Raw genomic sequence first — 46073 nt, 5'->3', positions numbered from 1 at the left:
GACCCCGCACTGCCCCGGCCCGGGATCGCCGGAGTGCTGGCCCAGCCGGGCTGGCGGCAGGGCGACCGCACCCTCTTCAGCCTGGAGGCGTACACCTCCGCGACCGGCTCGGCGCTGCGCTGGCTCTGCGACGACCTGGGACTGTTCGAGACCCCGCGGCAGATCGGCGAGCTGGCGGCCACGGCCGCGCCGGCGCCGGACGGCCCGCGCTTCTTCCCGGCCCTGGCCGGGGTGCGGGTCCCGGTGTGGCGGCCCGCGGCCACCGGGGCGCTCACCGGGCTCAGCCTGGCCACCACCCGGGCGGACATCGCCCGGGCGGTGCTGGAGGGCATCGCCCACTCGGTGTGCGACCTGGTCGAGGGAGTGGCCGCCACCATGGGCGCGCCGCTGCGGCGGCTGCGCTGCGGCGGCGGGGTCGCGGGCAGCGACCACCTGCTGCAGACCCTGGCCGATCTCGTCGGCATGGAACTGGAGCGGGTGGCGGAGCCGGCGACGGCCAGTCTGCGCGGCAGCGCGTATCTGGCGGGAGTGGGCGCCGGACTCTGGTCCTCGCTGGAGGAGGTCGTGGAGGCCCGGCCGAGCGGCCGCGTCTTCACCCCGCGGACCACTCCCGCTGCGCGCGGGGAGCAGCGCGCCGCCTGGCGGGAGCTGACGGCGGCCCAACTGGGCTGACGCCCGCCACGGTCCCGGAGGGCGGCAGCACCACGCCGTACCGCAGGATGCCACCCGCCGGGCCCGTCCCGGGGAGGCGCGCACCAGCGGAGCCGGTCCGGCCACCCGCGCCGGAACCCGTCGCGGACACCCCACCACGCCCGCGCCCGTCCTCCGCGTGCACACGGCCCTGACCGCACCACGGCACGCACGACCACGACCACGACCACGACCGCGACCGCGACCGCACGACCGCGGCGGCCGACCTGCCGCCGTACCGCACTACCTGGAGTTGATTGTGATCACCATGCCTGCCCGCAAGCCGGGCCGCTCGGCACGGGCGACACGCCGCTCGGCGCTGCTGCTCGACCGGGAGCGGACCACCCGGCGGCTGGCGGACGAGCAGTTCGACGTGCTCGTCGTCGGCGGCGGCATCACCGGGGCCTACACCGCGCTGGACGCGGCCTCGCGCGGGCTGCGCACCGCGCTGGTGGAACGGGACGACTTCGCCTCCGGCACCTCCTCGAAGTCCTCGAAGATGGTGCACGGCGGCCTGCGCTACATCGAGCAGGGCAACATCGCCCTCGTCCGCCACTCGCTGCTGGAGCGCCACCGCTTCCGCCGCAACGCGCCGCACCTGGTGCACCGGCTGCCGTTCCTCTTCCCCGTCCTGGAACAGGAGGGGGTCTTCGACCCGCGGCTGGCCAAGGGCTTCGAAGGACTGCTGTGGACCTACGACCTGGCCGGCGGCTGGCGCATCGGCAGACTGCACCAGCGGCTGACCGCCGACGAGGTGCTGGCGCACGCGCCGACGCTGCGCGCCGACAGCCTCAAGGGCGGCCTGATGTACTTCGACAGCCGCGCCGACGACGCCCGCCTCACGCTGACCGTGGCCCGCACCGCCGCCTCGCTGGGGGCCGCCGTCCTCAACGGCGCCCGGGCGGACGCGCTGCTGACCAGCGGGGGCAGGACATGCGGCGCCAAGGCCACGGTGGACGGCGCGGAGGTGGACATCCGCGCCCACGCCGTCGTCAACGCCACCGGGGTGTGGAGCGACCGGCTCGACGCCATGGCCGAGGCGGGCCACACGGCACGGGTCCGCCCGGCCAAGGGCGTCCACATCGTGGTGCCGTGGCACAAGCTGCGCATCGACTGCACGGTCACCGTGCCGGTCCCCGGCCGGGCCCGCCGCGCCACCTGCACCCGCTGGGGCGACACAGTGGTGCTGGGCACGACCGACACCGACTACCGGGGCTCGCCGGACGACGTGCACTGCACCCGCGAGGAGATGGAGTTCCTGCTGGAGGGTGCCCGGACCGCGTTCGACGCCGAACTGACCCCCGACGACGTGATCGGCTCCATCGGCGGGCTGCGCCCCCTGGTCGGCGGCAAGCAGGGCGCCACCCTCGACATGAGCCGCGATCACCGCATCGCCGTCGGGCCCAGCGGCATGGTGACCGTCACCGGCGGCAAACTGACCACCAGCCGGCACATGGGCGAGCTGGTCGTGGACAGAGTGCTCGGCGTGCTCGGCGACCGCGGCGCCCTGAGCCGCACCGGCCGGGGCAGGGGCCCCAGGAGCCGCACGGTGCGGCTGCCGCTGCTGGGCGGCGCGGGCTACGACGCGGAAGCCGTGGCCGCCTCCGGCGGGCTGGCCGCGCATCTGGGCGAGCGCTACGGCACCGAGGCGCGCTTCGTGCACGACCTGATCGCCGAGGATCCGTCGCTGGCCGAGCCCGTCGTCGCCGGGCTGCCGCACACCCGCGCCGAGGTGGTCTACGCGGCCCGCGCCGAGCTGGCCCGCTCGGTGGACGACGTGCTCTCCCGCAGGCTGCGGGCCAGGCTCTTCGCCCGGGACGCCTCGGCCGCGGCGGCACCGGCAGTCGGTGCGCTGCTCGGCCGCGAACTGGGCCTCGGCGCACAGCAGGTGCAGCGCCAGGTCACCGACTACCTCGACGCCGTCCGCCACGAGAAAGCCGTCCTGTTCGGGGACTCCGAAACCACCGGAACGCCCGGTGACCACGAAGGAGCAGCCGCATGATCAGCCGTCAGACCGTCACCCACCCCTTCAACCGGGGCCGCTACACCGTGGGCGCCCCCAGCCCCGCGGGCTGGGCGCAGCACACCCCGGTCGGCGACGGCCCCGCCGCGCTCCAGCACACTCCGGTCGAGGTGCCAGCGGAGGTCGTGGCGGAGCTGCGCAGCGCCGCGGGCGCCGTGCACACCGACCGCGCCGAGGTGGTCACCCGCACCCGCGACTGGTGGGCCGGTTCGATGATCGGGGAGACGGAGGGCCGCCCGGCCGCGCCCGACGCGGTGGTCGTGGAGGCCGCCGACGCCGACCAGGTGGCCGCCGTGCTGCGGATCTGCCACCGGGCGGGCGTCCCGGTGACGGCCTCGGCGGGGCGCAGCAACGTCACCGGTGCGGCGCTCCCGGTCTTCGGCGGGGTGGTGCTCGACCTCTGCGGCCTGGACCGCATCCGCTCCGTCGACCGGGAATCCATGGTCGTGGACGTCGAGGCGGGGATGTTCGGCGACCTGTTCGAGAAGGAGCTGCAGGAGTCGTACGGGGTGACGACGGGGCACTGGCCGTCCGCGTTCGCCCTCTCCACGGTGGGCGGCTGGGTCGCCTGCCGGGGCGCGGGGCAGCTCTCCACCCGCTACGGAAAGATCGAGGACATGGTCACCGGGGTGGACGTGGTCCACGCGGACGGCTCCCGCGCCACCTACGGCGACTACCCGCGCGCCGCCACCGGCCCCGATCTGCGCCAGCTGTTCGTCGGCTCCGAGGGCACACTGGGCGTCATCGTCGCCGTACGGCTGCGGGTGCATCCGCTGCCGGAGTACGCCAGGGCGCTCGCGTTCGGCTTCGATACGTTCGCGCAGGGCCTGGAGGCGTGCCGCCGCGTCCTGCAGCGCGGCGCCACCCCGGCCGTGCTGCGCCTCTACGACCGGCTGGAGAGCGGCGTCCACTTCGGCCACCCGGACACCAATCTGCTGCTGATCGCCGACGAGGGCGATCCGACGCTGGTGGACGCGGCGCTGGCGGTCGGCCGGGCGGTGTGCGAGGAGTACGGGCCCGAACTGGACAGCGAGGCGGTCTTCGCCCGGTGGCTGGACGAGCGGATGCTGGTGGGCAAGTCCTCCGACGGTTTCACCGCCTCCCCCGGCTTCGTCGCCGACACCCTGGAGATGGCGGCGAGCTGGAGGGATCTGCCGGTCGTCTACGACGAGGTGGTTGCCGCGGTCGAGTCGGTGCCCGGCACGCTCGCCGCCTCGGCGCACCAGTCGCACGCCTACAGCGACGGCGCCTGCGTCTATTTCTCGCTGCGCGGCGACGTCGATCCGGCCGAGCGGCGCGCCTGGTACCGGTCGGTGTGGGACGCGGCCAACGCGGTGCTGCTGCGGCACGGCGCCGCGCTCAGCCACCACCACGGCTGCGGGCTGCTGCGGGGCCCCTACCTGCCCGAGGCACTCGGTGCCGGGTTCGCGACGTTCACAGCGGTGAAGGAGGCGCTGGATCCGACCGGCATACTCAACCCTGGCAAGCTGGGCCTCCCCAGCCGCTTCGGTACCTCCCCGCTGAGCTGAAGAGAGCCTAGGCAGACCATGACTGTGCACCCCCGGTCCGGCGCCCCGAGGCCCGACCGACGACTGTCCGCCGCGTTCGCGAAAGTACCCGTTGTCGCCTCGGTGGTCGGCGTCCAGCATCTGAAGGACTTCCTGACCGCTCCCGCCGCCGTGTGCATCCTCGCCTCGGTGTCGGTGGGCAGGCTTCCGCAGGTCGTTCCGGCGCTGGGCCGGGCGGGCAAGACGGTCTTCGTGAACGTCGACTCCTCCCCCGGCCTCGCCCAGGACCGGGGTGCGCTGGAGTTCCTCAAGCACATGGGCGCCGCCGGAGTGGTCAGCACCCGTCTCTCGCTGGTGGAGAAGGGCCGTCCGCTGGGGCTGCTGACGATGCAGAAGGTGTTCGTCACCGACCGCTCCAACCTCAACCGCAGCCTGGACGCCGTGGCCCGCGGCCTGCCCGACCTGGTGGAAGTCATGCCCGCGCCGATCGTGGCACGGATGGAGCCCGCGGCGCTGCGCGCGATGTCGCCGCATGTGGCCGCCGGATTCGTGCAGTCGCCGCAGGACGTCGCGGCGGCACTGGAGCTGGGCGCCGTCGCCGCTGCCACCTCCGACCCCCGGATGTGGCACCTGACCCGGGACGGGCTGCCGTCCCCCACAGAGAGCTGATGAACGATGAGTGAGAGCAGTTGTGTCGTGGTGGCCCGCTACCGCACCCGGCCGGGCAGGGAGGAGGAGGTCCTCGCGCTGCTGGCGGAGCTGGCCGCCGCCTCCCGCGGCGAGCCCGGGAACCTGCGGTACCGGGTGCATCAGGGCATCGAGGACCCGCGCACCGTGGTCCTGTACGAGGAGTACGCCACCGAGGCCGACTTCACCGCGCACTGCGCCACCGCGCACTTCCGGGACCTGGTGCCGGGGCGGATCGTGCCGCTGCTGGAGTCCAGGGACGTGGTGCGGCTGACCCCGGTCGGGGAGGTGGCGCCGTGAGGACGCGGGCGGTCGTCCTGCGCGAGGTGAGTACGGCACGCCCCTACGGTGCGACCCGCCCCGTCGAGGTGGAAGAGCTGGAGCTGGGCGCTCCGCGGGAGGGCGAGGTGCTGGTCCGCACGGCCGCCGCGGGGCTGTGCCACTCGGATCTGTCGGTCGTCAACGGCGACCGGGTGCGGCCGCTGCCGATGGCGCTGGGCCACGAGGCCGTCGGGGTCGTCGAGGAGACCGGCCCCGGCGTGGACCGGGTGGCGGCGGGCGAACACGTGGCGCTGGTGTTCGTGCCGAGCTGCGGGTGGTGCGCCCGGTGTGCCGAAGGCCGGCCGGGGCTGTGCTCGGCGGCAGCTGCGGCGAACGGCTCGGGCGGGCTGCTGCACGGACCGCCGCTGCTGCGGGACGCCGCCGGGCGTACCGTCCACCACCAGCTCGGCGTCTCCGCCTTCGCGCAGTACGCGGTGGTGGCGCAGGAGTCGCTGGTGCCGATCCCGGCGGACATACCGTTCTCGATCGCCGCGCTGTTCGGCTGCGCGGTGCTGACGGGGGCGGGTGCGGTGCTGAACACGGCCGGGCTGCGGACCGGGCAGTCCGCGGTGGTGCACGGGCTCGGCGGAGTCGGCCTCTCGGCCGTGCTGGGGGCCCGCGCGGCGGGAGCCGCGCCGCTGATCGCCGTCGATCCGGTGCCCGCCAAGCGGGAGCTGGCGCTGCGTCTGGGCGCCACCCACGCATGCGCGCCCGAGGAGGCGGCCGAGGCGGTGCCGGAGTGGACCGGTGGCGGCGCCGAGGTCGCCGTCGAGGCGGTGGGCAGCCCCGCGGTGACGGCGGCGTGCCTGGCCACGGTGCGCCGCGGCGGGAAGGTCGCCTCGGTGGGGCTGCCCGGACCCGGCCGGATGCTGGACACCGTCCCGGCGGCGGCCTTCGCGGGCGAGGGGAAGTCGTTGCTGGGCTCGTACATGGGCGACGCGGTGCCCAGTCGCGACATCCCGCGCTTCCTGGGGCTGTGGCGCGCCGGGCTGCTGCCGGTGGAGGAGCTGCACACCGGGACGGTGCAGCTGACCACGGAGCACGTCAACCGGTCGCTGGAGGCGCTCGCGGACGGCACCGCGATCCGGCAGGTGCTGGACACCTCCGGGCTGCTGGCCGCATGACGACCGGGCCGGCCGCGCCGCGGCCGGCCCACCGGTCCCCCGTCCGGGCCATCGGCCTCGTCCGTACCGCACGGGGGGGCCGGGTCACGTCCCGGCGGCGGCCGGGAGTTCGACCCGGCCGAAGCGCCTGCGGTATGCAGACGGGCTCAGTCCGGTCTCCCGGCGGAGCCGGGACCGCAGGTTCGCGGCGGTGCCGAGCCCGCTCTCGCGGGCGACGACCTCCAGCCGTTCCTCGCCGCGCTCGATCAGCCGGCAGGCCAGCGCGACCCGCTCGCCGACCAGCCAGGCGAGCGGAGTGGTGCCGAGCTGGGCGCGGAAGCGGCGGTGCAGGGTGGCGGCGCTGACCGCTTCCCGGGCCGCCAGGTCGGCCACGGTGAGAGGCTGATCCAACCGCTCCCGGGCCCACGCCAGCAGAGCCGCCAGTGACTCCTCAGGGACGGCGGGCAGCGGCCGCTCGACGAACTGCCGCTGCCCGCCGTCCCGGTGCGCGGCGAAGACCAGGCGGCGGCTCACCGCGTTGGCGACCTCGGCGCCGTGGTCGCGGCGCACCACGTGCAGTCCCAGGTCCAGCGCGGCCGCGCTGCCCGCGGCGGTGAGGATGTCGCCGTCGTCGACGAAGAGCACGTCCGGCTCCAGGTGCACGTCCGGGAAGCGGGCCCGGAACCGGTCGGCCCACTGCCAGTGCGCGGTGGCGCGCCGACCGCTGAGCACACCCGCCTCCGCGAGGGTGAACGCTCCGCTGCACAGTCCCAGAAGGCGGGTGCCGCGCGCGTGGGCGCGGCGGACGGCCGCCAGCACCGCGGGGCGCCGGGGGACCTCGATGTCGGGCCGGTTGGGCACGATCAGGGTGTCCGCCTGCTCGACCGCCGTCAGGTCCGCGACGCCGGTGAGGGTGAAGAATCCGTCGCGCAGCACGGTGCGCGGCTCGGGTGAGCACAGTGCGAAGTCGTACAGCTCCCGGCCGAGCTCGGGCCTGCGCAGTCCGAAGATCTCTGTCGCGCAGCCGAGTTCGAAAGGGTTGGAGTTCTCGTCGACGAGCACAACGACCCGGTGGAGATCCGTCGGCCGGTCGTGCGAGGAATCTTGCGTCATATGCGATTTCTAGCAGTCGCGGCGGACGCCGTCACGCCCCAGGATGAGGCCATGAGCAGCGAACCCATCGACCTGAACCGGGCCCTGGCCTCCTTCGACGCCCTGTGGAGCCCGCGCATCGTCACCCGCGTCAACGACTACGACGCACGGATCGCCAAGGTACGCGGGGAGCACCTGTGGCACGCACACGAGGACACGGACGAGTTCTTCCTCGTCCTGGACGGAGAGCTGGAGATCGCGCTGCGCGAGCCGGCCGGCGAGCGGACGGTCCGGCTGGGCGCGGGGGCGGTCTTCACCGTGCCGCGGGGCGTGGAGCACAAGCCCGCCTCGCCAGGGGGCGCCGCGCTGCTGCTGTTCGAGCCCACCGGCACTTCCACCGTCGGGGACCGGCATGAGGAAGTGCCCGCACACGTCGACGCCACCACGGGGCACGAACTGAGCCGGTAGCGCCGCTCGCGACGGGCCGCCCCGGGCGGATGCCGCGTCCGCGGCGCGACCCGGTCCCGCGCCGCCGCGCCCCGCTCAGGCCGCGCGGACTCCCGCGATATGGGCCCGGGCCGCCCGCACCGCGTCGCGGATGTCGCGGGTCCCCGTGGAGACGCAGAGCGTGTAGGAGACGTCGTCCAGCTCCTGCCGGTCCCCGGACCCGTCGCGGAGGGCCTCGTAGCGGCTGAGCAGCTCTCTCAGGGTGTCGGGGTGGGCGATCATGGCAACTCCTCGGAGGCGCACGGCGGCGCTCGGCGGTGCGGGACACGGCAGCCGCCCGCGGCCGGCGGGCCGCGAAAGCGGTGCACAGGGCCAGTACCCGGCACAGGCCGGACAAAACGCGTAAAAGCCGACATGATGCTGCCATTCCCGCCCGCTGCCCGTTTGCCGCCGGGACTGGTGGGCACTACGGCGCCCGGGGACGGAAGACGCCCGCCGACGTGCGAAAGGAAGCGGCAGGAGGCTTGAGGTGACGTGATGGATTCCGTACCCGGAGTGCCCTGCTGGGTCAGCCTGACCGTCCGTGACCGGCAGGCCACCGAGGACTTCTACGGCTCCGTACTGGGCTGGTCCTTCACCGACAGCTCCCTGGGCCCCGGATTCCGCACGGCCACCAGGGAGGGCGATCCGGTGGCGGGCTTCAACGAGGCAGCCGTCTCCTGGCAGCTCCCGGTCCGCTGGACGGTGTTCTTCTCCGTGGACGACGCCGACCTCGTCTGCGAACGGGTCCGCGAGCGGGGCGCCACCGTCGCCGTCGGACCGCTCCGGGTCGGCGAGGGCCGGGCGGCCATGGCCGCCGACCCCTACGGTGCGGCATTCGGCGTCTGGCAGGGAGAACTGCCGCGCGGCTGGGCGGTCGGCGCGGGGCACGCGCCGGCCTGGCTGGAACTGCGCACCGGCGACGCCTTCGCCGCGGCGCTCTTCTACGGTGCCGTGCTCGACTGGACGAAGAACCCCAGCCACGGCGTGAGTTACGAGGAGCAGAGCGACGAGGTGCACATCCTGGTGGACGGCGAGACCGTCGCCGGGCTCCGCGGAGGCGGCATCGAGGCCGCTTCCGACCCGCAGGTGCGCACCCGCTGGGACGTGTACTTCCGCGCGTCCGACATCGACGCGGCGCTGGGCGCCGCGGAGCGGACGGGCGGCACCGTGGTCTCCCCCGTCCAGCGCGCCCCGCACGGCCGGGTCGCCACCGTCCGCGACCCGGACGGCGGCCTCTTCCGCCTGCTGGGCTCCTGACGCCCGGAGCCGGGCCTCACCCCTTCTGGTTCTGCTGCAGCACGTCGTGGCAGACGAGGCAGATCATCCGGCGCGAATCGCGCGAGGACCAGACCTGGCCGACGCTCATCGAGCGGCGCACCGGCTCGGGGTCGCTGTGCAGATGGCGGTCGCACACACCTGCCCCGCAGTCGACGCAGACCGCCAGGGCCGAGGTCTCGGTGCCCTCCTTGAAGCAGTCGTAGCAGTGCATGACGCTCCCTCTCTCGGAGCCGTAAGGGCGGACTGTGCGCGGGTTCCCCTCCGCACGGCGCCGTACGCATCGGTACGGCCAATCGGCGCAGCGCATGCCCCCGGCGGTGCGCTCCCCGGCGACCGGGGCCGCGCCCCGGCCGCGGGGCCGGCGTCGCGGCTCGGGGTCAGTAGCCCCGGGTGAGGCGGACGGCCAGGCCGGGAAGCCGGCCCGCGCTCAGCGCGTCCCACGCCGCGCGGAAGTCGGCGAGGACATCGGCTGCGGTGGTGGGCCCGGCGGAGTGGGAGGTGAGGGTGGTGCGGGGCAGCTCCCAGGCCGGTGATCCGGGCCCGGCGGGCTCCTCCGGCAGGACGTCCAGCACCGCGTGCGCCACCCGGCCCTCCTCCAGCGCCCGGCCGAGCGCCTCGGTGCGCACGGTCGCGCCCCGGCCCACGTTGAGGAAGGTCGCGCCGTCCATCGCGCCGAAGAATCCGGAGCCCAGGAGTCCGGCCGTGGCGGGCGTGAGCGGCAGCGCGTCGACCACCCAGCGTGCCGCACCCAGGGCCGCGGCCAGCTCCGCGGACGGCGCTCCCGAACCGTCCGGGGCCCGGGAGCCGTCCGGCGCCCCGAGCGCGACGACCTCGTCGAACCCGGGCACCGGGCGCGCGGTGCGGGCCACCCCGACGGTGCGCACCCCGCAGCGGCGGAGCGCGGCCGCGATCCCCGCACCGATCCCGCCGGTCCCGAGGACGACGGCGAGGGTGCCGTCGGCCAGTTCCGTGGGCAGCCGGTTCCAGGTGCGGGAGGCGTGCTGGTCCAGGAAGGCGGGGATGTTCTGCAGCTCGGCCAGCACCCAGGCCAGCACGTACTGGCCGATCCGCTCCCCCATCCGCCCGACCGTGCGGGTCAGCAGGGTCCCGGGCGGCCAGGCGGCGGACGCCAGCAGCGCGTCGACCCCGGCGTTGCTGCTGTGCATCCACAGCAGCCGCTCGCCGGGGCCGAGTTCGGGGAGGGTGGGGCCCACATGGATCCGCGGTCCGGTGCCCGGGCCCAGCGGGCGCCGGACGAGTTCCCCGACGCCCGCGCGCACCGGCGCGGGCAGGCCGGGGTCGACGGTGACGGCGGCACCCGCCAGTTCCCGTCCGATGCGCCGGGGATCCACGCCCTCGATCGCCATGGGTCTCCCTCTCCTCGCGCCGGGCCCGGTCGTGTTCCGGCCGCGATGCTACTGCCGTCCGGTCACGAGGCCGGGGCGATGTGCCAGCTTCCGACCCGGCGGTACTGCGAGTCGTGGATCTCCGATCCGTCGCCCGGCTGCAGCGCGTAGTGGCGCAGGTTGCCGCCCCAGTACCGCAGTGCCCGGCCCAGTTCGGCCGCCGCCTCCCCCTCGCCCCGCATGCCGCTGATGTCCACCTCGAGCACGAACTTCATGTCGGACCTCCTCCGCTCGTTGCCACGGGGCACCCGCCCCCGGGAGCCGCGGCCCCCTGGCACCTTCCATCATTTCATTCGAGTACCTTTGGGGACTTTCGAGAAAGTACGCGCTCACACTGAGGCGACAGTCGAGCAAAACTCTCAAATCACGGTTCTCCCCCGGATCGGCTGGGCGGCGTCGCGAGCGCGGCGCCGCAGCCCGCAAGGCGGCCGGTTTCCGTGCAGGTCAGCGGAACCGCCGGCCGGGCAAGTCTGGATGGAGCGGCGAATTCCGGGGGAACATGGCGCCATGCAGAGTGATCTCTTCGCGACGAAGAACATGGCGCAGCCCAGCCCGACGGCGGGGATGGAGCTGCAGAACGACAAATGCGTGAAGTACACCGTGAACGGGGAGTGCTACGCGCGGCAGGGCGCGATGGTGGCCTTCCGGGGGAACCTGAAGTTCGAGAAGAAGGGCCAGGGGGTCGGCAACTTCCTCAAGCGCCAGGTCACCGGCGAAGGGCTGGCCGTGATGTCGGTCAGCGGACAGGGCGAGGCCTGGTTCGCGCACGAGGCGGAGAACTGCTTCATCATCGACATAGCGCCCGGCGACTCGCTCACCGTCAACGGCCGCAACGTGCTGGTCTTCGACGCCGGACTGCACTACGAGATCGGCGTGGTCAAAGGCGCGGGAATGGCCGGCGGCGGACTGTTCAACAGTGTCTTCTCGGGCCAGGGCAGGCTCGGCGTCATCTGCGAGGGCACGCCGATCGTCATCCCCGTCTCGCAGCAGGCACCGGTGTTCGTGGACACCGACGCGGTGGTGGGCTGGAGCGCCCAGTTGCAGACCTCGCTGCACCGCTCGCAGAGTTTCGGCTCCATGATCCGGGGCGGTTCGGGCGAGGCGGTGCAGCTGCGCCTGGACGGTGAGGGCTTCGTCATCGTGCGGCCCAGCGAGAAGCAGCCGGCCACCGCGGGCAACTGACGCGTCCGGCGGGCGGCGGGCGGGGCCGGTGCGCACCCCGCCCGTCCGGAGGGCGGCTCCCGGTCAGACGGCGGCCAGCCCTCCCTCGCGGCTCAGTTCCCGGCGGGCCCGGGTGAAGGGACGGGGGCGGTTGGCCGCGAGAACCGCGGTGGTGGCCCCGTCGCGTTCGTAGCGGGCGAGGAAGCTGCGGTCCTCCGGGGAGCCCTCCACCACCCGCACGGTGTCGGCCGCGCCCCGGGTGCCCGCGAGCTGGAGGCGGACGCCGTACTGGTCCGACCAGAAATACGGTACGGCCGAGTAGCTCTCCACCGTGGTCCCGGCCAGCAGGTTGCGCACCGCGACGGCCGGGGACTCCATGGCGCTGGTCCAGTGCTCGGCCCGGTGCCCGGCACGACGGGCCACGTCGCCCACGGCCACCACGCCCGGCACCGGAGTGGCACCGCCCGCGTCGCACACCACTCCGTCGTCCAGCACCAGCCCGGATCCCTCCAGCCAGCCGGTGGCGGGCTGGACGCCGATGCCGACGACGACCACGTCGGCCGGCAGGAACCTGCCGTCGGCCAGCTCCACCCAGCCGACCCGCGCCCGCCCGCCGTCGGCGGCGGCGGCCGACCGTCCCGGCTCCGGGTGCAGCGCCTGCACGCCGGTTCCGGTGAGCAGCGTGACCCCGTGGTCGGTGTGCAGGTCGGCGCAGAACGCGGCCATGTCCGCGCCGAGTTGGGTCAGCAGCGGCTGCGCGGCGGCCTCGACCACGGTGACACTGTGCCCGAGGGTGGCACAGGAGGAGGCGACCTCGGCCCCGATGAAGCCGGCGCCGATGACGACGACCCGCACCTGTCCCCGGCTCAGCTCCTCGCGGAGCGCGGCGGCGTCGTCCAGGGTGCGCAGGGTGTGCACCCCCGCCAGTGGCTCGCCCGGCAGGGTGCGGGGGGCCGCGCCGGTGGCCAGGACGACCCCGTCGGTGGACAGCCTGCGGCCGTCCGCGAGGGCGACGGTGCGGGAGGGCGGGTCCAGGCCCTCGGCGCGGGTGCCCAGCAGCCAGTCGGCCTCCAGTTCGGCGATCTCCTCGGCGTCGGCGAGCGAGAGGCGGTCGGCGGTCAGTGCCCCGGTCAGGAATTCCTTGGAGAGCGGCGGGCGGTCGTAGGGGCGGTGGTGCTCCTCGCCCACGATCACCAGTCGGCCGTCGTAGCCCTGCGTACGCAGGGCCAGCGCGGCGTGGAGTCCTGCCAGGGACGCGCCGATCACGGTGATGGTCCTCATGCGGCACTCCCTTGTCCGGCTGCGGCGGTGTGCGGTGCGGTTGCGGGTACGGGCTGGGCGGACTCGACATGTACCCACACGGTGCCGTCCAGCACGCTCACCGGATGGGTGCGCACGGCCTTACGGGCCGGGAGGCAGGTGGGACGGCCGGTGCGCAGGTCGAATGAAGCTGCGTGCAGCGGGCATTCGACCAGACAGCCCTCGAGCCAGCCTTCGGCCAGGGACGCGTCCTGGTGGGTGCAGGTGTCGTCGATGGCGTAGAGCTCGCCGTCGGCGTTGAAGACGGCGATGGGAGGTTCGAGGTCGAGACGGACGGACTCACCTGCGGGCAGGTCCTCAAGGCGACAGACGGGTATCACTGTGATTCACCTCGCGAGCACGTTCGAGTAGACAGATTCGACCGATCCCGGTACGGCAGGTCCGGGAAGGTGCGGGGCAGACGCTTCGCTACTATCCGAGTTCCGTATCGCGCACGATGGAGCGTGATGCGCAACAGAATCCAAGCGGGGAGGCTTCACGTCAAGCACTCGCCGACGCCTCCGGGAAGAACGGTGCGCGTCCGCGCACCGGCACCCGGGAACCACAACCAGGCCAGCAGGCGGTGACGTTGAGCAGATGAGTGGAAAAGCGGAGGACACCGGGACCGGCAAGCAGTCCAGAGGCGCGGCTGCCTCGGTCCAGTCGGTCGACCGCGCGGTGAGCGTGCTGGAGATTCTGGCCCGGCACAGCGACGCGGGAGTGACGGAGGTCGCGGAGGAGCTGGGGGTCCACAAGTCGACGGCGTTCCGACTGCTCGGCGTCCTGGAGGCCAGGGGCCTGGTCTCCCAGGAGCAGGAGCGGGGCAAGTACTACCTGGGCCCGGGTGTGCTGCGGCTGGCCGGGGCCGCGGCCTCCCGGCTGGACATCTCGCAGGAGGGTGCGCCGGTCTGCCGCGAGCTGGCCGAGGAGGCCGGGGAGACGGCGAACATCGCGGTGCTGGACGACGACGCGGCGGTCAACATCATGCAGGCCCGTGGCTCGTCGTCGGTCACCGCGCAGAACTGGCTGGGCAGACGCACCCCCCTGCACGCCACCTCCAGCGGCAAGGCGCTGCTGGCGCACCAGCCCAAGTCGGTGCAGGAGAGTGTGCTCTCGCGCAAGCTGCCGCGGCTGACGGAGTCGACCGTGGTCTCCGCCGCGGAGCTGCGCGCGGAGCTGAAGGCGGTGGTCACGTCCGGTTTCGCGATGGCACGGGACGAGCTGGAGCTCGGCCTGCACGCGGTGGCTGCGCCGGTACGCGCCCACGACGGCAAGGTGATCGGCGCGATCAGCGTCTCGGGGCCGTCCTACCGGCTGGAGGAGGAGCAGCTCCAGGAAGTGGCCAAGCGCACCATGGCGGCGGCGCAGGACCTCTCCCGGCGGATGGGCTACGCCTACTGACCGAGGGCGGGAGCGGCGGCGCGGGCGGCGCCGCACCGCGTACGAGAACGGACAATTTCTGACGGGGCATCAATTACAGCAGCGCCCCGACCTCCCATAACTGCGGGTCCGGCACCGGCCGGACCCGCAGTGCGTTTTTCTGACACCTCGTCACCAACAGCTGATCCACATCTCTTGACGGGCGAGGTTCGGCGTTCTCACTATGTCTCCCATAGCGCAACCAGTCGTGCACTACGCAACAACTGCGAGGTCTGGGAATGCCACACGAGGTCCGCGCTGTCATCGCGATGAAGAAGGACGCCCCGGTCGAGGTGCAGCCGGTCCTGGTACCGGATCCCGGCCCGGGAGAAGTCCTCGTCTCGATCCAGGCATGCGGTGTCTGCCACACCGATCTGCACTACCGGGAGGGCGCCGTCGACAACGACGGCTTCCCCTTCCTGCTGGGCCACGAGGCCGCGGGCGTCGTCGAAGCGACGGGCCCCGGCGTCACCGACCTGCGCGCCGGCGACTTCGTCGTACTCGCCTGGCGCGCACCGTGCGGAAGCTGCCGCTCCTGCCGCAAGGGGCGGCCCTGGTACTGCTTCGACTCGCGCAACGCCCGGCAGCCGATGACGCTGCTGGACGGCACTCCGCTGACCCCGGCGCTCGGCATCGGCGCCTTCGCCGACAAGACGCTCGTGGACGCGGGCCAGGCCGTCAGGGTCGACCCGGCAGCACGTCCCGAGGCAGCCGGTCTCATCGGCTGCGGAGTGATGGCCGGCTGGGGAGCCGCCGTGCACACCGGGGGCGTGGCGCACGGCGACACCGTGGCCGTCATCGGCTGCGGCGGAGTGGGCAACGCGGCCGTGGCGGCGGCCTCGCTGGCCGGGGCGCGCCGCGTCATCGCCGTCGACATCGACGACGGCAAGCTGGACACCGCCACCCGGTTCGGTGCCACCCACAGCGTCAACTCACGCGGCACCGATCCCGTCGCGGCCGTCCGCGAACTGACCGGCGGCCATGGTGCGGACCTGGTCGTCGAGGCCGTCGGCCGCCCGGAGACCTATCTGCAGGGGTTCGCCATGCGGGACCTGGCGGGTGTGCTCGTCCTGGCCGGAGTCCCCGCTCCGGACGTGACGATCGAACTCCCTTTCCAGGAGCTCTTCTCGCGGGGCGGCGCCCTCACCTCGTCCTGGTACGGGGACTGCCTTCCCAGCCGGGACTTCCCCGTCCTGATCGACCTCTATCTCAGCGGCAAGCTCGACCTGGGCGCCTTCGTCACCGAGACGATCGCGCTGGACGAGGTCGAGGTCGCCTTCGAACGGATGCAGCGCGGCAAGGTGCTGCGATCGGTGGTGGTCCTGTGAACACTCCTGCCCCGGAACCCGCCCGCGGGTCTCCCTCCGCCCCGTCCGCCCCGGCGTCCGGCCCGCAGGCCGGCTCCCGGCGCGCCCGCGTCGTCATCGTCGGTGCCGGAATCGTCGGCTGCTCACTGGCCGACGAGTTGACGGCACGCGGCTGGTGCGACGTCACCGTGCTCGAACAGGGTCCGCTGGCCTCCCCCGGCGGCTCCACCTCGCACGCACCCGGCCTGGTCTTCCGCACCAGCCCCTCGCGGACCCTCACCCGGTACGCGCGCTACACCGTGGAGAAGTTCACCGGGCTGCACCGGGCGGGGCGGCCCTGCTTCCTGCCGGTGGGCGGGCTGGAGGTGGCCACCACCGAGGCCCGCAGGCTGGACCTGTACCGCAAGGCCGGACTCGCGGCCGCCTGGGGCGTGGAGGGCGAACTGGTCGGTCCCGCGCGGTGCGCGGAGCTGTTCCCGATGCTCGACCCCGACTCCGTGCTCGGCGGCTTCCACACCCCCGGTGACGGTCTGGCCCGCGCCGTGGACGCCTGCCAGGCGCAGATCGAGCGCGCCTCCCGGCGGGGGGCCCGCTTCCTGGAGCGGCACACGGTCACCGGGGTGGAGAAGGAAGCGGGCAGGGTCACCGGCGTCGTCACCGACCGCGGCACCTTCCCGGCCGACCATGTGGTCTCGGCGGCCGGATTCTGGGGCCCGGTGATCGGCGCGATGGCCGGAGTGGAGGTACCGCTGCTGCCGCTCGCGCACCAGTACGCGACCACGGCGCCGCTGCCGGAGCTGACCGGCTCCGGGACCGGCGGCGACGAGGCCGTGCGGCCGATCCTGCGCCACCAGGACCACGACCTGTACTACCGCGAGCACCTCGACCCGGCGGGCGGACCCGGCCGGATCGGCATCGGCACCTACGCGCACCGCCCGCTGCCCGTCGACCCGTACGCGGTGCTGCCCTACGACCAGGCCCCCGAGATGCCGTCCTCGCTGCCCTTCACCGCGCAGGACTTCGAGCCGAGCTGGACGGAGACCGGCCGGCTGCTGCCCGGTCTGGCCGCCTCCCGGGTGGACAAGGGCTTCAACGGTGTCTTCTCCTTCACCCCGGACGGGATGCCGCTGCTGGGCGAGTCCGACGCGCTGCGCGGCTTCTGGTTCGCCGAGGCCGTCTGGGTCACGCACTCCGCGGGCGCCGCGCGCGCCGTCGCCGAACTGATGACCGACGGCCGCACCACGGTCGACGCCCACGAGTGCGACCCGCACCGCTTCGAACGGGCTCAGCGCTCCCCCGCCCACGTGCGCGAGCGCGGCGAGCGCAGCTTCGTCGAGGTGTACGACGTGATCCACCCGCTCCAGCCGCCCGCCACGGGCCGCCCCCTGCGCACCAGCCCCTTCTATCCGCGACAGCAGGAACTGGGCGCCCACTTCCTGGAGTCGGGCGGCTGGGAGCGCCCCCACTGGTACGAGGCCAACGCCCCGCTGGTGGAACAGCTCGGCCTGCGGCCGGCCGAGCGCGACCCGTGGTCGGCACGGCACTGGTCGCCGATCGCCGCGGCCGAGGCGAAGCTGACCCGCGAGCGGGTCGCGCTCTACGACATGACACCGCTGCGACGGCTGGAGGTCACCGGGCCCGGCTCGCTCCCCTTCCTGCAGCGGATGACCAGCAACAACCTCAAGAAGCGCCCGGGGTCGGTCACCTACACGCTGCTGCTCGACGAGAGCGGCGGCATCCGCAGCGACCTGACCGCGGCGCGGCTGGGTCCCGAGCGCTGGCAGCTCGGCGCCAACACCCCGGCCGACCTGGACTGGCTCGTCCGGCACGCGCCCGAGGACGTCCACGTCCGGGACATCACCTCCGGCACCTGCTGCATCGGGGTGTGGGGCCCGCTCGCCCGGGAGCTGGTGCAGCCCCTGACCCCCGCCGACTTCTCCCACGAGGCGTTCGGCTACTTCAAGGCACGCGAGACCTACGTGGGCCACGTCCCGGTGACGGCACTGCGGGTGAGCTACGTGGGAGAGCTGGGCTGGGAGCTGTACGCGGACGCCGATGTCGGCCTGCGGCTGTGGGACACCCTCTGGGAGGCCGGGCAGCGGCTCGGCGTCGTCGCCGCCGGCCGCAGCGCCTTCAACAGCCTGCGGCTGGAGAAGGGGTACCGGGCCTGGGGTGCCGACATGACCGCCGAGCACACCCCCGAGGAGGCCGGTGTCGGCTTCGCCGTACGCCCCGCCAAGGGCGACTTCCTCGGGCGGGACGCGCTGGCCGCGCGGAGCGCACCGGAGCGGAAGCTGGTGTGCCTCACCCTGGACGATCCGGCCGCGGTCGTCCTGGGCAGCGAGCCGGTCCATGTCGACGGGGTCGTCGACGGATATGTGACCAGCGCGTCGTACGGCTACAGCGTGGGGCGCTGCGTCGCCTACGCCTGGCTGCCGGCCCGCACCGCCGTGCCGGGCACCTCCGTCGCCGTCGAGTACTTCGGCGACAAGATCGCGGCGACGGTCGCCGCCGAGCCCCTGTTCGACCCCGAGATGGCCCGGATCCGCCGCTAGCCCCCGGTACCGCCCGCCCCCGAGCCGAGGGTCCGCCCCTCCGGCCCCGGGCCGCCGCTCCGCTCCCCGTCCGTCCGCGCCGCGGGCGAGGCATGCCTCGTGCCGGGTGCGGTGGCGGCGCCGGGAGGCCGGAACCGGCCCGGTGCGGGGAGCGGGCGGGACCCGGCACCCGAAGGAGACCCGCAATGCCGCATCCCCGCGATGTCATCGTCCTCGGTCTCGGCGGCATGGGCAGTGCCGCCGCCTACCACCTGGCCGCCCGCGGCCACCGCGTCCTGGGGCTGGAGCGCTTCGGCCCCGCGCACCACCGCGGCTCCAGCCACGGCGGTTCCCGCATCGTACGGCAGTCCTACTTCGAGGACCCTGCCTACGTCCCGCTGCTGCTGCGCTCCTACGAACTCTTCGCGAAGCTGGAGCACGACACCGGCCGCAGCATCGCCACGCTGTGCGGGGGCGTGATGGTCGGCCGCCCCGAGAGCCGCACGGTCTCCGGCAGCCTGCGCTCGGCCAGGCAGTGGGACCTCCCGCACGAGATGCTGGACGCCGCCGAGGTGCGGCGCCGCTTCCCGACCCTGACACCGGCGGACGACGAAGTCGCGCTGTACGAGGCGCGGGCCGGGTTCGTCCGCCCCGAGTCGACCGTCGCGGCGCACCTCCAGCTCGCCCAGCAGGCCGGAGCCGACCTGCGGTTCGAGGAGCCCGTCACCCGCTGGGAGGTGCTGCCGGGCGGCAGGGGCGTACGCGTCCACACGACGGACGACGTCTACAGCGCGGGGCACCTGGTGGTGTGCCCCGGCGCGTGGGCGCCCGGCCTGCTGGCCGGTCTCGGTGCGCACTTCACCGTCGAGCGGCAGGTCATGTACTGGTTCCGGCCGCGCGGCGGCAGCGCGCCGTTCGCGCCGGAGCGGCACCCCGTCTATGTATGGGAGGACGCCGAAGGGGTGCAGATCTACGGGTTCCCCGCGATCGAGGGCCCGGACGGCGGGGCGAAGACAGCCTTCTTCCGCAAGGGCTCGCCGTGCGATCCGGAGACCGTCGAGCGGACCGTGACCGAGGCGGAGAGCGCGGCCATGGCGGCGCAGTTGCGGCCCCGCCTCCCCCAGCTGCCCGGCTCCCTGCGCAAGGCCGTCACCTGCATGTACACCACCACTCCCGACGAGCACTTCGTACTGGCCCGGCACCCGCTGCACCCGGAGGCGGTGACGGTCGCCTGCGGATTCTCCGGGCACGGCTTCAAGTTCGTCCCCGTGGTCGGCGAGATCGTCGCCGACCTGGCACTCAACGGCACCACCGAGCACCCGATCACGCTGTTCGACCCGCGCAGGGAAGCCCTGCGGGCCCCGCACCGCCGCCTCGCCACTCCCGAGGGAGAGACCACGCCATGACGACCGCTGTCAGCAGCCTGCTGGCCACCCTGCCAGGGGACCGCTACACCGATCCGGAGAACTTCCGGCGCGAGCAGGAGCGCATCTTCGAGACCGCGTGGTTCTGCGCGGTCCGCTCGGCCGACCTCGACAAGCCCGGCGCCTACCGCACCGTCCAGGTGGGCCGCGAGAGCGTGCTGATCACCCGGAACCGCCGGGGCGGGCTGCGGGCCTTCCTCAATGTGTGCCGGCACCGCGGGGCGCGGCTGTGCACGGAGCAGGCGGGCCAGGTGCGGCGCAGCCTGCAGTGCCCTTACCACGCCTGGACCTACGACCTGGACGGTGCGCTGACGGCGGCGCCCAATCTGACCCGGATGCCGGACGTGGACCGCGCCGCCTACGGACTGCACACGGTGGAGCTGCGCGAATGGCTGGGGTACGCGTGGGTGTGCCTGGCCGCCGAGCCGCCGTCGTTCGAGGAGACGGTCATGGACGGAGTCGCCGAGCGACTGGGCGGCGACGAGGTGATCGGGCACTACGGGATCGACGCGCTGGCGCTGGGCCGCCGCCGCACCTACGACGTCGCGGCCAACTGGAAGCTGATCGTCGAGAACTTCATGGAGTGCTACCACTGCGCCACCATCCATCCCGAACTCACCGAGGTGCTGCCCGAGTTCGCCGACGGGTTCGCCGCCCAGTACTACACCGGGCACGGGCCCGCGTTCGCGGACGAGGCCGCGGGGTTCACCGTGGACGGCGGCGCCGGCTTCGCCCGGCTGCCGGGAGTACCCGACACGCACGATCGCCGCTACTACGCGCTCACCATCCGGCCGCAGGTGTTCGTCAACCTGGTGCCCGACCATGTGATCGTGCACCGGATGTTCCCGCTGGCGCAGGACCGCACGGTCGTCGAGTGCGACTGGCTGTACGCGCCGGAGGTGGTCGCGAGCGGGGCGGACGTCTCGCACTCCGTGGAGCTCTTCCACCGGGTCAACCTCCAGGACTTCGACGCCTGCGAACGCACCCAGCCCGCCATGGCCTCCCGCGCCTACCGCAAGGGCGGGGTGCTGGTCCCCAGCGAGCACCACATCGGGGACTTCCACGCCTGGGTGACCGGGCAGCTCGCCGACCCGGGCTGAGCCGGGGCCCGGGAGCGTGATGGGGTGGGGCGCATGGACAGCGCGCCCCGCCCCTCCCCCGCCCGTGCCCTGGCCCGCGCACGGCTCGTCGTCTTCGACTGCGACGGGGTGCTGGTGGACACCGAGCGGATCGGGCCCGAGGTCGTGGCGGCGATGGCGACCGAGGCGGGGTGGCCGCTGACGCCCGCCGACGTGCTGAAGAAGTTCCTGGGCACCCCCGAGCCGTATCTGCTGGCGCAGGTGCGCGCGCACGCCGCCCGGCCCGTGGACGACGGCTGGCTCGTGGAGTACCGGGCCCGGGTGGCCGCCGCGTTCGAGGCGGCACCCCACACGATGCCGGGCGTCGGTGAACTGCTCGACGCGCTGGACGCGCGGGGCCTGCCGTACTGCGTGGCCAGCAGCGGCAGCCATCCCCGGATCCGCCACTCGCTGGCCGCGACCGGGCTGTGGGGCCGCTTCGCCGGCCGGGTCTTCAGCGCGGACGACGTGCGCGAGGGCAAGCCCGCTCCCGACCTGTTCCGGCACGCGGCCGCCGTCTGCGGCGCCCCGGCCGCGGAGTGCCTGGTGATCGAGGACAGCCCGGCGGGGGTCCGCGCGGCACGCGCGGCCGGCATGCCGGTGCTGGGCTACACCGGCGGGCCCACCCCGGCCGCCTGGCTGGCGGACGCGGATGCCGGGACCGTCGCGGACCTGCGGGAACTCCTGCGCACCGACCCGGTGTAGGCGTCATGTAGGCGTCGTACAGGCGTGGTGCAGGCGTTCCGTGCCCGCTGTCGGCCCGGCGTAGGAGGTCTGTCGGCCGCGGTGCGGAGGCTGGGGACTGCCCCGGAGCGCCGGGAGGAGGAACTCCCGGGCCCGGTACGGAAGGAGAACCCCATGGCATCCGACACCCCGGCAGGCAAGCGCGTGCTGATCTCCGGTGCGAGCGTGGCAGGGCCCGCGCTGGCCCACTGGCTGGACCGCTACGGCTTCCACGTCACCGTGGTCGAACGCGCTCCCGGGCTGCGCCCCGGCGGCCAGGCGGTCGACGTGCGCGGTACCGCGATGGAGGCGGCCGCGCGGATGGGCGTCCTGGAGGAGTTGCGGGAGCACGCGACCGACCTGCGCGGCATGTCCGTGCTGGACGCGGACGGCAACGAGACGTACAGCACCACCGAGGCCACCGCCAGCGGCGGCCGGCTGGACCGCGACGACGTCGAGATCCTCCGCGACGACCTCGCCCGCATCCTGGTGGGGGCCGGCGGCTCCGGCGTCGAGTACCTCTTCGACGACTCGATAGCCGCGCTCGACGAGCGCCCGGAGGAGATCCGGGTGCGCTTCGCCGGTGGCCGGGAGCGCGCTTTCGACATCGTCGTCGGCGCGGACGGCGTCCACTCGCACACCCGCTCGCTGGTCTTCGGCCCGGAGGAGCGCCACCTGCGCCCTCTCGCGGGTCATCTGGGCGTGTGGACGGCCCCGAACGTGCTGGACCTGGACCGCTGGCAGCTCGCCTTTCTGACCGGGGACCCGGACGCGTGGGGCTGTCTGGCGATGAGCGTGCGCAAGAACGCCGAACTGCGCGTCTACGTCGGGCTGGGCGGGGTGGACCGCACGGACCGGGAGCTGCGCGATCCGCGGGCCCAGAAGCGGCTGATCGCCGAACGCTACGCGCAGGTGGGCTGGGAGATGCCCCGCCTGCTGGAGTACATGTGGGAGGCGCCCGACTTCCACTTCGACGGCGGCGCCCAGGTCCATCTGGACGCCTGGTCCAAGGGCCGGGTGGTGCTGCTGGGCGACGCAGGCTACTGCGGCTCGCCCGCTTCCGGGCAGGGCACCAGCATGGCGTTGGTCGGCGCGTATGTACTGGCCGGGCAGCTGAAGGCCGCGGACGGCGACCACCGAGCGGCCTTCGCCGCGTACGAGCGCGAGTTGCGCGACTGGGTCACCGCCAACCAGGCGCTGGCGCACCGGTCGGCCGCGAGCCGGGAGCACGGCACCGCGCAGGAGGCGGCCGAGGCTCCGCGGGACGCCTCCGAGGTACTGGACCTGAGTGACGACTTCTACGCCGTCACGGACGGCTTCACCCTGCGCGACTACTGACGCCGCGGCGCCGCCGAACCGGCGGCCGTCACCGTCGGCCGGGCGGCGGCCGCCGGTCCGCTCCCGGGCCGGGAACCGCCCGGCCCGGGGCCGGTGCTCGGCGATCGGCGATCGGCGATCGGCGATCGGCGATCGGCGATCGGCGATCGGCGATCGGCGATCGGCGATCAGTCCAGCGCCGCGCGCAGCCGGGTGAGGTCCTGCGGCGACATGTGCGGGCCGTAGCTGTCGAAGAGCGCCTGGCGGCCCAGGCGCGCGGCGCGGGCACCGTCCCGGCTGCCGAGGGCCTCGACGACGAGCCGGTGGTGGCGGGTCGAGCGGTGCATCCGGTCGGCCGCGCCCCCTGTGTCCCGCGCGTGCTGCAGCGTGTGCTCGATGGAGTCCACGACGGCGTCGTGGACGGCGCGGGCGCACAGGGCGAGCAGCGCGTTGCCGCCGGCCTCTGCGACGACCCGGTGGAACCGGGCGTCCGCCTGGCTGAAGGCGTGCGTGTCGAGGGGCGTGCTGCCGTCGGCGGCGGCCTGCGCACAGTCCGCCATCCGGTCCACCAGTTCCGTCAGCCGCCGCAGGTCGTCGTCGGTGTGCAGCCGCGCCGCGAGACGGTAGCTCTCCGCGTCCAGCACCATCCGGAACTGGACCAGTTCGGCGGGCCCGGACAGATGGGACCGGGCGAGCCGCCCGAGGGCGTGGCTGAGGGTGTCGGGCGAGACACCCAGCACCTCGGCGCCCAGCGGATCGCCGGGCCGGGAACGGATCAGGCCCGCGGACTGGAGGACCCGCAGCGCTTCGCGGATGGTGGAGCGGCCCACCTCGAACTGGCGCACCAGTTCGCGCTCCGCGGGCAGCCGGGAGCCGGGCGGCAGCTGCCCGGCGAGGATGCGCTCCTCGATCTGCTCGGCGACGCGCTGGTAGGCGCGTACCGGGCGCACCGGCTGGAATCCGGTCCGACCAGGGGGATCGACCGACATCGGCACCCTCTCTCACGCTCCTGCGAGCCCTCGGCGGGCTCGCGGTGGGCTGCTTGCGGGCTGTTCGCACTGCCAGGTGTGCTGATCCTGTGCCGTCCCGGCCGACCCCTTGACCGGAGCCGGGACACCCGAGCAGAGTACGGACGATCAACTGGTCTGACCAGTCGCCTGGTCTCGGCGCACGGGATCGGGCGGCGGGGACAGGGACTTGGAGGTTCCATGCATTCCGGTCCCGGCGAACAGCCGTGGGATTCCCTGCTCGACACCGAGGCGGCCGTCGCCTTCACCCAGGAGCTGGTGCGGCTGCGCACCGTCAACTCCGAGGGCGCCGAGGCCGTCGAGAGACCGGCAGCCGACCTGGTCGCCGAACTGTTCACCCGGTTCGGCTGGGAGCACACCGTCACGGAGGTGGCTCCGGGCCGCCCGAACGTGGTCGCGACCGTCGAGGGCGGCGGAGGTCCGGGGCCGACGCTGATGTTCGAGGGGCATACCGACGTCGTGACCGAGGGCGATCCCGCCGACTGGAGTGTGGACCCCTACGGCGCCGAGATCCGCGACGGCCGGATGTGGGGCCGCGGTACGGCCGACATGAAGTCCGGAGTGGCGGCGATGATCTACGGGGTGCGGGCACTTCAGCAGGCGGGCCCCTTCCCGGGGCGGATCGTGCTGGGCGTCATGGCGGACGAGGAGGGGATGATGCTGGGCGCCAAGGCGTTCGCGGCCTCCCCGGCGGCCGGCGGGGTGGACGGGGTCGTCGTCTGCGAGCCGGAGGGGTACGAGGTGTGCACCTCGGCCCGCGGCGGGATCCGGCTGCGGCTCGATCTGACGGGCGTGATGGCACACGGTGCGATGCCGCAGGAGGGCCGCAGCCCGATCGAGGCCGGAGCCCGGATCGTGGCGGCGCTCGACACGGTGCGGGAGTGGGCGGCCGTGCGCTTCGGCAGCCATCCGCACGCCGGTTCCGTGACGGTCACCCCCACCGTGCTGCTGGGCGGCGACCCGGACCAGCTCAACGTCATCCCGGCGCACGGTGTGGTCGGGGTGGACGTGCGGACGATCCCCGGCACGGACCACGCGGAGCTGATCGAGCGGGTGCGTACGACGGCGGAGCAGGCGGCGGAGCACTTCGGGGTGACCGTCCGGCAGACCGTCGTCGACGACCGGCCCGCGGTCGAGACGCCCGAGGACCATCCCGTGGTGCAGGGGTTGGTGGCCGCCCACACCCGGGTGCACGGCAGCGCACCGGCGTTCGGCGCGGTGCCCGGCACCACCGACGGCACCATCCTCACCCGGGACGCGGGGCTGCCCACCGTGGTCTACGGACCGGGCGGCAAGTGGATCGCACATCAGAGGGACGAGTTCGTGGAGGTGCGCGAGATCGGCGCATACGCACGCGTCTACGCCGGGGCCGCCCACCACTTCCTCACCCGGCCCACCGCGCCCGCACCGGAGGGGGGTGCGGCGGCGTGACGCTGTGGCAGACCAAGGAGTTCCCCGACGGGCTGCCGATCGGCGAGAGCTGGGTGGCCACCGCGGACCAGCAGATCGTGACGTTCCCGTACGACGGGAGTCCGGTGGCACCGGCCCCGGTCGGCTCCGTCGGCCAGGCCCGGCAGGCCGCCGGGCACGCCGCCGCGCTGCGCCGTGCCACCGCCACGCTGCCCACCCGGACCCGCCGGGCCGTGCTCGGCCGGGTCGCCGACGCGCTCGAGGAGGTCGCCCAGGGCATGGAGGACCTGCTGGTCCTGGAGACCGGCAAGCCGCGGGCCGACTGCCGTACGGAGGTGACCCGGGCGGTGGCCACCTGGCGGGCGGCGGCCGACGAGGTGGTGCACATCCGCGGCGAGACGGTGCCGCTGGACGGGCTGCCGTCCGGGGACGGGATGACCGGCTTCTGGACGCGCCGGCCGGTCGGGGTGGTCGTCGGGATCGCCGGGTTCAACTACCCGTTGATGCTGGCCTCCCACAAGATCGCGCCCGCGCTGGCGGCCGGCTGCCCGGTGATCGTCAAGCCGGCACCGGCGACCCCGCTGGCCACGCTGTGGCTGGTGAACCTGGTGCGCGAGCGGCTGCCGGCCGAGGGCGCCCCGGCGGGCGCGGTGCAACTGGTCACCGGGGACGCGGCCGTGGGACGTGCCCTGACCACGCACGAGGCCGTCGCCGCCGTCTCCTTCACCGGCTCGGCAGCGGTCGGCCACCGCATCGCGAAGGACGCGGCGCCCCGCAAGGTCGTACTCGAACTCGGCTCCAACGCCGCGCTGGTCGTGGCGGCGGACGCCGATCTGGACGCGGCGGCCGACGCGGTGGTGCGCGGCGGCTACTACGCCTCCGGACAGGCGTGCATCGCCGTCCAGCGGGTCCTCGCCGAAGCCCCGGTGGCGGCCGAACTGGAGCGGCGGATCGCGGCACGGCTGGCGACCGTACCGGTCGGCGATCCGCGAGCGGAGGGCACCCGGGTGGCCGCGCTGATCGACGAGGCCGCGACGGAACGGGTACTGGCATGGCTGGAGGACGCCTGCGAAGCGGGGGCGCGGCTGGTCGCGGGCGGCGAGCGGGCGGGCCGCTGTCTGACTCCGGCGCTGCTGGCCGAGGTGCCGGACGGTCAGCCCGCCTGGGACGAGGAGATCTTCGGTCCCGTCGTCTGCCTGCGGTCGGTCCCGGACCTGGACGCGGCCTTCGCCGCGGTCGACGCGAGCCGCTACGGGCTGCACGCCGCGGTCTTCACCCACCGTCTCGATGTCGCCTTCCGCGCGCTGGACGAACTGGACGTCGGCGGGGTGGTGATCAACGAGGTGCCCGGATACCGCTGCGACGTGGCGCCCTACGGCGGCGTCAAGGACTCCGGCATCGGGCGCGAGGGCCCGCGGTTCGCGATCGAGGAGCTGACGGTGACGAAGATGGCGGTGATCAGACCGTGAGCGCCCGTCCGGAGCACGGCCCGGGTGCCGAGGCGGACGAGGTGGACTACGGGCGGCTGTTCCGGCTCGACGGGCGGCGGACCGCAGTGGTCGGCGGCGCGAGCGGCATCGGCCGGGAGGCGGTACGCGCCCTGGTGGCGCACGGTGCCGACGTCGTGGTGGCCGACCGGGACGAGGCCGGAGCCGTGGAGACCGCGCGGCTGGCCGGCCCCGGCGCCCGCCCGTATCCGCTCGATGTACTGGACGAGGAGGCGCTGACCCGGGCCGCGGCCGCATGGGGCCCGCTGGACGGGCTCGTGGTGACGGTCGGCGTCAACGTCCGCAAGCGGATCGCCGACTACACGGTTGCCGAGTTCGAGCGGGTGGTCGCGCTCAATCTGCGGGCGCACTTCTCGCTGCTGCGGGCCTGTGCCCCGGCGATGGCCGAACGCGGCGCCGGGTCGGTCGTGTCCCTCGCCTCCATGCGGGCCTTCCAGGTGGAGCCCGGCCAGGGGGTGTACGCGGCCTCCAAGGCGGGCCTGGTCCAACTGCTGCGGACGGCCGCCGCGGAGTGGGGCCCGCAGGGTGTGCGCTTCAACGCGGTGGCGCCCGGCGTGGTGCGCACCCCGCTGACCGACCAGATCGCCGCCGACGCCGAGTGGTTCGACGCCTATGCGCGGGCCTCCGCGCTGCGGCGCTGGGCGCGGGCCGACGAGATCGCGGGCGCCGTGGTCTATCTGCTCTCGGACGCCGCCACGTTCGTGACCGGCAGCGTGCTGACCGTGGACGGCGGCTGGACCGCCGTCGACGGTCGGTACGACCCGGCGGTGTGACCCCCGTGCCGTTACCAGCCGTCCCCCGAGGAGCGCTCCGCAATGTCCGAGCACCACCCCGTCCCCGACGAGGAGGACCCCCTCGCGGGCCTCCCCCGAACCGGAGCCAGGCGCCCCGCGCTGTGGCTGCTGCTGATCCCCGCCGTCCTCTACTGCGCCGCCCCGCTGGTGGCGAACCGCATCGAACCCCGCGTGGCGGGGCTTCCGTTCCTGCTGTTCTGGATCGTCGCGGCCACGGTGGTCAGCCCCCTGGTGATCTGGGCGGTCTCGCGGCTCGACCCGGCTTTCACCGAGGGCGCGGTCGAGCCCCTTCCGGTCGACGACGGGGGAGGGCAGCCGCGATGAGCGGATCAGCCGCGATCGCCACGACGCTCTTCGGCCTCGCCATGGCCGCGACCCTCGCCATCGGCGTGCTCAGCGCCCGGGGGCGGGACAAGGGGATGGCCGAGTGGTCGGTCTCCAGCCGCGGCCTGGGCGTGCTGTTCATCTGGCTGCTGATGGCCGGCGAGACCTACACCAGTTTCTCCTTCCTCGGCACGGCCGGCTGGTCCTACTCGTTCGGTGTGCCGATCCTCTATCTGGTCGCCTATCTGACCACCGGCTTCGCCGTGGCGTACGTCGTGGGCCCGGCGCTGTGGACGTACGCGAGCCGGCATGGGCTGCTGTCCATAGCCGACATGGCCGAACACCGCTTCCGCTCCCGGCCCGTGGGGATACTGGTGGCGGTCACCGCGACCGTCTTCATCGTCCCCTACGTGCAGGTGCAGATCCAGGGCATGGGCGTGGTGGTGAACGCCATGACCTACGGCAGCGTCGATCTGCACGTCGCCGCCGTGGTCTCCTTCGTCGTCGCGGAGGCGTTCATCCTCGTCTCCGGCCTGCGCGGTTCCGCGTGGGTGAGCGTGCTCAAGGACGTGCTCGTCATCGTGGCGGTGGTCTTCCTCGCGGTGTGGGTGCCGCTGCACTATCTGGACGGATACGGCGACCTCATGACGCGGATGGTGCAGGAGAAGCCGGAGTGGCTGACGTTCCCGGGACATGAGTCGGGCGGGCTGAACGGCACCTGGTTCGTCTCCACGCTGCTGCTCAACGCGGTGACGATCTCCATCTTCCCCACCACCGTCGCCGGCTACCTCAGCGCCAGGAGCCCGAACGCGCTGCGCCGCAACGCCCTGCTGCTGCCCTGGTACCAGCTGCTGCTGTTCATCCCGATGATGGTCGGCGCCGTCGCGCTGTTCGCGCTTCCCACCCTCGACAACCCGGACCTGGCGCTGTTCCGGCTGGTGACCGACTCGCTCCCGGCGCCGGTCGTCGCCGTGATCGGCGTGGCCGGGGCACTGTCGGCCATCGTGCCGATGAGCGTGTTCATGCTGGCGATCGGCACCCTGTGCGGGCGCACCCTGCTCGGCGGCGGCAACGGTTCCGACCCGCGCAGCCGCGCCCACCGGAACCGGGCGGCGGGCGCGGGGGACGACGCGCCGGGCGGTGCGCAGGACGTGCGGACCAAACGGCTGTCCCAACTGGTGTGCTTCCTGGCCGGGCTCGTGGCCCTGCTGGGCGCGCTCTTCTTCCCGAACACCCTGGTGCAGCTCTCGGTCCTCTCCTACGAGGGACTGGCCCAGCTGGTACCACTGACCCTGCTCGCACTGTTCTGGCGGCGACTGACCGCGGCAGCGGGGGTCACGGGCACGCTGGTGGGCCTCGGCGTGGTGCTGCTGCTGTGGTGGACGGACAACGACCCCTGGCACGGGATCAACGGCGGGCTCCTGGGCCTGGCGGCCAACCTGCTGGTGGCCGCCGCCCTCACCTGCGCCCGGCCGCCGGCTTCCACGACCGCGCGGTCGCCCGGCCCGGCACAGCAGCCCGGGCAGGACCCGTCTGCCCGGGGAGAGACGGTGTGAACGCGACCCGGTTCGAAGTACCGGGGCCGGTGGAGCCCTTGTCGTCCCAGGCGCGGACAGGGATGATCGCGGCTTCCGGCCGGGGCTACTCCTTCGCCGAGCCGGTGAGCATCCCCTGGATGAAGCGGCGCTGCAGCAGCAGGTAGACCGCGACGACGGGCAGCGCGATCAGGGTCGCCGCGGCGGCCAGCAGCGCGGTGTCCGAGGAGTGCTGCCCCTGGAAGAAGGCGAGCCCCAGCGGCACCGTGCGGTGCGCCTCGTCGCTCACCATCACCAGGGCCATGAGGAACTCGTTCCAGGTCCACATGAACACGATGACGGTCAGCGTGGAGAAGGCGGGCCTCCCCATGGGCACCAGGATGCGCGTCAGGGTCGACCAGTGGGTGGCGCCGTCGATCCGCGCGGCCTCCAGCAGCGAGCGCGGCGTGTTGCGGAAGTAGGTCCGCATCCAGAAGACGCCGAAAGCCAGGGACTGCGCGGTCTGCGGCAGGATCAGCCCCCAGTAGGTGTCGGTCAGTCCCCAGTGCCGCAGATCGAAGTAGAGCGGCACGATCACCGCCTCCTGCGGCAGGGTGAGCCCCACGACGAAGAGGTAGAACAGCGCGTCGGAGCCGGGGAAGCGCATGGTGCCGAGGGCGTAGGCGGCGAGTGTGGCCAGCACGGTGGTGGCGGCCACCACCGCGACGGCCACGAGGACGGAGTTGAACAGGTAGCTGCCGAAGTGGCCGCGGGTCCAGGCGTCGGCGAAGTTGTGCCAGTTGAGGCCGTCCGGCAGAGCGAAGCCGGTCTTCAGCGAGTCCTGGCGGGCGAGCGCCGTGGAGAGGATACCGGCGACGGGGGTCAGCGCGATCAGCGCGAACAGGGCGAGGATGCCGTAGGTGACGCCGCGTTCGGTGCGGGAAGTGTTCATCGGCTGCGGCCCTCCACGAACCTGGTGACCACCATGGTCAGCGCGAAGATCACGGCGGTGAGAGTGATGCCCATGGCCGAGGCCGAGCCGACCTCGCCGCTCTCGAAGGCGCGGCGGTAGACCTCGTAGGAGGGCACGGAAGTGGCGTCGCCCGGGCCGCCACTGGTGGTGATGTAGATCAGGTCGAAGTTGCGCAGCGCCGCCACCAGGGTCAGCGTGAGCGCGACGGCCACCTCGGCACGCAGCCCGGGCAGGGTGACGGTGACGAACTCCCGTACCGGTCCGGCGCCGTCGATCCGGGCCGCCTCGTACAGTTCCCGCGGTATGCGCTGGGCCCCGGCGAGGAAGAGCACCAGACACAGCCCGGTCTCCACCCAGGTGCCGATGGTGCCGACGGCGGGCAGCGCCCAGGTGCCGTCGCCGAGCCAGGACCGGGCCAGCCCGCCCAGGCCCAGCGCGCCGAGCGTGTCGTTGAGCAGTCCGTCGGGTGCCAGCACGGCACGCCAGGCGACGCCGACGACGACCATCGCCAGCACCTGCGGCAGGAACAGCACGGTGCGGAAGAAGGTCATGCCGCGGATCCGGAAGCGGGTCAGTGCCGCGGTCAGCAGCAGTCCGATGGCCACCGGGAGCACCGCGTAGAAGAGCAGCAGCACCGCGGCGTGGGCGAAGGGGGCGCGCAGCTCGGGGTCGGTGAGCAGATCGCGGTAGTTGTCCAGCCCCGCCCAGCTCGCGCGGGTCAGCCCGTCCCAGTGCAGCAGCGACAGCCAGCCGGTCTGGGCGAGCGGCCAGAGCAGGAACACCCCGAACACGGCGAGGGCGGGCAGGACGTACAGGTATCCCACGGCTCTCGGCTCGCCGGGCGCCCGGCGGTGGTGGCGGGCCGTGCCGGTGCCCGGCGCCGCGGCGGCGCGCCGGGCACCGGTCTCCCGGCCGGTGAGGGCGCTCATTCCGAGTCACCGCCGTCCCCGTCGTCCCCGGCGTCCCCGTCGCTCTCGCCGTCCCCGCCGTCGGCGTGCTGCTGGGCGCGGAATTCCGCGTATTCCTGCTGCGTCCGCTCGGCGAACTCGTCCGGGCCGAGGTCGCCGCTGAGGACGCCCTGGAGGTCGGCGGAGAGCGTGTCGTAGAAGGTGGGGGTGGTGTAGTCGAGGTAGGGCACCAGCCCGTCGGCGGCGTTCAGCCGCTCCCAGCCGGCGACCATCTGGCCGTTCGGGGAGTCCGGGTCCAGCTTCCCGGCCGCCTTTCCGGGCACCACCGGCAGCACGCCCTCCTCGGTCATCACCTTCGCGGCGTGCGCGTCGGTGAGGAAGTCGAGGTAGGCGGCGGCGACCTGGGGATGGTCGGACTTGGAGGTGATGGACCACGGCAGCCCCTCGCCGCCGGTGGTGACCGGCTGCTTCCCGGCCGCCGGCGGCGGCGGCATGAAGCCGAGGTCGTCGCCCATGGGCTTGCGCAGATCGGCCAGTTGCCAGGTACCGGTGATCAGGAAGGCGCCCTTGCCGTCGGCGAACTGCTTGGCCGCGTCGTCGTATCCCTTGCCGTTGGCGCCCTTGGGGAAGTAGCCCTGCTTCGCCCAGTCGGCGAGGGTGCGGGCGGCGGTGCGGGTGGCGTCGGTGTCGAAGCCGCCGCCCCGGCCGAAGACCGTCTCGCGCACCGGCTCGGCGCTCCCGGCCGCCTGCCCCTGGAGGACGCCGAAGGTGTGGATGGCGGGGTACTTGTCGAGGTTGCCGAACTGCACGGGCAGCTCACCGGCCTTCTTCAGCCTGGGCAGCGCAGCGGTGAGGTCCTGCCAGGTCCTCGGCGGCTCGACGTCCGCCTTCCGGAGCACCTTCTTGTTGTAGTAGACCCCGATGTACTCGCCCTCCTGGGAGATGCCGTACAGCTGACCGGTGCCGAACCGCTTGCCGTCGGGCGCCACCCGGTTGAGGTTGAGCAGCGTCTGCGGGAAGCGGGTGTTCCAGCTGTAGAGGCCCGCGTAGCTGTCCAGCGGGGTGAGCATCCCGGCGCGGGCGAAGGCGACCATGTCCGCGTAGCCCTGGTTGGCCTGGACGACGTCGGGCGGGTTGTCGCCGCTGAGCGCCAGCTTGAGGGTCTTCTTCAGATCGTTGAAGCTGCGGGCCACCCGCTTGATGGTGACGTTGGGGTACTTCTTCTCGAACTCCTTGTTGAGGCGCTCGATCTCGGCGTTGGTGCCGCCCCGGGTCTGCTGGTCCCACACGGTGAGGGTGACCTTCCCGGCCTTGCCCGGGTCGGGTGTCGCGGTCACCGCGGCGCCCCCGGTGCCCGCAGCTCCCGACCCGTCGGTGCCGGGTACGCAGGCGGCGGCCAGCAGCAGGCCGGCCAGCGCGCCGAGGGCGGTGCGGGACCGGCGCAGCCGTCCTCGTCCGTGGTGCCGGTGCGCGTTCATCGTCGTACGCCCTCCTTGGTGCTGCGCGCGGTTGCGGCCGCGCGGGCCCGTGCTGTTCCGGTTCACGAGCGGAAACCGATGGTGGGGGTGGCGCGCAGCAGGGGCCATTCGCCGTTGCCGCCGGGGAGCAGGTCGTCCAGGAAGCCGTAGCGCCGCATCACCTCCTGGGTCTGGCCGCCGATCCGGCGCGCGTACTGCCACCAGGCCGCGACCTCGCTCCACCCCGGTGCCGAGAGGGAGCCGCCGAAGTGCTGGACGGAGAGTGCGGCGGTCAGGTTGGCGAACGCCAGCCGGTCGGCGAGCGGCCAGCCGGCCAGGGTCCCGGTGGTGAAGCCGGCCATGAACACGTCCCCGGCGCCGGTGGGGTCGAGCGCCTCGACGCTCAGCGCGGGCACGTCGGCGAACTCGCCGGTGGTCCCGTCGACGGCCACCGCGCCGCCGGATCCCTTGGTGACCACGGCGACGGGCACCAGCTCGGCCAGCGTGCGCACCGCCGCCTCCGGGGTGTCGGTGCGGGTGTAGTGCAGGGCTTCGGTGGCGTTGGGCAGGAACGCGTGGCACAGCGACAGGTCGGCCAGGGTGTCCGGGTCCCAGGCGCCGGTCTCGTCCCAGCCGGTGTCGGCGAAGATCAGGCTGCCCTCGGTGTGGGCCTGCCGCACCCAGTCCCCCACCCGTCCCGGCGACAGCGAGGTGACGCAGGCCCGGGACGCCGGGCGGGCGGCGACGCTGACGCACGGTTTGGGCGCCTCGTGGCCGTGGCTGACCATGGTGCGTTCGCCCTCGTAGGCCATGGAGACGGTGACCGGGGAGTGCCAGCCCTTGGCGCGGTGCGAGGGGGCCAGGTCGATGCCCTCGCTGCCGGTGAGCGCCTCCCAGCAGTAGTCGCCGTACATGTCGTCGCCGAAGGCCGCGGCCAGCGCGGTGCGCAGCCCGAGCCTGCGCAGCGCGGTCGCCATGTTGGCGACTCCGCCCGGGCTGGAGCCCATGCCGCCGGCCCAGGTCTCGGTGCCGCGCACCGGGGCGTGGTCGAGGCCGGTGAGGACGATGTCGAGGAAGACCGTGCCGGTGAGGAACACATCGGTCTGCGGGCCCTCCTCCGTGCGGAGGCCGGCCAGCGGGTCCAACCAGCTCCCGGTCGGTGCCGGTTGGGCACTCCCAGTGGTACTCAAGGCCGCTCGCCCCTCTCAGCTATGGCCAAAACTCAGCGTTTACGTGACTGATTTGAGCGACACCATGCACTCCTCCTCGGCAGAATGCAATAGGTCGGTCACAGTCGCGCAAAGACGCTCAGTCGCGCTAGGGTGCTGCGCATGTTGCGCGAAACCCGGCACGAGAAGCTGCTGCGGATCCTCCGCGAGGAGGGGGTGCTGCCCGTCGTCGAGATCGCCCGGCGGCTCCAGGTCAGCGAGGCCACGGCGCGCCGGGACGTGTCCGACCTCTCCGGCTCCGGACGGCTGCGGCGGGTGTACGGCGGCGCCATCGCCCGGGAACCGGTCGAACGCCCCTTCGCGGAGGAGGAGGTGGACGACCTCCCCGCCAAGGAAGCCGTCGCCGCGGTCGCCGCGGAGCTGATCAGCAACGGGGAGACGGTGCTGCTGGACATCGGCACCACCACCCTCCAGCTGGCACGGCTGCTGCACGGCCGGAAGATCACCGTCGTCACCTCCAACCTCGCCGTCTACGAGGAGCTGCGCTCCGACCCGGAGGTGACGCTCGTGCTGCTCGGCGGCGAGGTGCGGCGCAACTACCGCTCGCTGGTCGGCCAGATCACCCGGGCCGCGCTCCGCGAGATCTACGCGGACCGGGTCTTCCTCGGCACCAGCGGGGTACTGGCCGACGGCCGGGTACTGGACACCACCGAGGTCGAGGTCCCGGTGAAACGGGCCATGCTGGCCTCGGCCCGCCGGACCGTGCTGCTGGCCACCCCGCGCAAGTTCCCCGGCACCGGAAGCGCCCGCGTCTGCCAGGCAGGCGACATCGACATGCTGATCACCGGCCGGGAGTCCGATCCGGCCACCCTCGCCGCGTTCCGCGAGGCCGAAGTGGAGGTAGTAGAGGTATGACGGGAATGACAGCAGCGCCGGACCCCACCGGCGCGGCCGGCCTGCGGCTCACCGTGCTCGGCGGAGGCGGATTCCGGGTCCCGCTGGTCCACCGCGCGCTGCTGGACGACGCGCGGGACCCCGATGCGGCCGGACGCTGCACCGAACTCGTCCTCCACGACACCGACCCCGGCCGGCTGCGCGCCATCGGCGCCGTGCTGGCCGAACAGGCGGCCGGGCATCCGGGGCCGGCACCCGCCGTGCGCACCACCACCGACCTCGACGAGGCCCTGCGCGGCGCCGACTTCGTCTTCAGCGCCATCCGCGTCGGCGGCCTCGCCGGACGGGTGCGGGACGAGCGGCATCCGCTGGCCGAAGGACTGCTGGGCCAGGAGACCGTCGGCGCGGGCGGGGTGCTCTACGGACTGCGCACGGTCCCGGTGGCCGTCCACATCGCCGAACGGGTCGCCGCGCTCGCCCCGCAGGCGTGGGTCATCAACTTCACCAACCCGGCCGGCATGGTCACCGAGGCGATGAGCCGGGTGCTGGGCGACCGCGTCATCGGCATCTGCGACTCCCCCGTCGGACTCTGCCGCCGCGCCGCGCGGGCCGCCGGCGCCGACCCCGACCGCGCCGACTTCGACTACGTGGGCCTCAACCACCTCGGCTGGCTGCGCCGCATCGTGGTCGACGGCACCGACCGGATGCCCGCGCTGCTGGAGAACGCCCCGGCGCTGGCGTCCTTCGAGGAGGGCAAACTCTTCGGCACCGAGTGGCTGCAGGCCCTGGGCGCGCTGCCCAACGAATACCTGCACTACTACTACCACCACCGGGAGGCCCTCACCGCGATCCGCGCCGCGGACGCCACCCGGGGGGAGTTCCTCGCCCGGCAGCAGGAGGGCTTCTACGCCGAGCTCTCCGGCGGCGGCGACGGCGCCTTCCGCTCGTGGGAGGAGACGCGCCGCGAACGCGAGGAGACCTACATGGCCGAGAGCCGCGAGGCGTCCGGCGGTTGGCAGCGCGAGAGCTGCGATCTGGACGGCGGCGGCTACGACCGGGTCGCGCTGGCCCTGATGCGGGCCATCGCGCGGAACAGGCGCACCACGCTGATCCTCAACGTGCGCAACCGCGGCGCCGTGCCCGGCCTGGACTCCGACGCCGTGGTCGAGGTGCCGTGCATGGTCGACTCCGGCGGTGCCCGCCCGCTGGCCACCGGACCGGTCGCCGCCGACCAGTTGGGGCTGATGCTCCAGCTCAAGGCCGTCGAACGCGCCACCGTCGAGGCCGCGACCCGCGGCTCGCACCGCGCCGCGCTGCGCGCCCTGGCCCTCCACCCGCTGGTCGACTCCGTGCACGCGGCCGAGCGAGTCCTGGAGACGGCGCGCCCGCTGGAGGCGCCGGACGGCTCCGCGGGGTGAGCAACGCCGCTCCCCGGGGGGAGCGGAGCTCCTCCCCGCACCGGTGAGCCCGCGGCCGGGTGGCACACCGGTGCGGGTCGTCCCCGGTTCCTCCGCAGTCTCTCCTCTTCTGTTCCACCCACCGAACAGCGCCCGGCCCACTAGGCTCACGGCTCGGGGACGTGGGGGAACATCCGACCGTCGACACAGAGGAGCAGAAGGTGCGCGGGACAGTCGCGGGAGCGACCTTAGTCATGGTGTGCGCGTTGGTGACGGGCTGCGGCGGGGGCTCGGACGACGGGGAGGCGGACAGCGGCGGCGCCTCCGCAGCGGCGAAACCGAAGCAGACGTGGGGCCCGCCGGAGACCCACCGGGTCACCCTCCGGGTGGAGGGCTCGGGCTCCTCGCAGATCGGCTGGGCGGCGGGCGACAGCCACTTCGAGACGGCGACGCTGCCCTGGAAGCACGAGGACCAGGTCACTCTCGAGGGGGCCGAGCTGAAGAACGGCGTGCAACTCTATGTCACGCCGCAGGCCGTCAAGGGCGCCGACGGCAGCTTCGTCTTCCCGGCCTGCGTCCTGGAGGTCGACGGCAAGACCGTCGACAAGAACGCCGGCGGCGAGAGCTCGCAGGGCTGCAAGTACACGCTCAAGGGCTCCTGAGAGATCCGCCGGCCGGCGGCCGATGACCGGGCCCCGGCCGGCGGACCGCTACCCGGAGCGGTCCGTCCGGGCGCGGCCCGCGGGGCAGCGCGCCGCGCGGGCGGTGCCCGAGGCCCGCCGGGCCGCGGCGTGCCGGGGGTGTGCGGGGCAGTGCCGGGTCCGGTGCTTCTTGGCGCGGGCCCGCAGCGCCCGGACGCGCGCGTGGTGGTCGGCATCGCCGACGACGGCCAGCAGGCCCCCCACGATGGCGGTGTTCTTGCCGAAGTGGATCCGGTGCGCGGCGCGCTGCCCGGGATCGTCCTGCTCCCAGAACGGGTGCCCGGCCAGCGTCGTGGGCAACAGCGAGCCGGCCAGCGCCAGCGCCGCGGTCCGCGGCACACGTCCGGTGGCCAGCAGCGCGCCCGCCACCACCTGGACAGCGGCGTTCACCCGTACCAGCGTCACGTCGTCACCCGGCAGCGGAACCTTCTCGCGCAGCCGCTCCAGGAAGGGCGCCGCAAGCTCGGCCGGCGGCTCGGGCCGGCTCAGCGTCCCCACTCCCGCGTTGACGAAGAACACGCCCAGAAGCGGGCGGGAGAGCAGTTGCAGTGGCGTCATACGGGGTCCTCGGGTGCGCGGGCGGCCGGAGCGGACGGCGGCTGTGCCGTCACCGCCATGGCACGCGCCTCCCCGCCGCCCCGCAACCCGGAGCCCGCCGTCCGGTGCACGGCACGTACCGGCCCCGCGGTGCCGGGCGTTCGGCCGCTCACCCGGACGGCGGCGGAGGCGGTGCGCTCCGGCGCGCCGGAGCGGAGGGTGACGGCAACGGGCACCGAGCAGGAGGTCGTGCGGATGAGCGGCGAGTTCGACGGCAGGGCCGCGCTGGTCACCGGCGCCGCCTCCGGGATCGGGCTGGCCGTGGCACGCCGGCTCGCGCGGGAAGGCGCCCGGGTCGTGGCCGCGGACCACGACGAGGACGGCGCGCAGCTCGCGGCGGGCGAGCTGGAGACGGCGGGTGCGAGGGCGGAGCCGCTGGTCGTCGATGTCACCGACCCGGAATCGGCGCGGGAGGCCGTGCGGTTCACGACCGGGACCTTCGGCGCGCTCGACCTGGTGGTGAACAACGCGGGCGTGGGCGGCCCCTCGATGCCCACCGGCGAGTACGAGATCACCGCCTGGGACCGGGTCATCGCCACCGATCTCAGCGGAGTCTTCTACGGGCTGCGGTACCAGCTTCCGGTCATGGCCGCAGCGGGCGGCGGGGCCGTCGTCAACATGGCCTCCATCCTGGGTACCAACGGCTTCGCGGGCAGCCCCGCCTACGTGGCCGCCAAGCACGGCGTGGTGGGCCTGACCAAGACGGCGGCACTCGAATACGCCGACAAGGGCGTGCGGATCAACGCCGTCGGGCCCGGCTTCATCGACACCCCCCTGCTCCGCGAGACGGACAACCCGATGCGCGAGCGCCTCGTCTCGCTGCATCCGCAGGGCCGGCTGGGCACCGCGGAGGAGGTCGCGGAGCTGACGGCGTTCCTGCTCTCCGACCGCGCCTCCTTCGTCCAGGGCAGCTACCACCTGGTGGACGGCGGGTACGCGGCGCAGTGACGCCGCCGACGGCACCCTCTGCGGCTCCGGAGCCGCCGCCGCGCGGCGACGGGCGGGCGGCTCCCGGGTTCAGTCGACCGGGGCGGGCGCGGCAGCTGCGGACTTCCGGGTCCGCCACAGCCAGGCGCCGACCCCGGAGGCGAGCGCCACGACGCAGGCGGAGAAGACCAGCCCCGCGTTGCGCAGCCCCAGTCCCGTGCTGAGCGCGCCGACCCCGACGACCGGCAGCGAGATACCCAGATAGGCGACGACGAACAGCGCCGAGATGGTGCCCCCGCGGTGTTCCTCGGGAGCCCGGCGGCTGACCGTCGTCATGGCCGACCGGAACGCCAGCCCCTGCCCGATCCCCCCGGTCACCGCCCCGGTCACCAGCAGCACCAGCGAACCGAGCAGCAGCGAGAGACCCACCTGCACCATGCCGACGACCAGCCCCAGACAGCCCAGCGGCAGCGCCACCGGGGCACCGGTCCGAGCGGAGGCCGACTGCCCCAGGAGCGAGGCGCAGAAGACCGAGAAGACGACCGCGCCGGAGACCGCCAGGTTGCCGATGTGCAGGGTTGCGCTCATGAAGCCCGGCGAGACGGCGGTGAACAGGCCGAAGACGGCGAATCCGGTGAAGCAGGCCAGCGCCGCCGGGACGAACACCGGCCGCACCTGGCGCGGCACCTCCATCCCGCGCGGCCGCAGCCGGGGCCGCGGGCGGGGCGGGCGCGCGGTCTCCGGCAGCGCCAGCGTCAGGGCGCCGGCGGCGGCGAGCAGCACCAGGTGGGTGGCGAACGGCAGGGTCAGCGGGCGCGGCGCGTACTGCGCGAGGACTCCCGCCAGCAGCGGTCCGCAGCCGAGCCCTCCCATGTTCGCGGCGGTCGCGGCGAAACCCCGGCTGCCACCGGGCGCCAGTTCGAGGACGGCCGCGGTCGCGGCACCGGAGAGGAGTCCGGCGGCGAACCCGGACAGCAGCCGCCCGCAGAACAGCAGCGGCAGGCCGCCCTCCAGCAGGAAGCATCCGGCGCTGGCCGCCGAGAGGAGCAGCGCGGCCAGCAGCACCGGTCGCCGGCCCAGCTTGTCGGAGTAGTCGCCGGCCACCAGCAGCGCGGCGATCACGCCCACGGCGTAGACGGCGAAGACGACCGTCACCATCAGTTCGCCGAAGCCCAGCTCCTGCCGGTAGAGGCCGTAGAGCGGGGTCGGCAGCGTGGTGCCGGCCATGCCGACGGCGAAGACGAAGGCCGCCGCCGCGTACCGCAGCGGGCCGCGCCCGGTGCCGTCCTCGGCGTCCGCCGCGGGCTCCCCGGCCGCGGCGGGGTGCGCGGCACCGGCCGGCCCGCGGGAGCGCGCTCCCCGTCCCTCCGAGGGGCCGCTACCCGGCCCAGGTGTAGCGGACCGCACCCGCGATCCTGCCGTGCCCGGCCAGCACGTCCTCGGCCACGAAGACCACATCGGCCTCGGTGTCCAGTGCGGCCTCCACCGTCTCGTCCACGATGTCGTCGCGTACCTCCCCGGAGGCGTCACTGACCGCGTCGTCGGCGACCGGGGCCGGATGACCACCGGTCAGCCGGACCTTCTCCCGGTAGGACTCCTCGACCGCCAGCAGCGCCAGCCGGCCCTCCCGCGCGGCCTGCCACACCTCGTCGATCCCCGAGACGAACTCCTTGCGGCCCTTGGCGTCGTCGAGCCGGCGCAGCGCGGTCTCGGCCCGGGTGCGCAGCAGTTCGGCGCGGGCGGGCGCGATGGCCTCCTGGACGACCGAGGCGCGCGCGTTGGCGAGTCCGCCCTTGGGCACGGTGGCCAGCGCGCCGCGTGCCGTGTGCGTGCCGACGTCGGCCAGCGCGGTCAGCCCGTGCTGCAATCCGGCCACCAGCAGCGGCCTGGGCTCGACCGCCAGCACCTTGGCGAGGTCGGCGTCCACGTCCCGCAGGTGCTGGAGGGCTGCCTCGTCCCGGTAGCCGGAGGTGACGTCCCCGGTGCGGGAGGCCCGCTCGCGCTCGGAGAGGTCGGTCTCGTGCGCGACCGGGAAGCCGAACCGGTGCTCCTCGGTGAGCTGCTCGCCCGCGCCGCTCCACAGCCTGGCCCGCTCCTCGTCGAAGGTGAGCACCCAGTAGGGCCGGTTCTGGGCCCGGGCGGCGACGAGGTTGCGGGTGAGGAAGGTGTGGTTGACGACGATGCGTTCGGTCCCGGCACGCCGGGTCAGATGCCAGAACTGGTGCTCGCCCTGGGCCGCGAGGACGACCAGGGTGTCGAGCGTGTACACCAGATCCAGCTCGTTCTCGGCCTGTTCGAGCTGCTTGAGCACGTCTGCCCGCACCGACGCGGGCACCTGCGGGTCCGCGGAGAGCCGTCGCCCGGCCTCCGCGATGAGATTGCGCAGCCGCACCGGGTCCTGCAGCTTGTCCGGCTTGGTGCGGTGGGTGGGCAGCACCAGGGTGACCGCCGGGTAGGGGCGCGGCTTCCGCAGTTCGGCGAGGACCTCATCGGTCAGGTCGTTGGTGCGCATCCGTACCTCGTTCCGGAAGGGGAGGACGACCGCTCTCCAGCATCACGCGCGGCCCCCGGCTCCGCACGTCGGAGCCGGGGCCGGAGCGGGCGCGGCACGGGCGGGATGCCGGGGCCGGGGCGCGGACGTAGCCTGGAGAGGGCCCCCTGTACGCGGGGGAAGGAGCGGCTTGTGAAGTCACATACCCACCCCGACTACCGCGAGGTGGTCTTCCGCGACCGGTCGGCCGGATACGCGTTCCTGACGCGTTCCACGGCCGCCAGCGACACCGTGATCGAGTGGGACGACGGACGCACCTACCCGGTCGTCGACGTGGAGATCTCCTCCGAGAGCCATCCGTTCTACACCGGAAAGGCGCGCGTCGTGGACTCCGAGGGACAGATCGCCAAATTCCGTCAGCGCTACGAGGGGACGACGCCGGACGAGATCCTGCACGCCGCCCCCGAGAGCGACCCCACGCCCGAGGACCTGGTCCTCGCCTCCGGCCGCGACCTGTCGGAGGAGAACCTCCAGTGGGCCCGCGAGCGCATCGCGGCCGAGGGCCGGGCCGCCATGGAGCGCCGCCTGCCCTGACGACGCGGGCCGCCGGCCGCTCCGGCAGCTGCTGCCGGTGCGGCCGCGACGCGGGCGGCCGCCGGAAGGCTTCGAGCGGCCGTGTCGGCGCGGCACGCAAGCGGGGCCGGTGGCCGGGTCCGGGGGTGCGCAGGGCGGCGCGGCGGCCGCCCCGCCCCGGCGGGGGCGCTCAGTCGGCGACGGTGAACCGCTCCCGCACATGCCGCGGGTTCTCGATCTCGTCGAGCACGGCGACCGCGTAGTCCTCCATCGAGATGCGGCTGACCCCGTTGTCGTCCACGACCAGATCGTCCTTGCCGGTGCGGTACGTTCCCGAACGCTCCCCCGGCTCGATCGTCGCGGCGGGGCTGATGTTGGTCCAGCGCACGTCGTGGACTCCGCGCAGGTAGTCGAGAGCGTCCCCGTGCGCGTGCATGATCTGCAGGATCGCTTCCGGGAGCCCCTCCGCGTCCCAGACCCGGGAGCCGTCCGGCGTGCGCAGCGAGCCGGCACCGCCGACGAAGACCAGCGGCGGCGCGCCGGCACCGAGCGCGCGCACTCCGGCGACCAGCGACTCGGCGGCCGGTTCGATGGTGGCCAGATGGCCCGGGCCGTCCTTGCCGCCGACCGCGCTGACGACGACGTCCGCGTTCCCGGCGACCGCCGCGACGGACTCGGCGGAGAGGACGTCGCCGGTGACGGCCGTGACGGCCTCGCCGGAGGCGACGAACGCGCCGGGGTCCCGCACGACAGCGAGGACCTGGTGGCCGCGGTCGAGTGCTTCGCGCACGATCCTGCTGCCGATGTTGCCGTTGGCCCCGAAGACGGCGATTGTCGCCATGGTGGTACTCCTGTAGCGCCGAGCGGATGAGGGATGGAGGCGCCGAACGCGTGGCGCCTGCCGCCACCGTTCCCGCCGGGTCCCCCGGGAGGGGGACGACACCTCGAAGCTAACCGGGCACCGGCCGCCCCGCGAGGTAAGGTCACGACCAGCCATGGTGAGAACCGGACACGCGGCCGCATCCGCGTCCGCCGCGATCCCCGAGCTGCCGTACGCCCCGCCGCCGGGCGTCACGGCCCCGGGCCTGGAAGTGCTGACGCTGTCCGAGTTGCGTGCCCGCGCCGCCCGCGGGGGCCTGCGGCTGGCCGATCCGCAGCGGCCCGACTTCCACCAGCTCTTCGCCGTGGAGTCGGGGACGCTGCGGCAGTCCGTCGACTTCACCGAGCACGCCACCGGGCCCGGCGGCTGGCTGTGGGTGCGGCCCGGGCAGGTGCAGCAGTACACCGACCCGCACGGCGCCGAGGGCGCGCTGGTCCTCTTCCGGCCCGCCTTCCCCGACCCGGAGACGGCGGCGGCCGTGGGTCTGGACGAGGTGTCGGACGCGGTCGCGCGGCAGCCCGGCGGCCGACACGCCCGCGCGGTCGGGTTCGCTCTCGACCACCTGCGCTTCGAGTTCGCCGCCGAGTGGCAGCCACCCGCGCGGGGTACGCACGAGGACGTGCTGCGGCACCTGCTGGCGGTGCTGCTGCGGCGGCTCGTGAGCACACCCGGCGCGAGCGGATCGGAGGCGACCCCGCCGCCGGACGCCTTCCGCCGCTTCCGGGCCGCCGTCGAGGCCGACTTCGCCCGCACCCGCCGGGTCGCCGACTACGCCCGCACCCTCGGCTACTCCCCCCGCACCCTCTCCCGCGCCACCCGTGCGGCGGTTGGACTGGGGGCCAAGGAGTTCGTGGACCGCCGCGTCGTGCTGGAGGCCAAGCGCCTCCTGGCGCACACCGACCGCTCCGCCGCCCGGATCGGGACGGCCCTCGGCTTCGCCGACGCCACCAACTTCGCCAAGTTCTTCCACCAGCGCACCGGCGGCACCCCGGGCGCCTTCCGCGCCTCGGTGCGCAGCTGAACCGCTACGGCGGCCACGGCAGCTCCAGATCGGCCACCAGGCGGATGTCGGCCGCACTGCGCCCCGCCGCGAAGCGGTGCGGGCCCGGGCACGGCCGCCAGCCCGGAAGCGCGTCGTCCCAGGTCCGCACGGCGCGCTGCGGCACCTCCAGCCGCGCCTGCGCCGAGTCGCCGGCCGCGGCCTCCACGACGGCGAAGGCCGCCAGCGAGCGGTCCGCACCCTCGGGGCCGAGATAGAGCTGGACGACCTCGCGGCCCGGCCGGTGCCCGCTGTTGCGCACCCGCACGGTGACCCGGGCGACGGGCGCGTAGGGGTCGTCGGTGCCGGGGTCCTGGACGGTGATGTTCATCGACTCGTACTCCCACCGGGTGTAGCCGAGCCCGTGCCCGAACCAGTAGGCGGGCTCGGCACCGGCAGCACGCCAGGCGCGGTAGCCGATGCGCGGCCCCTCGGCATAGGGCAGCCGCCCGTCGCCGTCGGGTGCCACCTGACGCACCGGCAGGTCGTCGGCGGCGTCCGGCCAGGTGGTCGGCAGCCGCCCGCCCGGCTCGGCGGCGCCCAGCAGCACCTCGGCGAGCGCCTCGCCGCCCGCCTCGCCGGGGAACCAGCACAGCAGCACGGCGGCGACCTCCTCCCGCCACGGCATCAGCACCGGGGCACCGGCGTTGACCACCGCGACGGTGCGCGGATTGGCCGCGGCGACGCTCCTGACCAGGTCGTCCTGGCGGCCCGGCAGGGCGAGGGTGTCCCGGTCGACGCCCTCGGTCTCGGACTCGTCCGTGGTGCCGACGCAGACCACCGCACAGTCCGCCCCGGCCGCCGCACGGGCCGCCCGCTCGATCAGCACCTGCTCGGAGACGGCGGGCGCGCCGTAGCCGAGCGCGAAGGAGACCAGGCCGAAGAGGCCGCCCACCCCGTAGGCGGGCACCGTGTGCAGGAGGCGTACCGGCAGCGGCGTACCGGCCTCGGCGTCCAGCAGGAAGGTGCGCTGCGGCGGGTTCAGGAACGCGGCGGCCGGGTCCTCGCTCTCGGCCTGCAGTTCGGCGTCGTAGAGCACCCGCTCCCCGGCCTCCAGGCGGAAGTGCCCGACGCCGCGCACCGCGAGCCGATGGGTGCCGCTGCCGGCCGGGGTGAAGGTGCCGACCAGCTCGACCCGGCCCAGATCGGCGAACGGCACCCCGCCGGGCAGGCTTCCCATCCACCGCACGCTGCCGTCCCGCTGCTCCACCCGGGCCAGCTCGGCGTCGTCCAGCCCGTGCAGGACGGCGGTCAGCCGGAAGCCGTCGCCGCCGGTCGCGGGGGCCAGCCGGGAGCGCGGGTCGGGTCCCGGCTCGTAGGACACCTCGGTCCCGGAGGGGACCAGGGCGCGCAGTGCCTCCAGCGGACTGCTGACGCGCTCGGGGAAAACCTGGGAGCTGCCGCCGCCACCGAACCGGGGCGCCCGGGCGTGCAGCCCGCTGACGGCGATCCGGCGCACGCTGCCGCCGGTGTGCCCCGCGGGGTCCAGCGGCAGCGCGGCAGCGCCGGTCCCGGCTTCCCCGCCGGGTCCCGCGGGCTCGTTGCGCAGCAGGACGCAGGACCGCACGGCGAGGTCCCGCGCGACGGCCGGGCCGTCGAGCACGGGCGGCAGCGCGGCGGGCGGCACGGCCGGCGGGGCGCCGTCCAGGACTCCGACCCGGGCGGCGAGCAGCAGGACCCGGCGGGCGAGCGCGTCCACCGCTTCCTCCGGCACCCGGCCGCGGCGGACGGCGGCGACCAGATGTTCGCCGTAGACGGTGTCGGGACCCGGCATGGCCAGATCGAGGCCGCCGCGGACACAGCCGAGGGTGGAGCGGGCGCCGGTCCAGTCCGAGACCAGTGCCCCGTCGAAGCCCCACTCGCCGCGCAGCACCTGGTTGTTGAGCTCGTCGTGCTCGCTCATCGTCACGCCGTTGACGCTGTTGTAGGCCGCCATCAGCAGCCAGGGACCGGCGGTGCGCACGATGTGCTCGAAGGGTTCGAGGTAGAGCTCGCGCAGGGTGCGTGCGTCGGCGCGCACATCGACGGTGTAGCGGTCGGTCTCCGCGTCGTTGGCCACGTAGTGCTTGGGCGTTGCGGCGACGCCGCCGGCCTGCAGCCCCGCGACGAGCGCAGCGCCCAGGGCGCCCGTCAGCCCGGGGTCCTCCGCGTACGCCTCGAAGTGCCGCCCGCTGTAGGGGGTGCGGTGCAGATTGACGGTCGGCGCCAGCACGGCGTGCGCGCCCTTGCGGCGGGCCTCCTGGGCCAGCAGCAGTCCGGCGGTGCGGGCCGCCGCGGTGTCCCAGGTGGCGCCGATCGCGGTGGGGCACGGCAGGGCGACGCTGGGGTCCTCGGGCGTCCAGCTCTCCCCGCGCACCCCCGCGGGGCCGTCCGAGAGGACGAGCCGGCCGAATCCGGCCGCCGAGGGGCCGCCGTACGGGCCGACCGACCACATGTCCGTCCCCGCGAGGAGGGCCACCTTGCCCGGCAGGTCCAGTCCGGCCAGCACGGCCTCGACCCGGGCTGCCCGCTCCCGCTCCCCCGCCGCCGGCCGTCGCCCCTCCCCGGGGTGCGCGGCGGATCCGCGGTCAGCGCCGTCCCGGGAGCTGTC

The 46073-nt window shown here is 73.9% G+C and carries 43 protein-coding genes and 1 pseudogene (1 of these 44 cut by a window edge); 27 read left to right on the top strand and 17 right to left on the bottom strand.

Going from position 1 to position 46073, the window contains the following annotated elements; translation table 11 throughout:
* The 6 genes from A949_RS0112655 to A949_RS0112630 form a co-directional block, all read left to right on the top strand.
* A partial coding sequence (locus A949_RS0112655; protein ID WP_019356383.1) for an FGGY-family carbohydrate kinase occupies positions 1 to 672 on the top strand: 672 nt, incomplete at its 5' end.
* A gap of 277 nt (positions 673 to 949) precedes the next feature.
* Positions 950 to 2692, top strand: a complete 1743-nt coding sequence (locus tag A949_RS0112650; RefSeq protein ID WP_019356382.1) for a glycerol-3-phosphate dehydrogenase/oxidase — start codon at positions 950 to 952, stop codon at positions 2690 to 2692.
* On the top strand, positions 2689 to 4242 hold the full coding sequence (locus tag A949_RS0112645; protein WP_019356381.1) for an FAD-binding oxidoreductase: 1554 nt from the start codon (positions 2689 to 2691) through the stop codon (positions 4240 to 4242). Before A949_RS0112650 ends, A949_RS0112645 begins: the two co-directional genes overlap by 4 nt.
* A gap of 18 nt (positions 4243 to 4260) precedes the next feature.
* Positions 4261 to 4890, top strand: coding sequence for a glycerol-3-phosphate responsive antiterminator (locus A949_RS0112640; RefSeq protein ID WP_026004593.1), 630 nt, complete (start codon positions 4261 to 4263; stop codon positions 4888 to 4890).
* Positions 4891 to 4896: 6 nt separating this feature from the next.
* Positions 4897 to 5208: a putative quinol monooxygenase gene (locus tag A949_RS0112635; RefSeq protein WP_037706197.1), complete on the top strand. Its 312-nt coding sequence runs from the start codon at positions 4897 to 4899 to the stop codon at positions 5206 to 5208.
* Complete coding sequence (locus A949_RS0112630; protein ID WP_019356378.1) at positions 5205 to 6353, top strand: alcohol dehydrogenase catalytic domain-containing protein; 1149 nt, start codon at positions 5205 to 5207, stop codon at positions 6351 to 6353. The genes A949_RS0112635 and A949_RS0112630 overlap by 4 nt, the downstream gene beginning before the upstream one ends.
* A gap of 84 nt (positions 6354 to 6437) precedes the next feature.
* Here A949_RS0112630 and A949_RS0112625 read toward each other — a convergent pair whose 3' ends face one another.
* Positions 6438 to 7445 (bottom strand): helix-turn-helix domain-containing protein, encoded by a 1008-nt coding sequence (locus tag A949_RS0112625; RefSeq protein WP_026004592.1) that lies wholly within the window; start codon positions 7443 to 7445, stop codon positions 6438 to 6440.
* 51 nt (positions 7446 to 7496) lie between these two features.
* Between A949_RS0112625 and A949_RS0112620 the strand changes: the two genes are divergently transcribed.
* A complete protein-coding gene (locus tag A949_RS0112620; RefSeq protein ID WP_019356376.1) occupies positions 7497 to 7892 on the top strand; it encodes a cupin domain-containing protein in 396 nt (131 codons plus the stop codon).
* 75 nt (positions 7893 to 7967) lie between these two features.
* Here A949_RS0112620 and A949_RS0112615 read toward each other — a convergent pair whose 3' ends face one another.
* Positions 7968 to 8153: a DUF5133 domain-containing protein gene (locus tag A949_RS0112615; RefSeq protein ID WP_019356375.1), complete on the bottom strand. Its 186-nt coding sequence runs from the start codon at positions 8151 to 8153 to the stop codon at positions 7968 to 7970.
* A gap of 255 nt (positions 8154 to 8408) precedes the next feature.
* Between A949_RS0112615 and A949_RS0112610 the strand changes: the two genes are divergently transcribed.
* Positions 8409 to 9170 (top strand): VOC family protein, encoded by a 762-nt coding sequence (locus A949_RS0112610; RefSeq protein ID WP_019356374.1) that lies wholly within the window; start codon positions 8409 to 8411, stop codon positions 9168 to 9170.
* Positions 9171 to 9186: 16 nt separating this feature from the next.
* Here A949_RS0112610 and A949_RS0112605 read toward each other — a convergent pair whose 3' ends face one another.
* The 3 genes from A949_RS0112605 to A949_RS0112595 all read right to left on the bottom strand — a co-directional run bounded on the left by A949_RS0112605 (position 9187) and on the right by A949_RS0112595 (position 10812).
* Positions 9187 to 9402: a DUF2180 family protein gene (locus A949_RS0112605; RefSeq protein ID WP_019356373.1), complete on the bottom strand. Its 216-nt coding sequence runs from the start codon at positions 9400 to 9402 to the stop codon at positions 9187 to 9189.
* Positions 9403 to 9568: 166 nt separating this feature from the next.
* On the bottom strand, positions 9569 to 10558 hold the full coding sequence (locus A949_RS0112600; RefSeq protein WP_019356372.1) for an NAD(P)-dependent oxidoreductase: 990 nt from the start codon (positions 10556 to 10558) through the stop codon (positions 9569 to 9571).
* Positions 10559 to 10620: 62 nt separating this feature from the next.
* A complete protein-coding gene (locus tag A949_RS0112595; RefSeq protein WP_019356371.1) occupies positions 10621 to 10812 on the bottom strand; it encodes a hypothetical protein in 192 nt (63 codons plus the stop codon).
* A 292-nt stretch (positions 10813 to 11104) separates the two neighbouring features.
* Between A949_RS0112595 and A949_RS0112590 the strand changes: the two genes are divergently transcribed.
* Entirely contained in the window at positions 11105 to 11779 is a 675-nt protein-coding gene (locus tag A949_RS0112590) for an AIM24 family protein (RefSeq protein ID WP_019356370.1), read from the top strand.
* A gap of 63 nt (positions 11780 to 11842) precedes the next feature.
* On the opposite strand, the gene A949_RS0112585 is transcribed toward A949_RS0112590, so the two are convergent.
* Together A949_RS0112585 and A949_RS33235 are read right to left on the bottom strand one after the other, a co-directional pair.
* Positions 11843 to 13039 (bottom strand): NAD(P)/FAD-dependent oxidoreductase, encoded by a 1197-nt coding sequence (locus tag A949_RS0112585; protein ID WP_019356369.1) that lies wholly within the window; start codon positions 13037 to 13039, stop codon positions 11843 to 11845.
* Positions 13036 to 13398, bottom strand: coding sequence for a bifunctional 3-phenylpropionate/cinnamic acid dioxygenase ferredoxin subunit (locus A949_RS33235; RefSeq protein ID WP_019356368.1), 363 nt, complete (start codon positions 13396 to 13398; stop codon positions 13036 to 13038). The genes A949_RS0112585 and A949_RS33235 overlap by 4 nt, the downstream gene beginning before the upstream one ends.
* Positions 13399 to 13654: 256 nt before the next feature.
* On the opposite strand from A949_RS33235, the gene A949_RS0112575 reads away from it, so the two are divergent.
* From A949_RS0112575 to A949_RS0112545, 7 genes are all read left to right on the top strand, one after another.
* On the top strand, positions 13655 to 14458 hold the full coding sequence (locus A949_RS0112575) for an IclR family transcriptional regulator (RefSeq protein ID WP_019356367.1): 804 nt from the start codon (positions 13655 to 13657) through the stop codon (positions 14456 to 14458).
* A 257-nt stretch (positions 14459 to 14715) separates the two neighbouring features.
* Positions 14716 to 15804 carry an S-(hydroxymethyl)mycothiol dehydrogenase gene (locus A949_RS0112570; protein ID WP_019356366.1) on the top strand — a complete coding sequence of 363 codons (1089 nt, stop codon included), beginning with the start codon at positions 14716 to 14718 and terminating at the stop codon, positions 15802 to 15804.
* Positions 15801 to 18338 carry an FAD-dependent oxidoreductase gene (locus tag A949_RS0112565; protein ID WP_019356365.1) on the top strand — a complete coding sequence of 846 codons (2538 nt, stop codon included), beginning with the start codon at positions 15801 to 15803 and terminating at the stop codon, positions 18336 to 18338. Before A949_RS0112570 ends, A949_RS0112565 begins: the two co-directional genes overlap by 4 nt.
* 185 nt (positions 18339 to 18523) lie before the next feature.
* Entirely contained in the window at positions 18524 to 19723 is a 1200-nt protein-coding gene (gene solA / locus A949_RS0112560) for an N-methyl-L-tryptophan oxidase (RefSeq protein ID WP_019356364.1), read from the top strand.
* Entirely contained in the window at positions 19720 to 20841 is a 1122-nt protein-coding gene (locus A949_RS0112555; protein WP_019356363.1) for an aromatic ring-hydroxylating oxygenase subunit alpha, read from the top strand. Before solA ends, A949_RS0112555 begins: the two co-directional genes overlap by 4 nt.
* Before the next feature lie 33 nt (positions 20842 to 20874).
* A complete protein-coding gene (locus A949_RS0112550) occupies positions 20875 to 21564 on the top strand; it encodes an HAD family hydrolase (RefSeq protein ID WP_019356362.1) in 690 nt (229 codons plus the stop codon).
* A 153-nt stretch (positions 21565 to 21717) separates the two neighbouring features.
* Entirely contained in the window at positions 21718 to 22920 is a 1203-nt protein-coding gene (locus A949_RS0112545; protein WP_019356361.1) for an FAD-dependent monooxygenase, read from the top strand.
* A gap of 167 nt (positions 22921 to 23087) precedes the next feature.
* Here A949_RS0112545 and A949_RS0112540 read toward each other — a convergent pair whose 3' ends face one another.
* Complete coding sequence (locus A949_RS0112540) at positions 23088 to 23888, bottom strand: FadR/GntR family transcriptional regulator (protein ID WP_019356360.1); 801 nt, start codon at positions 23886 to 23888, stop codon at positions 23088 to 23090.
* A gap of 219 nt (positions 23889 to 24107) precedes the next feature.
* Here A949_RS0112540 and A949_RS0112535 point away from each other — a divergent pair, with 219 nt between their 5' ends.
* From A949_RS0112535 to A949_RS0112515, 5 genes are read left to right on the top strand one after another with little or no spacing between them, the layout of a single operon-like run.
* A complete protein-coding gene (locus tag A949_RS0112535; RefSeq protein WP_019356359.1) occupies positions 24108 to 25358 on the top strand; it encodes a M20 family metallopeptidase in 1251 nt (416 codons plus the stop codon).
* Complete coding sequence (locus tag A949_RS0112530) at positions 25355 to 26806, top strand: aldehyde dehydrogenase family protein (protein WP_019356358.1); 1452 nt, start codon at positions 25355 to 25357, stop codon at positions 26804 to 26806. The genes A949_RS0112535 and A949_RS0112530 overlap by 4 nt, the downstream gene beginning before the upstream one ends.
* Positions 26803 to 27618: an SDR family NAD(P)-dependent oxidoreductase gene (locus A949_RS0112525; protein WP_019356357.1), complete on the top strand. Its 816-nt coding sequence runs from the start codon at positions 26803 to 26805 to the stop codon at positions 27616 to 27618. The genes A949_RS0112530 and A949_RS0112525 overlap by 4 nt, the downstream gene beginning before the upstream one ends.
* A gap of 42 nt (positions 27619 to 27660) precedes the next feature.
* The gene (locus A949_RS33230) at positions 27661 to 27963 is read left to right on the top strand and encodes a DUF3311 domain-containing protein (protein WP_019356356.1); all 303 of its coding nucleotides are present in this window, start codon (positions 27661 to 27663) and stop codon (positions 27961 to 27963) included.
* Positions 27960 to 29519: a sodium:solute symporter family protein gene (locus tag A949_RS0112515; protein WP_019356355.1), complete on the top strand. Its 1560-nt coding sequence runs from the start codon at positions 27960 to 27962 to the stop codon at positions 29517 to 29519. The genes A949_RS33230 and A949_RS0112515 overlap by 4 nt, the downstream gene beginning before the upstream one ends.
* 85 nt (positions 29520 to 29604) lie before the next feature.
* Here A949_RS0112515 and A949_RS0112510 read toward each other — a convergent pair whose 3' ends face one another.
* The 4 genes from A949_RS0112510 to A949_RS0112495 form a co-directional block, all read right to left on the bottom strand.
* Positions 29605 to 30429: a carbohydrate ABC transporter permease gene (locus tag A949_RS0112510; RefSeq protein ID WP_019356354.1), complete on the bottom strand. Its 825-nt coding sequence runs from the start codon at positions 30427 to 30429 to the stop codon at positions 29605 to 29607.
* A complete protein-coding gene (locus A949_RS0112505; RefSeq protein ID WP_019356353.1) occupies positions 30426 to 31379 on the bottom strand; it encodes a carbohydrate ABC transporter permease in 954 nt (317 codons plus the stop codon). The genes A949_RS0112510 and A949_RS0112505 overlap by 4 nt, the downstream gene beginning before the upstream one ends.
* A complete protein-coding gene (locus A949_RS0112500) occupies positions 31376 to 32836 on the bottom strand; it encodes an ABC transporter substrate-binding protein (RefSeq protein ID WP_019356352.1) in 1461 nt (486 codons plus the stop codon). Before A949_RS0112500 ends, A949_RS0112505 begins: the two co-directional genes overlap by 4 nt.
* Positions 32837 to 32898: 62 nt before the next feature.
* Positions 32899 to 34005 carry a carbohydrate kinase family protein gene (locus A949_RS0112495; RefSeq protein WP_051019476.1) on the bottom strand — a complete coding sequence of 369 codons (1107 nt, stop codon included), beginning with the start codon at positions 34003 to 34005 and terminating at the stop codon, positions 32899 to 32901.
* 141 nt (positions 34006 to 34146) lie between these two features.
* Here A949_RS0112495 and A949_RS0112490 point away from each other — a divergent pair, with 141 nt between their 5' ends.
* From A949_RS0112490 to A949_RS0112480, 3 genes are all read left to right on the top strand, one after another.
* Positions 34147 to 34899 carry a DeoR/GlpR family DNA-binding transcription regulator gene (locus tag A949_RS0112490; protein WP_019356350.1) on the top strand — a complete coding sequence of 251 codons (753 nt, stop codon included), beginning with the start codon at positions 34147 to 34149 and terminating at the stop codon, positions 34897 to 34899.
* A gap of 41 nt (positions 34900 to 34940) precedes the next feature.
* Positions 34941 to 36296: a family 4 glycosyl hydrolase gene (locus A949_RS0112485; protein ID WP_026004589.1), complete on the top strand. Its 1356-nt coding sequence runs from the start codon at positions 34941 to 34943 to the stop codon at positions 36294 to 36296.
* Between the two features lie 233 nt (positions 36297 to 36529).
* Positions 36530 to 36937, top strand: a complete 408-nt coding sequence (locus A949_RS0112480; protein ID WP_019356348.1) for a hypothetical protein — start codon at positions 36530 to 36532, stop codon at positions 36935 to 36937.
* 48 nt (positions 36938 to 36985) lie between these two features.
* On the opposite strand, the gene A949_RS33225 is transcribed toward A949_RS0112480, so the two are convergent.
* Positions 36986 to 37534 (bottom strand): DoxX family protein, encoded by a 549-nt coding sequence (locus A949_RS33225; RefSeq protein ID WP_019356347.1) that lies wholly within the window; start codon positions 37532 to 37534, stop codon positions 36986 to 36988.
* 234 nt (positions 37535 to 37768) lie between these two features.
* On the opposite strand from A949_RS33225, the gene A949_RS0112465 reads away from it, so the two are divergent.
* Positions 37769 to 38521: an SDR family NAD(P)-dependent oxidoreductase gene (locus A949_RS0112465; RefSeq protein WP_019356345.1), complete on the top strand. Its 753-nt coding sequence runs from the start codon at positions 37769 to 37771 to the stop codon at positions 38519 to 38521.
* A gap of 69 nt (positions 38522 to 38590) precedes the next feature.
* Here A949_RS0112465 and A949_RS0112460 read toward each other — a convergent pair whose 3' ends face one another.
* Positions 38591 to 39907 carry an MFS transporter gene (locus A949_RS0112460; protein ID WP_019356344.1) on the bottom strand — a complete coding sequence of 439 codons (1317 nt, stop codon included), beginning with the start codon at positions 39905 to 39907 and terminating at the stop codon, positions 38591 to 38593.
* Positions 39879 to 41012: a baeRF3 domain-containing protein gene (locus tag A949_RS0112455; protein ID WP_019356343.1), complete on the bottom strand. Its 1134-nt coding sequence runs from the start codon at positions 41010 to 41012 to the stop codon at positions 39879 to 39881. Before A949_RS0112455 ends, A949_RS0112460 begins: the two co-directional genes overlap by 29 nt.
* 171 nt (positions 41013 to 41183) lie before the next feature.
* On the opposite strand from A949_RS0112455, the pseudogene A949_RS39035 reads away from it, so the two are divergent.
* Positions 41184 to 41426: pseudogene (locus A949_RS39035) on the top strand (type B 50S ribosomal protein L31); the annotation flags it as partial.
* Between the two features lie 328 nt (positions 41427 to 41754).
* Here the strand turns inward: A949_RS39035 and A949_RS0112445 are convergent.
* Complete coding sequence (locus tag A949_RS0112445; protein ID WP_019356341.1) at positions 41755 to 42405, bottom strand: NAD(P)-dependent oxidoreductase; 651 nt, start codon at positions 42403 to 42405, stop codon at positions 41755 to 41757.
* 154 nt (positions 42406 to 42559) lie between these two features.
* On the opposite strand from A949_RS0112445, the gene A949_RS0112440 reads away from it, so the two are divergent.
* The gene (locus A949_RS0112440) at positions 42560 to 43465 is read left to right on the top strand and encodes a helix-turn-helix domain-containing protein (protein ID WP_019356340.1); all 906 of its coding nucleotides are present in this window, start codon (positions 42560 to 42562) and stop codon (positions 43463 to 43465) included.
* A gap of 4 nt (positions 43466 to 43469) precedes the next feature.
* Here the strand turns inward: A949_RS0112440 and A949_RS0112435 are convergent, their stop codons facing one another.
* Positions 43470 to 46073: the 3' portion of a glycoside hydrolase family 3 protein gene (locus A949_RS0112435; protein WP_019356339.1), read on the bottom strand. 6 nt of this gene lie beyond the right edge of the window; only the last 2604 of its 2610 coding nucleotides appear in the window; its start codon lies off the right edge, out of view — the gene reads right to left on this strand; the stop codon is at positions 43470 to 43472.

Source organism: Streptomyces sp. AA1529, assembly GCF_000280905.1.
In the GTDB taxonomy this organism is placed as follows: domain Bacteria; phylum Actinomycetota; class Actinomycetes; order Streptomycetales; family Streptomycetaceae; genus Streptomyces.
Note: the sequence above shows the minus strand (reverse complement) of the source record. Positions and strands in the feature narration are given on the sequence as shown.

What these genes read in the sequence shown, in the direction of transcription:
- A949_RS0112515 (WP_019356355.1), top strand. Translation starts at nt 27,960, where the DNA reads ATGAGCGGATCAGCCGCGATCGCCACGACGCTCTTCGGCCTCGCCATG.
- A949_RS0112480 (WP_019356348.1), top strand. Translation starts at nt 36,530, where the DNA reads ATGGTGTGCGCGTTGGTGACGGGCTGCGGCGGGGGCTCGGACGACGGG.
- A949_RS0112610 (WP_019356374.1), top strand. Translation starts at nt 8,409, where the DNA reads ATGGATTCCGTACCCGGAGTGCCCTGCTGGGTCAGCCTGACCGTCCGT.
- A949_RS0112550 (WP_019356362.1), top strand. Translation starts at nt 20,875, where the DNA reads ATGGACAGCGCGCCCCGCCCCTCCCCCGCCCGTGCCCTGGCCCGCGCA.
- A949_RS0112455 (WP_019356343.1), bottom strand. Translation starts at nt 41,012, where the DNA reads ATGCGCACCAACGACCTGACCGATGAGGTCCTCGCCGAACTGCGGAAG.
- A949_RS0112500 (WP_019356352.1), bottom strand. Translation starts at nt 32,836, where the DNA reads ATGAACGCGCACCGGCACCACGGACGAGGACGGCTGCGCCGGTCCCGC.
- A949_RS0112505 (WP_019356353.1), bottom strand. Translation starts at nt 31,379, where the DNA reads ATGAGCGCCCTCACCGGCCGGGAGACCGGTGCCCGGCGCGCCGCCGCG.
- A949_RS0112600 (WP_019356372.1), bottom strand. Translation starts at nt 10,558, where the DNA reads ATGGCGATCGAGGGCGTGGATCCCCGGCGCATCGGACGGGAACTGGCG.
- A949_RS0112640 (WP_026004593.1), top strand. Translation starts at nt 4,261, where the DNA reads ATGACTGTGCACCCCCGGTCCGGCGCCCCGAGGCCCGACCGACGACTG.
- A949_RS33225 (WP_019356347.1), bottom strand. Translation starts at nt 37,534, where the DNA reads ATGACGCCACTGCAACTGCTCTCCCGCCCGCTTCTGGGCGTGTTCTTC.
- A949_RS0112615 (WP_019356375.1), bottom strand. Translation starts at nt 8,153, where the DNA reads ATGATCGCCCACCCCGACACCCTGAGAGAGCTGCTCAGCCGCTACGAG.
- A949_RS0112590 (WP_019356370.1), top strand. Translation starts at nt 11,105, where the DNA reads ATGCAGAGTGATCTCTTCGCGACGAAGAACATGGCGCAGCCCAGCCCG.
- A949_RS0112635 (WP_037706197.1), top strand. Translation starts at nt 4,897, where the DNA reads ATGAGTGAGAGCAGTTGTGTCGTGGTGGCCCGCTACCGCACCCGGCCG.
- A949_RS0112575 (WP_019356367.1), top strand. Translation starts at nt 13,655, where the DNA reads ATGAGTGGAAAAGCGGAGGACACCGGGACCGGCAAGCAGTCCAGAGGC.
- A949_RS0112465 (WP_019356345.1), top strand. Translation starts at nt 37,769, where the DNA reads ATGAGCGGCGAGTTCGACGGCAGGGCCGCGCTGGTCACCGGCGCCGCC.
- A949_RS0112645 (WP_019356381.1), top strand. Translation starts at nt 2,689, where the DNA reads ATGATCAGCCGTCAGACCGTCACCCACCCCTTCAACCGGGGCCGCTAC.
- A949_RS33230 (WP_019356356.1), top strand. Translation starts at nt 27,661, where the DNA reads ATGTCCGAGCACCACCCCGTCCCCGACGAGGAGGACCCCCTCGCGGGC.
- A949_RS0112570 (WP_019356366.1), top strand. Translation starts at nt 14,716, where the DNA reads ATGCCACACGAGGTCCGCGCTGTCATCGCGATGAAGAAGGACGCCCCG.
- A949_RS0112625 (WP_026004592.1), bottom strand. Translation starts at nt 7,445, where the DNA reads ATGACGCAAGATTCCTCGCACGACCGGCCGACGGATCTCCACCGGGTC.
- A949_RS0112510 (WP_019356354.1), bottom strand. Translation starts at nt 30,429, where the DNA reads ATGAACACTTCCCGCACCGAACGCGGCGTCACCTACGGCATCCTCGCC.
- A949_RS0112445 (WP_019356341.1), bottom strand. Translation starts at nt 42,405, where the DNA reads ATGGCGACAATCGCCGTCTTCGGGGCCAACGGCAACATCGGCAGCAGG.
- solA (WP_019356364.1), top strand. Translation starts at nt 18,524, where the DNA reads ATGCCGCATCCCCGCGATGTCATCGTCCTCGGTCTCGGCGGCATGGGC.
- A949_RS0112605 (WP_019356373.1), bottom strand. Translation starts at nt 9,402, where the DNA reads ATGCACTGCTACGACTGCTTCAAGGAGGGCACCGAGACCTCGGCCCTG.
- A949_RS0112490 (WP_019356350.1), top strand. Translation starts at nt 34,147, where the DNA reads ATGTTGCGCGAAACCCGGCACGAGAAGCTGCTGCGGATCCTCCGCGAG.
- A949_RS0112540 (WP_019356360.1), bottom strand. Translation starts at nt 23,888, where the DNA reads ATGTCGGTCGATCCCCCTGGTCGGACCGGATTCCAGCCGGTGCGCCCG.
- A949_RS0112440 (WP_019356340.1), top strand. Translation starts at nt 42,560, where the DNA reads ATGGTGAGAACCGGACACGCGGCCGCATCCGCGTCCGCCGCGATCCCC.
- A949_RS0112595 (WP_019356371.1), bottom strand. Translation starts at nt 10,812, where the DNA reads ATGAAGTTCGTGCTCGAGGTGGACATCAGCGGCATGCGGGGCGAGGGG.
- A949_RS0112535 (WP_019356359.1), top strand. Translation starts at nt 24,108, where the DNA reads ATGCATTCCGGTCCCGGCGAACAGCCGTGGGATTCCCTGCTCGACACC.
- A949_RS0112620 (WP_019356376.1), top strand. Translation starts at nt 7,497, where the DNA reads ATGAGCAGCGAACCCATCGACCTGAACCGGGCCCTGGCCTCCTTCGAC.
- A949_RS0112555 (WP_019356363.1), top strand. Translation starts at nt 19,720, where the DNA reads ATGACGACCGCTGTCAGCAGCCTGCTGGCCACCCTGCCAGGGGACCGC.
- A949_RS0112585 (WP_019356369.1), bottom strand. Translation starts at nt 13,039, where the DNA reads ATGAGGACCATCACCGTGATCGGCGCGTCCCTGGCAGGACTCCACGCC.
- A949_RS0112545 (WP_019356361.1), top strand. Translation starts at nt 21,718, where the DNA reads ATGGCATCCGACACCCCGGCAGGCAAGCGCGTGCTGATCTCCGGTGCG.